A 56,066-nucleotide genomic window follows, 5' to 3' on the forward strand; every position below is an offset into this window, starting at 1 on the left:
TGGAGCTGGCCGTCGACGGCGGCGTCGCGGCGATCTGAGCGGCGGAAAACCAGCGCGGTCGACCTTTTCGATCGTCAACTCATGAGCATCATCGGCACCGGGAACATGGCTCGCACCATCGGCGCACTGGCGGTAGCGGGCGGCAACACCGTCGAGGTCATGGGCCGCGGCCAGGCCAAAACCGCCGACCTGGCCAAGACTCTCGGCGGCAGCGCCACGACGGGAGAGTGGGGCGCCGTCCCGGCCGGGGACATCGTCATCGTCGCCCTGCTGTCCGCCGGGCCCACCTTCCGGCCTCGCCGCGCACCGGCGTTCACGACGGCTTGCGGCGGAACTCGCCCGGGGTGGTGCCCGTCCGGCGGGTGAAGAACTTGCCGAAGTTGGTGGGCTCGCTGAACCCGAGCCGGCGCGCGATGGCCGCGACGGGCTCGTCGGTGTGGGCGAGCAGCCGCTGTGCCTCCAGGGCCACGCGGCCGTCGATGACGTCTTTCACCGTCTGCCCGGTCACCGCCGCGCACGCCCGGGTCAGCGTCTTGACCGTGTAACCGAGACGCTGCGCGTAGTCCTCGGCGCGCCGGACCGTGCCGTAGGAGCGTTCGAGCTCGGCGCGGAAGCGCGCGTAGATCTCCCCGCCCGCTCGGGGGTCGCCGCCCTGGCCGCGCTTCGGCAGCCGGTCGACGTGCAGGAGCAGCGCCGCGAGCAGCAACTGGAGGATCTCCGGCGAAACGGTGCCGCGGCCGAACTCCGCCCGCAGCTGACTCAGCAGCGTCGCCAGCACGGCGTAATCCGGGCTGGTGCCCAGCTGCCAGCAGACCGGGCCGTACCACTCGCTGACCAAGTGCTCGGCCCCGCTGAACGCCGGCGGGAAAGCCGGGGTGAACATCAGGTGCGTGCCGTTCGAGGTGCCGAGGTCGCCGTAGCGCTGGACCTGACCCGGGCGGACCCACAGCAGCGTGCCCGGGCGGCAGGGGTAGGTCACGAAGTCGACCGTGCGCGTCCCGGTTCCCTCGGTGACCAGGGTCAGGGTGTGGAAGTCGACGCGGTGGAGCTCGCCCGGCCGCCGTCGCCGCATGCGGTCGTGCAGCGAGGCCAGGTCGGTGATCTCGAAACCGGGCACCCGCGCGTCGGCCGGGGCGAACCCGAGACTGGTGATCGGTTCGCCGGGCATCACACCTCCGTGTCCGATTTTGACCATGCCGAGTCTGCAGGGTATCTCGCCTGCCGGCACGGCCGGGACGACAGTGAGAGCCATGAACGGCATGATCACGATCATCGACAAGGGTGCGGTGCGCATCCACAGCTACATGGCGCCGGACGACAGCGTGAACGTCAACACGCAGCTGATCGAGACCCCTTCGCGGGTCGTCGTCGTCGACGCGCAGTTCGTGCTGGCCTACGCCGACGAGGTGGTGGCCTACGCGCAGGGCCTCGGCAAGCCGCTGGACCGGGTGATCATCACCCACGCCCACCCCGACCACTACAACGGCGCCGCCCGCTTCGGCGCACCGGTGCACGCCCTTTCCGTGGTCCGCGACCAGATCGCCGCTCTGGGCGACGGCCAGGACCCGACCGGAGTGGCCATCCCGGTCGCCGGCATCACGCCGACCGTGGAGATCGTCCCGGGCACCGAGGTCATCGACGGCATCCCGTTCGTCTTCGAGGCCTACACCGGCGGCGAAGCCACCGACGAGCTGGTGATCAAGCTGCCCGAGCAGAACGTGCTCATCGCCCAGGACCTGATCTACCACGACATCCACCTGTTCCTGGGCAACAACGACATCACCGGCTGGCAGAAGGCCATCGCGCGGCTGGCCGGCGAAACCGGCTACGACACCGTCCTCGTCGGCCACGGCACCCCCGCCGGGCCCGAGGTCTACGACCGGATCACCCAGTACCTGACCGACGCCCGCGAGCTGCTCGGCGACGACGGCGACGCCTACAAGAAGGCCATCGTGGAGCGCTACCCGAGCTACGGCGGCCCGTTCCTGATCGACATCGCCAACCGCTACCTCTTCGGCACCGGCCACGCCTGAGCGGTTTCAGCGGCGCCAGGGCAACTCCTCCGAGGGACGCTCCGGATCGGACAGTCCGGACAGGACGATCTCGCAGACCTCGCCGAACACCCGAACCTGCTCCGGGCTCAGGCGATCGAAGACCGCCGCCCGGACGGTCGCGACATGGCCGGGCGCGGCCCGCTCCAAAGTGGACCGACCAGCCTCGGTCATGACCGCGAGCTGCCCGCGCCGATCACGGGGATCACCCTCGCGGCAGACGAGGCCCTCCTCGGCCATGCGGCTGATCGTGTAGGTCAGCCGGCTGCGGGCGACCACCAGCTGCTCGGCGAGGTCGGTCATGCGCAGCCGCCCCTGCGGCGCCTCGGACAGGAACACCAGCACCGAGTAGTACAGGTGGCTGATCCCGGCGTCGCGGCGGAGCTGCTGGTCGAGGGTGTCTTCGAACAAGAGCGTGAGTGACCGGTAGGCGCGCCAGGCGCGGCGTTCCTCGTCGTTCAGCCAGCGGGTCCCCATGGACGTCAGCCTATCAGGTATCACAAATTTGAAGTACTTACTTGAATTTTGAAGTACCTCGCCCTACGCTCGCAAGTACTTCAAATTTGCAGAACCACGAGGAGAGTCATGACCGACCTGAACTTCACCGTGTTCGACCTGGACTTCCCCGCCGGGTCCCGGAACAAGACCGCCACCCTGATCACCGGCGAAACCGACGCGCTGCTGGTCGACGCCGCCTTCACCCGCGCCGACGGCCACCGGCTGGCCGCCGCCGTGCTCGACTCGGGCAAGACCCTGACGACGGTGTTCGTCAGCCACGCCGACCCGGACTTCTACTTCGGCGCCGAAGTGCTCGCCGACGCCTTCCCCGAGGCGAAGTTCGTCGCCACCCCGCTGGTCATCGACCACATCCGGCACTCCTACGAAGGCAAGCTCAAGGCCTGGGCCGCGCTCGGCGCGAACCTGCCCACCCGGCTGGTCGACCTCGAGCCGCTGACCGGCGACCTGGCCCTCGAAGGGCACGAGTTCCAGCTCAAGGGTGCCCCGGCCGGGCTGCCCGACCGCCACTACCTGTGGCAGCCCGAGCAGCGCGTGATCGTCGGCGGCGTTCTGCTCTTCGCCCGCGAACACGTCTGGGTCGCCGACACGCCCAAGCCGGAACAGCGCGACGCCTGGATCCGCCTGCTCGACGAGATGACCGCGCTGGACCCGCAGCTGGTCGTGCCCGGGCACCGCCTCCCGGACGCACCGGCCGACGCCACCGCCATCAGCGGCACCCGCGAATACCTGGTCGCCTTCGAAGAGGAACTCACCAACGCCGCCGACGGGGCCTCGCTGACCGACGCGCTCGTCAAGCGCTACCCGGACCACGGAATGCTGATCGCCGCGCAGATCGGTGCGAAGGTCGCCAAGGGCGAAATGAGCTGGGGCTGACCATGACCGGCTTCGCCACCTCCCCCGCCGACGTCGTCCGGCGCCAGTACCTCGCCTCCGCCGCCGGCGACCTCGAAGCCCTGCGCGCCACCCTCGCGCCGGACGTCGAATGGACCGAGATGGCCGGGTTCCCGCTCGCCGGGACCTACCGGACACCCGACGGCGTCACCGCCAACGTGATGGAAAAGCTCGGCCAGGACTGGGAAAACTGGACCGCCCACGACGACACCTACGTCGTCGACGGCGAAAACGTCGTCGTCCTCGCCCGCTACACGGCGGTCAACAAGGCCACCGGCAAGCCGATCGACGTCCGCGTCGCCCACCACTTCGTCGTCCGCGGCGGATACATCGTGCGGTTCGAGCAGTTCGTCGACACCGCCCTCGTCCGGGCGGCGATGCCGTGAACCCCACCGTCCTGCTCGTGCACGGCGCCATGCACACGCCGTGGATCTTCGGGCCGCTGCGCGAACAGCTCACCGCGGTGGGCGTCGCCTCGGCGGCGGTGCAGCTGCCCAGCAGCCACCCCGACAGCGCCGCCACCCGCGGCCTCACCGAAGACGTCGCCGCGGTGCGCGAAGCCATCGACGAGATCGGCGGCCCGGTCGTCCTCGCGGCCCACTCCTACGGCGGCGTGCCCGCCACCTGGGCCGCCGCCGAAGCTCCCGAGGTCACCGAACTGGTGTACCTCGCGGCCTTCGCCCTGGACCGCGGCATGTCGATGATGCAGTGGATGGGCGGCGGCTTCCCGCCCTCGTGGTACCACTCCCCCGACGGCCTGGCCGTCAAGGCGGGCGATCCGGAGGAGTCGATCTTCAGCGGGGTCGATCCGAAGCTCACGGCCGAGGCCGTCAGCCGGCTGAACTGGCAGGGCCTGGGCGCCTTCACCGAGGAGCTGGGCGCCACGCCGGCCGAGCTTCCGGTGACCTACGTCGTCGCCACCGAAGATCCCGCGCTGCCGCCCGAAGTCCAGGAGCAGTGGGCCGCGCGCGCCACCCGCCGCGTCCGCATCCCGTCCGGGCACTCGCCGCACCTGTCCCACCCCGGCGACGTCGCCCGCGTCCTGTCCGACTCGGTCGCCCGCGTGAAAGGAACCTGACCATGCAGATCGCCATCGTCGGGGGTGAAGCCCGCACTCGACGGGCTGGTCGTGCCGTCCGGCACCTCGGCCGCCGCCGCCGAAGGCACCCGGGTCGTCCGCCTGGCGCAGCACGATCGAGATCGTCGTCCCCTGATCCTCCTGGAGAATCTTTGTCCTCCCGTTCCGTCATCACGGTGTTCGCCGCCGCGGCGGCCTTGCTCGCCTCCGGCGCGTCCGCCACCGCGGCCACCGCTCCCCTGTCCGCTCCGCGCATCGCGGCGCACTTCGACCTCGGCGCCGCGCAGCAGCCGGAGAACATCACTGTCGACCACGACGGCACCGCCTACCTGACGTTCTCCTTCGCCCGCCAAGTCGTGCTGGTGTCCCCGGCGGGCCGGGTCCGGGTCCTGGCCACGCTGCCCGCGCCCGCGCATCCGAGCACTCCCAACCTCGGCAAGGCGTTCGTCGGCGGCATCGCCCGCGACGACCACGGCACCACCTACGTCACCTACGCCACCGGCACCGCCGACCTCACCGGCATCTGGGCGATCCGGCCCGGCAGTGCACCGCGCCGCATCAGCGCGCTGCCCGCCGACGGTCTCCCCAACGGCCTCGCCCTGGACGAGCGGACCGGCCTGCTCTACGTCACGGATTCCGTGCACGGAGTCGTCTACCGCGTTCCCGCTCGAGGTGGCGCGGCCATCACCTGGGCCGCCGGGGAAGCCCTGCAGCCCAGCACCTTCGCCGGGGCCAACGGCCTGAAAGTCCACAATGGCGCGATCTGGGCCGGCAACCTCGACAAGGGCACCATCCTGCGGATCCCGATCACCGCGCGCGGCACGGCGGGGCCGATCGAGGTCAGGGCGAGCGGGCTGCCGTCCCTCGACGACTTCGCGTTCACCGGCCGGGGCGACACCCTCATCGCGGCACGGGACGACAACGAGGTCGACCTCGTCCGGCCCGACGGCACACACCACACCGTGCTCACCGCGGCCGACGGCCTGCAGACCCCGACGTCGGTCGCGGTCCACCGCTCCAAGGTGTACGTCCCGAGCGCGGCGTACCTGACGAACACCGACCCCAACCTGCTCGTCGCCCACCTGGGCCGCTGAGCTCATGGCCGCCCCCGAGGTCAAGAGCTCCTACGCGGTCTACGAGTTCGCGTTGGCCACCCTGCTGCTGTTCGGTGTCGTCAGCACGGTGTACCTGGTCTTCGTCCCCCTGGCGATCGGCGACGTCCAGATCGCGCTCGCCGTCGTCGGGATGGCCGTCGGCGTCCTCGTGTCCGGGCTCATCCGGAGCCCGTGGGGCCGCCGGTCGGGGGCGCACCTGAACCCCGCGATCACCGTCGCCCTGTGGCTGATGGGGGCGTTCCCGGGGCGCCGGGTGGTCCCGTACGTCGTGGCCCAGGCCGCGGGCTCGCTGACGGGGACGGCGCTCGCCGGACTGCTCTGGGGCACCGCGGCGACCGGCGCGCCGGTGCACTACGCCGTGGTCCGGCCGGGCCCGGGATGGGATGCGCTGCCGGTCGCCCTGACCGAGACGGGCTGCCTGGCCGTCCTGACCCTGGTCGTCGGGTTCTTCCTGGCCCATCCCACCCACGGCGCCCGGCTCCCGCACATCCTGGGGGCGTCGACGGCGGTGATCATCACCGTGCTCGGGCCGCGCAGCGGCGGCTCGACGAACCCGATCCGCCAGCTCGGCCCCGCGCTGCTGTCGGGCGACGCCCGCTACCTCGCCGTGTACCTGCTCGCACCGGTGCTCGGCGCGGGGATCCACCGGCTGCTCGCCCTCCGGCGGCCGCGCACCTTCCGGCTGTGCCCGGACACCGCTTCCCCGCTGCCTTGAGCCCCTTCCGTAGGAACGTCCAAGGTGACAACCCTCCGTCCCCGACGGCAACCTCGGCCGCGAGCACCCTGGCGTCGGTGCTTCATGGCCAGGCCCTCGCGAATCATCGCGGCCGAGGAGCCGGTGATCTCTCGGAAACGCACCGCGTTGCGGGCCGTTCGGGCGAGGCCACGGATCCGGCCGGCGTTCTCCAGCTTCTCGATGAGATCGGCGACCTTCACGCCTTCGCGGATCAGATCGGGTGCTCGAGCCGGGTGGTCTCCGCTGTGACAGATCGACTCCGAAGGCGGTCGCGTCCTGTTCCTTCAGGGCGATGCCGCCGAACGAGGGAATTGAGCGACTCTTCCAAATCCCTCCTTCTTGTCAGGGATCTTTCGGCCGGACATGTCTCGCACTGCCGTCCACCAGGCGCCTCGGACGACGACGAAGGAAGATCCGGGAAAAGGAAAAGCCCGACCCGGATTGGCCTGGCCTGCCGGATCGAGCTGTTCCTGCTGTTGCTCACCGCTGTGGAAAAGGTTTCCGGCCTGCTGGTCCACTGGGTGAGCTGAACACACGGTCCGCTTCTCTGCATTAGGGAGGAGCGGACCGCTACAGCGCGGGACGACCAGGCCGGTCCTCCCGACGCGCCCCGACGATACCCTCGGATCTCCACTGGACGGAAGCGGAACCGACCGACGTGGCCACCGGGGAGGCTATGGTCACGACGAGCTGCTGAGCCCGGGGACGCCGCTGCCGTCTGGTGTTCCGGGTTGCTCGGTCCACGCCTTCGGTACCAGTTGCAGCACCGGTGCCGGTTCCGGGGCACGCTCGGTGAACGCGTCGGCCGGGGGCTTACCCCAGTCGGAGGCCAAGGTGAGCAACGCGGCGGTCCGCTGGTCCACGACAATCCGTCGGGTGGGGTCGAAATCGTAGGCAGGGGGCGTTGCCGTGGCTCCGGGGCCGGCAAGGTCCCGGTACCGTGTGGTCGCGGCCGGTGTCGCGGTGTAGCCGGCGTGGAAGCCCGCCAGCCACCGGGAAAGTCCGGCCGTCGCGGTGCGGAAGCGAAGCCAGCGTTGCCGTTCCCAGCCCGGCGCCGGGGTTGTCCCGGGGTGTTCGCCGGCGAAGCGCTCGACGAGCCGCTCCGCTGCAGCTTCGCCGCGTTCGGCGAGCCCGGTTATCTGCGTCTGGTCCATCTCGAGGTTGAGACCGCCTTCGCCGTCCTTCACGTACACGGTCACGATGCGGTCGTCGTACCCGGGCATGGCGGCTTGGGACTCGTCCACCCAAGACCTGGCCGTGCTCAGCATCGCGCCGGCGAATCCCATGAGGCTCCCGAGGCCGGTGCTCGGCCAGGTGGTCCACCGCGGCGGCCGCCCGGCATCGTCGAGGGCCGGCAGGAAGGTGTTGTCGTGCTCGTGGTCCGACTTTTCCCGGCCGGGCGGGAACGGCGCGAGGTCGATGGCGAACGTCGGCCGGCCCGGCAGGGGGCTGTCGAAGAAGTGCACCGGCAGGTTGCTGCAGATGCCGCCGTCGGAGAACCAATGCACCCGCCGGCCCTCGGGCGTCGCGTCGTCGAGCGTGTGGAGCGGGACTGCCGAGAGCAGGAACGGGAAGCTCAAGCTCATCCTCGTCGCGACGAGGACGGGCAGGTGCTCAGGAGCGGGAAGGGGCCGTAGCGCACCAGGCGCTTCGGCCGCATTCGCCGGCGGGTGGTCTTTCATCCACTGGACGACGTCGGCCGGGAACAGGCCACGGAACTCGTTCTCGTCGAAGAAGTACTGCTGGTCGCTCCAGGGCATCGCGAGCGGTTGTCCCCGGGTGAGGTTGGTGGTCATCATCCGCAGCGCGCAGCCCTGGCTTTCGAGGTCGCCGAACGTCAAGGGCGTCCCGGTCGTTCCCCGGCCGGCGAGGTTCTGCAGAGTCCGGTGCAACCAGGGGGTGAGTGCCTCGGCTCGGCCGCTTCGTCCCGGGCCGGGCATGCCGGAGCACAGTCCGAAGCTGTTCGCGGGCACGGCGCGGCCCACTCTCCGCGTGATGCCGAATGCGGCGCCGAGTGCCGCGCCCACCAGCAGGAGCAGGACGGACGCGGCGATGGCGGCACCTTGCGCGATCCCGGATCCGAGCAGGGCGAGGACCAGCACCGCGATTCCCGGCGCCGCACCCAGGGCCACGGCGATCGGGAACGACCGGACCACGGCCAGGCCGATTCCGAGCACCCGCAGGACTTTGCGCTTCCCCAATCCGGCAGTGGCCACCCGGAAGAGCCCCTTGGTCCGGCCCGCCGGCTGGAAGAGGCGGAACAGCACCGAGCCGCCGATCCCGGCCGGCTCGCTGATCTCGGCCGGCAGGTTCGCGAGCTTCTCGAACCCGCCGGTGGTCCGGCCGCATTCGGCCGCGGCCGCGGCTGCGGCCGCGATCGCGCCGGCCGAAGCGCCGCCGACCGACCGCAACCGGTAGGTGCGGGCGAGCCGGCACACGGCACGCGGGTAGATCACGTCGCTGGTGATCCCCCCTTTCATGATGATGTCGCAGTCCAGGCGGGGCTGGGCGGGGTATTCGGTCATGACTCACCTGACCTGGTCCGGAGGGCGGGGCCCGGCGAGAGCCGGATGTCCACGACGGCATAGTCGCCAGGACCCCGGGCCTTGTTTCGCCGGGACACCTCCCCGGCGGAGCATGACCCATCTGACCTATGTCAACACCAGTCAGATATCCCCCGCGAGTCCAGCCTCTCACTGTTGATAATCGGTGTTGACTTGTGTTGACCTAAGTCAGCATCTAGAGTTCCGGTCACGGTGCCGATCAGACCACCGTGCCCCACGGAGAGGAATCGTCATGGCCGACCCGCTGTCAGCTCGCGCCGTCCCGGGTGGCCTGGTGTGCCCGGTGGTCACCCCGGTCTCGCCGGAGGGAAAGCTCGAGGCGGAGGTGTTCGCCCGTCATCTCGACTCCCTTGTTCCGCACGTCGAAGGGGTGTTCGTGCTGGGGTCGTCCGGGGAACACCCCTGGCTCCCGGACGAGGTCGAGCGGGAGGTCGTCGTGCTTGCCGGCGAACAGCTGCCCGGCCGGGTGACGTTGTACGTCGGAGCCGGCCAGGCAGATCTCGACGGTACGTTGCGCGCGTTCGAACGTTTCGCCGATTCGGCGGCGGATTACCTGGTGATCACTCCCCCCACCTACTTCCCGCTGTCGGACACCGAGCTCGTCGACGGGCTGCTGACCCTCGCCGACCGGGCACCGCGGCCGGTGCTGCTCTACAACATTCCCCAGTTCGCCGGAAACGCGATCTCCCCGGAGGTCCTGCGCGAGGTGGCCCCACACCCGGCAGTGGTGGGCATCAAGGACAGCAGTGGCGACCTGACCCGGTTCGCCGGTCAGCTACGCGCGCGTCCGCCGGGCTTTCGGGTTCTGCAAGGCCGAGATCACTTGATCGCACCGTCATTGCGGCTGGGCGCGGACGGTGCGGTGGCAGGCCTCGCGAACATTGCCGCGCCACTGCTGCGAGAACTGGTCGCCGCACGGACGGACGACCGCCGCCTCGACGCCCTGCAGGCCGAGGTCGACGAGCTCGCCGGAATCTTCTCCTACGGCGGCCTCGTGGCCGCGCTCAAGGCCGGCCTCGAACTCCGCGGGCTGCCGGTGGGATCGCCGAGGCGCCCCGCACGTCCGGCGTCGTCCGCCGCGCGGGAAAGGATCGCGGCCATGCTCCAGGACTTCGACCGGCGCGGGCACCTCATTCCCGAGTTCGCGTGAGCCACCTCCACCGAAAGGACACGTTCTCATGAACGCCCACACCCACCTGGACGCCACGATCGACCACGAGGAGGTGGTGATCCGCAAGGGAGAGCGCACCGGGCTGCCCGTCATCGTCGCCGTCCACTCCACGCTCCTCGGGCCGGCACTCGGCGGCGTGCGACTGACGCGCTACGACTCACCCGTCGATGCGGTCATCGATGCCTTGCGGTTGAGCCGCGGCATGACGTTCAAGGCCGCGGCGTCGGACAACGGGACCGGCGGCGGAAAGGCCGTGGTACCGCTGTTGCCGGGCGGCCCGCAGAACCTCGAAGGTCAGCGGCGCAAAAGCCTGCTGCTCGACATCGCCGATGTCGTCCACTCGCTCGACGGCCGGTACATCGTCGCCCCGGACGTCGGAACCGGGCCCGCGGACATGGTCGCGATGCGCATGCGAACCCCCTTCGTCGGCGGGCACAGTGTCACCGGGGACGGGCTTCCGGCCACCACGTACGGCACTGCAGGCGGAGTGGAACGAGCTGTTCTCGCCACCGCCCGGCACCTGTGGCACACCAGTGACCTCGACGGCCGCAGCGTCGCTGTGATCGGTTTCGGCGCGGTCGGGCGGCGGCTGACCGAGAGTCTTCTCGCGAGGGGCGCGAAAGTCACCACGACCGACATCGACGGCTCGTTGCGCGAGGCAGCCGAGGAGCTGGGCGCCACCTGGATTCCCCTCGAGCGGGCCTACGAGGCGGAGGTCGACATTCTCGCCCCCTGCGCACTGGGTGGTTCACTGACTCCCGCACTGGTGCCCCGGCTACGGTGTGCGGCGATCGTGGGCTCGGCGAACAACCAGCTCAGCACGGACTCCGTGGCCGAATTGCTGCAGAAGCAGCAGGTCGTCTGGACACCCGACTTCATCGCGAACGCAGGCGGGATCCTCTACGCGAGCGGGCTTGAACTCCAGCGGCTGCCCCATGACCAAGCCGAGGCTCGCCTCGATCGGATCGAAGACGCCACATCCCGGACGTTGGAGCGCAGCGCGCGAGAAGGCGTCACGACGCTCGCCGCGGCCTACGACATCGCGCGAGACCGGCTCGCGGCGGCCGAGGTCGGCTGATCGACCCGGCCGGATCGCGGCCACGAGCTCGCAGCCGTCGACGATCCTCGGGGCACCTAGCTTCCATGAACAGAAGTCAGGTCGCAGTGCTGGTATCTTGGACAGCGTGACCGAACGGCTCAAGGGAGTGCTCGCCGACCGCGACGCGTGGTTCGACGAGCCGTGCTCGGCGGCGCGTGCGCTCGACGTCATTTCTTCGCGTTCTACGTGGTTGATCGTCCGCGAAGTGTTCTACGGGACCACGTACTTCAGCGACCTGGCGCACCAGGTCCGAATAAGCCAGCCCGTGCTCGCAGCGCGCTTGAAGGAGCTTGTCCAGCAGGGTCTCCTGACGAAGGTCCCCTATCGTGAAGCCGGACAGCGCACGCGCGACCGCTATACGCTGACCGACAAGGGGACGCAGCTCATGACTGCGGTCTTCGCGCTCATGGAGTGGGGCGATCGGCACCTGGCCCCGGAGGGTGGCCCGGTGCGGCTTCGGCACCGCGACTGTGGCGCCTTGGTCCACGTCGGCCTGCATTGCAACGCCGGGCACACGGTCGACAACGACGACGTGGACGTGGTGGCAGGACCAGCCATCTCGGACAACGGGCCCCGGGGCGCACGGCAGGTGCGCCCGTCGTCGCACCCCGGGACTTGAGTCGGTCGAGCGCACCGGCGACCGGGTTCGCAGGCTGAAGGCCGCCGCGAAGCAATTCGGGCGGCCCGGCTCGGCGGCACTCGCCGCCGAGCCGGGAGGCGTTCGTCCTTCCCCGTGTCAGCCGCTCATCGGGCGTAGCCGGCTCGGCGGGCGGTGGCCAGCACCTTCGCCGCGTCGGCCGCGCTCAGCCGCCAAGCGTCCACCTTCGCTTTCACCTGGCGCAGCAGGGCCTCCTTGGACGCAAAGGGCGCGCCGGCCCAGATGTCGTCGAGCAGGGTCGTGCCCCCCTGTGCCGGGTTCGCGATCCCGGAGTCGAGCCCGCCGAACACCACGGTCGGCTCGACGCGGTGGAAGTACGCGTGCGTCGGGTCCTCGGTGCCTTCGAAGAACGGCGCGAACTCGACGTCGCCGAGCCGGAAGTGCAGTGGCTTGCCCGGGACCGGCGACAGCGACGGGAGCAGGTCGCCGGACAGCGCGGCGTTGCGGTACAGCCCGAACTCGAGGAACGTCGTCCGCGGGTCCCGGGCCACCAGGTTCACCGGGCCGAAGAACAGCGTCTGCGTCTTCGGGTCGTCGAGCGCCTGCTCGGTGCGCAGCCGGAACGGCGTCCGGACCACGACGGTGTCGCCGTCGCGCCAGGTGCGCGTGAGCACCGGGCCCGCCGGCTTGCCGTTGACCTTGACCGAGAAGGTGTCCCGGCACCACGACGGGACCCGCAGGCGGAGCGTGAACCGCCCGCAGCCGCGGACGACGAGCGTCGACCCCTGCTCGAACGGGAAGTTCGTCCGCTGCTCGATCGTGACGCCGTTCCACGACAGCTTCGACGGGCTGTACAGGTTCACGTACAGCGTGCTGTCGTCCGCGCCGCGGAAGTAGACGGTGTCCTGGTACTTGGTCGCGCTCTCCATCCCGGTGCCTTCGCAGCACGTCGCGCCGGCTTTCGGCGTGTAGTCGCGGACGTGGCCCGGGTTCAGCCCGATGAAGTAGGTGGCCAGTGGCTTCTCGGCATCCGGCTTGTCCTGTTTGGACCCGAGGACCTGGTTGTAGAGCGCGCGCTCGTAGTAGTCGAGGTAACGCGGATCCTGCTCGTGGAAGAACAGCATCCGGCTCAGCTTCAGCATGTTGTAGGCACAGCACGTTTCGGCGTTCGTGTCACCGAGGGTGCCGGCGATGCTGCCGGGTGCCTTCCAGAACTCGCCCAGGCTCGTCCCGCCGATCCCGTACATCCGCGTGGGCACCACCATGCCCCAGAAGCCGCGGGCAGCGTCGAGGTAGCGCTTCTCGCCGGTTTCGTCGTACAGCCGCACCAGGCCGGTCAGGATCGGGATGTGCTGGTTCGCGTGCATCCCGGTGAGGATGTCGGTGCCGGCCACGCAGCTGTCGATGAGGTGGTCGAGGTCGAACAGCTTCGCCAGCGCGAGGTGCTCGGCGCGGCCGGTGACGGCGTGGACGTCGCAGATCGTCTCGACGATCCCGCCGAACTCGCCGCTGGAGAAGATGCCCCACATGCGCTGCAGCGTCGTCTTCGGCAGTTTCGACAGCCGCGAGTACATCCAGTCGCACATCCCGGACGCGAGGTCGAGCGCACGGGCGTCGCCGGTGGCGCGGTACGCCGCGAAAAGCCCGTTCAGGATTTTGTGCGCGGTGTAGTAGGGCGCCCAGACGACGGTGTAGTCCCCGCCCGTCATCGACTCCAGCGTGATGAACTGCGTCTCGGGGTAGGCGGCCAGGAACCCGGGGTGGCTCGGCCCGCCCCACGTGCGGCGCAGGACCGCGGGGCCGGACCGCCCGGTCCGGTCGGTCAGCGTGTCGAAGGCGTAGGACGCGAGGTCGCCGTCCCCGGCTTTCGCCTGCAGCGCCCCGATTTCGGTGGTCGACAGGGCCCGTGACCAGACGTCGAAGCCGCCGAAGGCGCCGGCGAACAGCGGGTCCGGGTAGAGCGAGCGCCCCAGCCAGTGGTTCGCCAGCGCGCCGAGCGCCGCCGGGTTGAGCGTCATCGCGGTGTTCGTGCCGGCGACGGTTCCGTTGACGTACAACGTTCCCGTGGTACCCGTGATCGTCACGGCCAGGTGGCTCCACTCGCCGACGGGCAGCGCGGCGGTCCCGTCGATGCCCTGCTCGCGGCCAGCGCCGCCGTTGGTGATGGCGAACCGCGGGACGCCGGACCCGTTGCGTGCGGCCAGGTACAGGTACTTCGACTGGTTGTCGCCGAAGTCGAACACCCGGGCCCAGGTGTCGGCGTGGCTCGGCCGGACCCACGCCGCGATCGTGACCTCGGCGGCGTTCCCGAGCACAGTGGACGGCAGCTCGACGTACTGGGAGGAGCCGCGCGGCTGCTCGATCGCGCTGCCGAACCGGCCGGGCACGACCAGCGGGGCCGGATCGCGGCGCAGCGCGTCGCGCACCTCGGCCAGCGCCCCGACCACGTACCGGATCCGGTCGCCGAACACGGCCTCGCCGGTGCCGGCGTAGGCCTGCGCGAGCATCGTCAAGAAGTGCCCGGTGTAGTGCCCGCGCAGGTTGCCGTTCGCCTCGCCGTCGAGGCCTTCCCAGCCGCCGGGGGCCACCGCGCCGCGCGTGTCCAGACCTGCATTGGCCCGGAAGACCTGCAGCAGCCGGTTGACGTCGTAGCCGCGGGCGTGGTCGAGCATCAGCGCGCGTTTGGCCGCGAAGACGCCGTCGCGCAGCTTCACGTCCCCGAGCGCGAACGGGCGGACTCCCCATCGGGCGGGCACCGGGTCGACCGGTTTGACGGGCACCCCGGCGGCGGCCACACCGGCCAGCGCGGGTGGGACGGTGGCCAGCACCGGCGTAGCGGCAGCGAGCGCCGCGGCGTGCAGGACCGTACGGCGGTTCAGTGGGGATGACAACGGGGATCCTCCGGGTTCGTCGTGACGACGCAGCCGGCGAAGGAGACGAGCGTTGAGGGCGCCGGACGACTATGACAAACCGCGCCACGGACGTCAACCGGCATTGAATCGATCGAATACGCTGCGGCTGTTGACTTCCGGAAAGGCACCGGCAAAGATCCGTGCACCACCCAGCGTTGCGTGCTCGAGCATTGAGGGCCTGAGTGTTCACGCTAACACTGCTACCGGAGCTGCTTGCTCCACAGGCCTGGCCACTCGAACGGATGACATCGTGCAGACTTGTGGATCTTGGCGACTCCACGGTCGGCAGGCCGGCCGGCCTCGACCGAGTCGGCATGCCGAAGCATTCGCCCAAAACGGTGGCTCTGCGCTACGCATTCGTCTCGGGCATGGACACGTACGAGTGACTTTGCCGTCGAACATCGGCAGACGAGTAGATATCCAGGCGAATTGCGTGTGCGGGGAGTCACGCGTAGGAAGGCAGCCTCGTATCGTGCCGCCCGGCAGTCGCCGCCCGCAGGCACGGCCGACGGCGGGACGGAGTGGGCCGTGGACGGCCAGGTTTCGGAACCAGACAGGCAACGCGGCGGACACACCGACGCCCAGGCCGCCGAACCGGCGGTCACGACCAGCGCACGGCGCACCGATCCGTCCCCGATCCGGGCACGCTTCGAGTCGCTGGTTCCGGCGCGGCTCGACGAAGCGACCTTGCTGCGCCGAAGGTTCGCGAGCTGGCTGAGGCGGCTCCCGCTGGACTTGGACAGCGGAACCGACATTCTGCTGGCCGGCTACGAGGCCGTGGGCAATGCGGTGATGCACGCATACCCCGGACGACGCGGGCGGGTACGCCTGTACGCCGTCTGGGCGGGCGACACGGTGGAAGTCGTGGTGACCGACTGGGGGTGCGGCATCCCGCCGAACCGGGGCCACCGGACCGACCCGCCGACTTCGGGCCACGGTCTCGGCCTGATCGAGAGCGTCACCGACCGGATGACGATCGAGACCGGAGAGCACGGCACGCGACTGACGATGCTCTGGCGAGCCGCCATCCCGGCAAGCGCACTCTGATGCAGGAACGGTCTTCGAGGAATCTCCCACCGGCGGGTCTGCGGGATCAGAACATCGTGTTGTCGTTGGCGGAGGTCGCCGGCACGTCCTGGACCACGTCCCAGTGCTCGACGATCTTCCCGTCCGCGCGCACCCGGAAGATGTCCACAACGGACTGGCCGCGGTCGTCGGGGCCGGTGCGGTAGTGCGCGTGGATCGCCACCAGGTCCCCCTCGGCGATCACCCGCTTGCGCTCCACGGTCAGGTTCGGGAACTGCCGGAACAGCCCGGCGAACAGCTCGGCCAGGCCGGCCGTGCCGTTGGGGATGGCGGGGTTGTGCTGGTGGTACTCCGGTGCCAGGGCGGCGACCGCGGCGGTGTCCTTACCGCCGAGGAGCCGGTCGAAGTACCCGGTCACGACCGCCTCGCTGAAGGGGGTCCACCAGCGCGGGCCCGGCTGGTTCGTCCGGGGCGAGCTGACCGTGGAGAACATGTCGTTGCCGTTGACGGACGTGTCCGGCACGTTTTGGGAGGCGTCCCAGTGCTCGGCGATCCGGCCGTCGCGGTCGAAGCGGAAGATGTCGACCACGGCGGTCCCGCGGGTGCCGGGCACGAGAACCAGGTTGGAGTGCACCAGCACCAGGTCCCCCTCGGCGAGCACGCGCTTGATGTCGTACTTCAGCCCCGGAAACTGCTTCGCCAGGGGCACGGCGAAGGCCTTGAGCGCCGCGGTGCCGTTCGGGGCCAGCGGGTTGTGCTGGATGTAGTCCGGCCGGATGTACCGGTCGACGACCGAAGCGTCGCCGTGCTCGAAGAGGCGCTTGAGCACCTCCGTGGCGATGGCTTTGTGCCGGTCGAGCACGCTCGGCAACTGGGGCTGCACGAAGGCCGCATTCGACGCGGCGGCCACCGGTGCGGGGGCCGCCATGACGCCGAGGGTCGCGGCGGCCAGCACGGCGGCGACCGCCTTCGTGGGTGCAGCAGTGGTCAGGCGCATCGGTCTCTCCTCAAGTTCGACTGTTCCGGCAGCATACGTCAAATCTGTCAGTCACTGTCATGTTGAGCAGTACATGTCACATCTGGCGGACGCTACAGTGAGGAGGTGAACGTGCCGAACTTGCGGGAGAGGACGCGCCAGGCTGTCCGTGCCCAGCTGATGACCGTCGCCTGGGACCTGTTCGTCGAGCAGGGGTACGACACCACGACGGTGGACGAGATCGCCGCCGCGGCGGGCATGTCGCAGCGCAGCTTCTTCCGCTACTTCGGCGCGAAGGAGGACGTCGTCCTGGTGAAGTTCGAGGCGGTCGGCGCGCTCCTGGCCGAGGAACTCGCCCGCCGGCCGGCCTCGGAGGACGCCTGGACCGCGCTGCGCCGCTCGTTCGAGGTGATCGTCGAGCCCACCGAACGCGACCCGCGCCACGGCCTCGTGCTGCTGCGGATCACCGACGAGTCTTCGGCGCTGCGGGCCGGCCGGCTGGAGCAGCAGGCGCACTGGCAGGAACTGCTGACCCCGCTCGTCGCCGCGCGCCTGGCCACCGAAGCCGACCACGACCCCAGCGCCGCCGCGCTCACCGCCGCCGCGCTCGCCTGCCTGAACGTCGCCAACGCCACCTGGCTGGACAGCAACGGAACGGAATCCTTGCGCCGGCTCCTGGACGACGCCATGGGTGCCGTTCGACCCGGCGCGTTCTGATCCGCCGGCCGACGCCGTTGCCCTGACCGTCAGCCGGCGAGGAACTCCAGCGCTTCGGGAACGAAGGCCCGGTAGTGCTGGAACACGCCACCGTGACCGGAGTCGGGGTAGATCTTCAAGCGGGCGTTGGGGATGCGGGCGGCCATGTCGGCCGAGTGGCTGCTGTCGACCATGAGGTCGCGGTCGCCGTTGGCCACGAAGACCGGCTGCGCAATGACCGAGAGGTCGTCGGGTTCACTCGACCCCGCGGCGCGGATGGCCTTCAGCTGGGCACGCCGGGCCTGCACCGAGATCCGCTTGTCCCGGTCGGTGGTGCGCTCCTTCAGCCGAGCCAGGTAGTCCTTCGCGGCCCGCTTGCCCTCGGCCGTGCGCGGGAAGAACAGGAAATTCCTCGCGTCACTCAGGGTGAGAGCCGCCTTCAGATAGGCCCGCACCGCCACTTTGGTGATCTCGTCGATCCCGCCACCACCCCGGGGACCGGTGCCGGCGAGGATCATCCGGCGGACGAGGCCGGGCGCCTGGAGCGCGACCATCTGCGCCACTCCTCCGCCCAGCGAGAACCCGAGCAGGTCGACCTGGTCGAAGCCCAGCGCCCGGATGAAGGCGACCGCGTCCCGTCCCATCTCCTCGAGGCTGGACGGCACCGATCCGCCCGACGCGCCCACGCCCCGGTTGTCGAACGCGATGACCCGGTGGTGCGCGGCGATGCCGTCGATCAGCCTGGGGTCCCAATCGTCGAGCACCGCCATCAGGTGGTGCAGGAACACCACCGGTACGCCGGAGCCCGTGCCCAGCTCCCGGTAGGCGAACGGCACTCCGCCGACCTCGATCGTGCGCGTCGGCGCATCCTTCCACTGCATCGTTCCCGACCACCTTCCCACTTTGTATTATGGTCATAATATCAAAAGGGAAGGGAGAAGGCCATCAAGAGCGTCCACGGGGAAATCAGCGCCGCTGCACGCCGTCGAAGATCGCGAGGGCGTTGCGGATGCCTTGCTCCAGCAGGTCGTCGGCCAGCTGCCGGTCGGTCACGGCACGGGAAAGCTGCATCGTCCCCACCATCATCGCGTAGACGCTGAGCGTCGTGGTCCGCACCGACAACGGATCCTCCGGCACGAGCCGGGCGGCCATGTCGTCGATGATGCCCAGCACGCCTTCGGTGTACGCCTGCTTCGTCGACTCCGCACACCGGCCGATCTCGTCCAGCAGCGCGGCGGACGGGCAGCCCTCGCCCGGGTTGTCGCGGTGCCCGGGCGAAAGGTAGGAGCGCACGATCTGCTCGACCCCCGCTCGCCCCGGCGCCACCGCGGCGAGCTGCTCCCGCTGGCCGGCCAGCTGATCCGTGACCGCCGTCGCGACCAGGTCCTCCTTGGAACCGAAGTGAGCGTAGAACGCGCCGTTCGTCAGCCCGGCGTCCGCCATGAGCGTGGCGACGCCGGAGCCGTCGATGCCGCCACGCTTGAGCCGACGACCGGCCGACTCGACGATCCGGCGTCTCGTCTCCAGCTTGTGCTCTTTCGCGTACCGCACCACTTCGCGCGCTCCTTGCTCGGGCCACGTTGCAAGTACGATCGTACGCTAAAACCTTCAGGCGCCTTCGGGGACGATGGCGACGACGACCTTGCCCGCCTTCGTGCGCCCCTGCTCGACGTGGGCCAGCGCCTCGAGCGTCTCGGAGAAGGGGAACGTCCGATCGACGACCGGGCGCAGCTCCCCCTTGTCGTAGAGGGCGCCCAGCTCGCGCAACTGCGCACCGCTGGCCCGCATGAAGAAGAACTCATAACGCACGCCCAGGGCCTTGGCCTGCTTGCGCACCTTGCGGCTGAGGAAGTTCAGCACCACCCCTAGCAACGCCGGCGCGCCCAGTTGCTCGACGAACCCGGCGTCCGGCGGGCCGGCGACGCCGATGGCGAGGCCGCCGGGCTTCAGCACGGTCAGCGACTTTTCCAGGTTCGTCCCACCCAGGGAGTCCACCACCAGGTCGTAGCCGGAGAGCAGCTTCGAGAAGTCTTCCTTGGTGTAGTCGACCGCGACGTCGGCGCCGAGGCCGCGGACCAGGTCGATCGTCGATGTGTTCGCCGTGGTCGCCACCGACGCCCCGAGGTGCTTGGCGAGCTGGATGACCGTCGAGCCGAGACCGCCGGCGCCCGCGTGGACGAGCACCTTCTGCCCCGGCTGCACGTTCGCCCGTTCGACGAGGATCTGCCAGGCGGCCAGCGCCACCAGCGGCACCGCGGCCGCCTCGTACAGCGTCAGCGACTCCGGCTTGGGCGCGACGTCGTCCTGGTCGATCGCGATGTACTCCGCGAACCCGCCGATCCGCAGATCCCGCGGCCGGGCGTAAACCTCGTCGCCGATCCGGAAACCGCGGACGGCCGGACCGACCTTCGTCACGACGCCGGCCACGTCGTGGCCCAGCACGAACGGTGTCTTGTACTTCAGCAGCTGCTTGAACTCCCCGTTGCGCACCATCTTGTCGAGCGGGTTGACGCTCGTGGCGTGCACCCGGACCAGGACGTCGCGGTCCCCCACCGCGGGCACGGGTACCTCCGCGGCGCGCACGGTGTCCTTGCCGTACTTCTCGACGACGAATGCCTTCATGTCAGCCAGCTTTCTGCGTAATTCGGTGAGTGGACCTCAGTGCGCCCTTGTCGATCTTGCCGACCGGGTTCTTCGGGATGGCCTCGAGCACGACCAGCTCGGTCGGCCGTTTGTAACCGCTGAGGTTCTCCGCACAGCGCGCATTCAGCGCCGCGGGGTCGACGGACCGGCCGGGGCGCGGCTGGACGTAGGCGACGACCACCTCACCCCACTTTTCGTCGGGCACGCCGATCACGGCGGCTTCCAGGACGGCCGGGTCGCCGGTGAGCACGTCCTCGATCTCCTTGGGGTAGATGTTCTCCCCGCCGCGGATGATCATGTCCTTCGACCGCCCGACCAGGGTCAGGTAGCCGTCCGCGTCCAGGTGGCCGACGTCGCCGGTGTGCAGCCAGCCGTCGACGACGACCCGGGCCGTGTCTTCCGGGCGCCCGAGGTACCCGCGCATGACGTTGGGGCCGCGCACGACGACGTCACCGTCCACACCGGACTCGACCGCGGTGCCGTCCGGGCCGAGGATCCGGATTTCCTGGCCGGGGAAGGCGACTCCGACGGTCCCGGCCCGCCGGGGGCCGTCGACGGGGTTGATGGTGGAGGCGCAGGTTCCTTCGGACAGCCCGTACCCCTCGACGAGGGGGAACCCGTAGCGGGCCTCGAACCGGCTCAGCAGGTCCGCGGAGGCGGGCGCCGCGCCGCAGATGCCGAACCGCAGGGACGAGGTGTCCGGCCGGACGGCGTCGGGAAGCGCCGCCAGCATGCGGTAGATCGTCGGGACCGCGCTGAAGTAGGTGGGACGGTGGCGTTCGACGACGTCGAAGAACGTCTGCGGGGTGAACCGGTCGGCGATCACGACACTGGCTCCGGCGAGCAGCGGCATGAGCACGCTGACCACGATGCCGTTGACGTGGAAGAGCGGCAGGACCAGCAGGCACCGGTCGCCCGGCCCGATTTTCAGCGCCCGGCGGCCCATCTCGGCCATCGCGTCGAGGTTGGCGTGGTCGAGCATCACGCCCTTCGGGACGCCCGTCGTGCCACTGGTGTAGATGAGCAGCGCCAGCGCCGAGGGGTCCGCAGGGACAGCCTGGTCCCGCTGCGCACTCGCTTCGGACAGGTCGCCGACGGTGACCGTGGTGACCTCGCCGACCGCGGCCGCGCCGGTTTCGGCCACCAGCAGGCGGGCGGCGGAGTCGTCGAGCTGCCGGGCGACCTCGACGTCCGTCATGCTGGGGTTCACCGGCGTCACGGTCGCGCCGATCCGCCACGCCGCGAAGAGCAGGAGCACGAACTCGATCCGGTTGGTGAGCTTGACCGCGACGACGTCGCCCGGGCCGATCCCGCGCTCCCGCAGGTACGCCGCGGTCGCGCGGACCCGGCCGAGCCACTGCGCGTTGGTCAGGGACCGGGTCCCGTCCGAGACCGCCGCGCCCCGCGGATCGGCTTCGGCTCGGCAGTCGGGCAGCGAGGCGAAGTTCATGGCTTGCCCACCGAGCTGGCCGGGTTCAGCTGCCGGGTGAGGAACTCCGTCTGGTCGCGGACCAGCGCCTCGAACGGCTCACCGAGGTAGAAGTCGAAGTGGCCGGCGTCGTAGGTCTTGATTTCGCCGCGGGGTGCGGTCCGGGCGTAGCGCAAGGTCTGCGCGGGCGGCGTGACGCTGTCGGTGGTGCTGACGCAGAAGAGGATGGGGATGGTGATCCTCTTCGCGGCCCGCCCGGGCCGGTAGCCGGCGATGGTCGGCACGACCCGGGCCGCGACTTCGTTGCGGAACGTCGTTCCCGGTGGGACGAGTGCCTGGTACCCGGGTAGGGCGTCCGGCGCGTTCATGAGCGCCGGGGACCCCGGTGCGGCGGCGAGCGGGATCATGGCGGGGTCGGCTCCTCGGAGCCGGGCGACCAGGTCTCGCGCGAGGACGGGACCGAGCTTGAGCGAGGCAACCGGGCCCAGCGCGACGGCGGAGGCGAGACCGTCGGTGAACGGGCACTGGGCCACGGCCGCGCGCAGTTCGGGGTGGCGGGCGGCGACCGTGATGGCGTGGCCGCCGCCGAACGAGCTGCCCCAGACCGCGATGCGCGACCCGTCGACGTCACCGCGAGCCTTGACGTGCGCGATGGCCGCGTCCCAGTCGGCGAGCTGGCGGTTGATCGACAACAGCTGCCGGGGACTGCCGCCGCTGTCGCCGAAATGCCGGTAGGTGAAGGCCAGCACGGCGAAGCCGGCTTGGGCGAACCGCTCGGCGAAGGCGTCCAGCCGCATTTCGCGCGTGGCGCCCAGGCCGTGTCCGAGGATGATCACCGGAGCCGGCGCGGCGAGCCCCTCCGGCACGTAGAGCCATGCGGCGCAGAAGGTGTCGCCGGAGGGGAAATCGACGTCGTGGCGGGTGAAGGAGTGCGAAGCGGTCATGACCGGCTCACCCGGCCCGCCGCGAGCGCGGCTTTGTACGTGTCCGGGTTGTACAGGGGCAGTTCGCCCTCGGCGGCCGTGGTTTCCAGGTAGTCGAGCATCAGCTCCTGGCCTTCGTCGGACAGCGCCCTGGCGAGGAACTCGGCGCGCTCGACGTGCAGGCCGTCCGTCAGCGACATCGAGCCGCCGAAGTACACGGCCCGCTTGATCGCCGCGACCGAGCCCTTCGGCCGGGCACCGAGGTGCAGCGCGAGTTCGGTCGCCCGCGCGATCACCTCCTCCGGCGGGACGACGTCGTCGACCGCGCCGTTGGCGAGTGCCTGCGCGGGGGTGAACGGCTTGCCTTCCAGGATCGCGACCAACGCCTTGTGCGTACCGATCAGGCGGGGAAGCCGCTGGCTGCCGCCACCGCCGGGCATGATGCCGAGGAGTACTTCCGGCTGTCCGATGAAGAAGTCCCCGTCGGCCATGACGCGCAGGTCGTTCGCCCAGGCGAACTCCGCGCCCAGACCGAGCGCCGAGCCGTTGAGCGCGGCGGCGAAGACGACGCCGCTCGAGTTCATCCGCAGGAACGTCTCGTGCAGGCGCTCCAGCTGGACGGCCGGCCACAGCGGCGTCCTGCGGAACGCCGGCGCCAGCACGCGAGCGCGGTCGACGCCCCGCGCCGTGCGCGCCATGGCGGAGGCGCCGCGAGGGCCGACCGACGGCACCGCGGCACCGCCCTCCTGCAGCCACCGCACGTCGGCGTGGCTGACGAACCGCTCGGGGTGGGCCCCGGTGAAGACGACGGCGTGCACGCCGGGGTCGCGATCGACCCGGTCCACCAGCTCGGCGAGCTGGTCGGCGATTGCGGCGTCGAACAGGCCGAGCGGGCCGCCGTCCACCCGGACGATCACGACGGCTCCCCGGTTCTCGACGTCGAGGTGACCTTGTTCGGTGTTTGTCATGGCTGTCACTTCCGGTTGGCGGGCGGCGTTGCGCCACCGTGGCTGTAACGAAGTTACACACGAGTGTAACTTCGTTATACCGCGTCCGGCAAGCTTTTCGGCGGGACGCGCTGGTCGTTCCGGCCGAGTGCTTCGACCTCGCGCTCGAGCGTGGGCACCGCCCGGCTCGCGAAGCGGCGCATCCAGGGCCAGGCCGGCGGCGAGTTGAGCGCACCCTTGAGCCAGTTGGCCACGGCGACCGCACGCGGCACGTAGACACGACTGCGCCGGCGCACGAGCCCGTCGACGATGGCGGCCGCGGCCTTGTCAACGCTCGTGGTGACGTTGCCGGGGTAGGGCAACCGGCCGCGGAGCCGCCCGAACGACGGAAGGTCGGCGTCAGCGCCCCGCACGAGGTCCGTGTCGATCCACGAGGGGTGCACGAGGCCGACGGTGATGCCGAGGTGGGCCACTTCCTGCCGGTAGGTCAGCGCGAGCAGTTCGACGGCGGACTTGCTCGCACCGTAGGCCGCCATCCCCGCCAGGGGCAGGAAGGACAGCGCCGAGGCCACGACGGTCACGTGCCCCCGGCTGCGCTCGAGGTGCGCAGTCGCGTACTTCACCGTGCGGAAGACGCCGTTCAAGTTGATGTCCACGACCCGCTCGAACGAAGCCTCGTCGATCTGCCGGACCGTCCCGTAGGCCGCGACACCGGCGTTCGCGACGACGAGGTCGATGCCGCCCATGGCCTGCGCGCAGCCGTCGATCGCCGCCTGCAGGGCGTCGCCGTCGCACACGTCGGCCTCCCGCCAGACCGTGGCTGGCCCGAGTTCGCCCGCGAGGCTCCGCAGCCGGTCGGGTTCGAGCCCGACCAGGGCGAGGCGCGCGCCGCGAGCGGCGGCGATGCGGGCCACCTGCTCCCCGATCCCGCGGGCCGCGCCCGTCACGACCAGCCTTCTACCTGCCAAGTCTCGTTTCATGACGGACAACGTAACTTCGTTACAACCCGATGGCAACACTTCGTTCGAACCATGGCCGGTCCACTATGTAATTACGGTCATAATCCAAAGCTCTTGCTCCTCGGCGCCGGATCGACTTATGGTAGTACGATCATAATTCAAAGAGATGGGAACCACGATGACCGTGATCACGCGCTACCAGGACGCACCCACCCAGACCATCGACGTCCACGGAGTCACCTACGCCTACCGGCAGCTCGGCCCGGACACCGGCACGCCGGTGATCTTCCTCAACCACCTGGCCGCGGTGCTGGACAACTGGGGCCCCCGCGTCGTCGACGGCATCGCCGCACACCACCGGGTGATCACCTTCGACAACCGGGGAGTCGGCGCGCCCACCGGCACGACGCCGAAGACCATCCAGGCGATGGCGGCCGACGCGGTCACCTTCATCCAGGCGCTGGGGCTCACGAAGGTCGACCTCCTCGGCTTCTCGATGGGCGGCATGATCGCCCAGGTGATCGCCCAGGAAGAGCCGCAGCTGATCCGCAAGCTGATCATCGCGGGGACGGGCCCCGCCGGCGGCGAGGGCATCAAGAACGTGACCAGGCTGTCGCATCTGGACACAATTCGTGGACTGCTCACGTTCCAGGACCCGAAGCAGTTCCTGTTCTTCACCAGGACCGCGAACGGGCGCCGGGCGGGCAAGGAGTTCCTGGCCCGCTTGAAGGAGCGCACGAACAACCGGGACAAGGCGATCGCCCTCAAGTCCTACTTCTCACAACTCTCGGCCATCCACCGCTGGGGGCTGGAGAAGCCGTCCGACCTCTCGGTCGTCAAGGTGCCCGTGCTCGTCGCCAACGGCGACAACGACCGGATGGTGCCGACGAAGAACTCAGCCGACCTGGCCCGCCGCCTGCCGAACGCCGAGCTGAAGATCTACCCCGACGCCGGGCACGGCGGCATCTTCCAGTACCACCACGAGTTCGTCCCCCAGGCCCTCGAATTCCTCGGGCGCTGACCCCCGACGGCCCTGAGCTGGAGCGCGGCCGCCTCGCCACCGCGATCGCGATGATCCGCCACAACGGACGGATTCGTTCCGGCCGAGCGCGGCGGCTCGTCGTGAGTTCTGCGCACCCGGGCTTCAGCGAACGCTCGTCGCCGCGCGCTGCAGCACAGCCTGGTGCGAGGCCTCGGCTCGCTCGCGCGCGTCGCCGAGCGCGACCGCGAAGTTGACCCCCAGCGGCAGCAGCACCTGGGTGACCGGATCGGTGAACTCGGCGAAGTGCTCGGCCAGCTCGAGGGTGACGTAGCCGTGGACGAAACTCCACAGCTGCGCGGCGATGACCTCGGGATCCTGGGCTCGAGCCCGGCCGGCGGCCACCAGCCGTTCACAGGCGCGGGTGACGTGCAGGTGGGCGCCGCGGAAGGCGCGCGAACGCCCGCTCCGCCGCGTCTCCGGCTCGGCGAGCGGCCGGTAGGTCGACCGCGTGGACAGGCCGAACATCAGGTCGTAGAGGTGCGGGTTCTCCCGCGCGACGCGCCGGCAGGTCAGCGCCATCGCGAACAGGTCCGCCACCGGGTCGTCGGTCACCGCCAGCTCGGCGAACGCGCGGTCCAGCTCCCGGAAACCGTGGTCGGCGACCGCGGCCACCAGCTCGGCGATCCCGCCGAAGTGGTGGTAGACGGTCGACGTCGTCAGCCCGATCGCGGACGCCACCGTCCGCGCCTTGATCGCGGCCGGCCCCTGCTCGGCCAGCAGGTCGATCGTGGCCTGCACCAGCCGCTCCGGCACCCCGCCGGCAGTCACATCCCCTGACATGGTCCCCATCGTTCCACCCGGTCCCCTCTCGCGGCCGTCATCGCCGCTCCAGTAGCACTTGCCACAGTACTGTAACCTCGTTACGGTTCAGGATAACTTTGTTACGTTGCGGCTCGCGGACCCCGAGCCACTGGTGCGGTCCTGGTTGGCGCTGAACCCGGACGGTGTCGCCGATCCGGATCGGCGGCAGAAGTGTCATCTGATGACCATCAGGTGACCGCTGCGCGCAGGGCCAGGTGCCGAATTCCGGGAAATGATCGAGAACAAGCCAGCCGCCGACGGCACCGCGCGGACACTGGACCGCGCCGGAAGGACACGTCATGACCGCCTCCGCACCCACGGCCCCGACCGCACCAGGGGTGCGGTCCTGGTGGGGCATCCCGTTCGCCACCGCGGAGCGGTACCGCCGCCCCGTGGTCGCGGCCTTCGACCCGGACCGCCCCTACGACCGCAAGGGCGTCGCCCCGGTTCAGCCCGACAGCGGCGACTGGCTCGAAGCGGACAGCGGGACCGGTGAGGACTGCCTGAACCTGAACGTGTGGGCTCCCGCGCAGCCGGCCGAGGAGGCGCTGCCGGTGGCCGTGTACGTCCACGGCGGCGGATTCGAGTTCGGCGCGAACACGCAGACCACCTCGAACGCCGCCGGTCTCGCCGCGACGGGACGCGTCGTGGGCGTGTCGGTCAACTACCGGCTCGGCGCACTGGGTGCCGTCTCGCTCTCGCAGTACGGCGGACGGCTCGCCGAGGCAAGCAACCTCGGCCTGCAGGACGTCATCGCCGCGCTCACCTGGATCCGGCAGAACATCGCCCACTTCGGCGGCGATCCCGGACAGGTCACCGTCTTCGGCCACAGCGCCGGCGCGTATGCCACGTTCGGGCTGCTCGGTGCGTCCGCCGCCGACGGGCTGTACCGGCGGCTCGCCGGGTTCTCCGCCGGGCCCTCCCGGCTCCAGCCCGCCTGGTGGGCCGAGGAGCTCGCGGACCGGTTCGTCACCGAACTCGGCGTGGCGAGCAATCCCGAGAAGCTGATCGACCTCGACCCGGCCGCCCTGGTGGCCGCCCTGCACCAGGTCACCCCGACCGACCTCGGCGTCCGCGGCGGAATGGACGGCCAGAGCCTCGGCGTCGTCCTGGACACCGGCCAGCCCGGCGCGGTGCTGCACGCCCACCCCATGGACGTCCTCGCCTCGGGCTCGCACCGGGACATCGACGTACTCCTGAGCTTCGCCGGCGACGACATGGGCTGGTGGGTGGCGAACGACCTCGACCGGTTCGACCCGCACACCGTCGACCGCATCACCGACGAAGTCGCGGGCTGGCGCATTCCCCGCTCCCGCGCGAAGAAGATCGTCGAGGCCTACGACCGAGACGGCCGTACCCCGGCCGAGGTCCGCGCCGCGCTCCTGACCGACTACATCTTCGGCCTCCCCGCCGCCCGCGCCGCCCTGGCCCACGCCGCCGTGGGCGGCAACGCCCATCTCCTGATGATCGGGCCCGCCGAGGGGGCGCCTGCCGTGCACGGCACCGAGTTGTACGGCCTGGTCGGCCAGGAACGGCCGGGCCGCAGCCCGGAACAGGCCGTGCGTGACACGCGTATCCGCGACATCGTGCTCGACTTCGTCACCGGCGAGCGGACCCGTCGGTGGCCCGCCGTCACCGACCGGCCCACCTCGGAAAGCGTCGGCAACCCGCCTTTCGAGGCCGGCGCCCACTACCAGGCGGCTCTCGAGTTGTGGGAGAACATCGCCCGCCCCTGAAAGCCTTCGGCATCAAAACGCTGCTGATCCGCGGCGGCACCTCCACAGTCGGGCCGAGCGCGGCCACGATCGCCCAGGCCCTCGGCGCCACCGTGCTGTCCACCACCGCAGCCCGGAGAGGGCCGGGGAACTGCGGGCCGCGGGCGTCGACCATCCCCTCGTCGACGACGGCACCATCGCCGGGTGTCCGTCAGGTGTCGGTTGTTGTTGCGCGGGCTGCGAAGGCGGCCGGGGTGAGGCCGGTGTGGCTGCGGAAGAAGCGGCCGAAGTTCGCGGGATCGGTGAAGCCGAGGTGGAGGGCCACCGTGCGGGCGTCCCACCGGGCGACTCCCAGCAGGCGCCGGGCTTCGAGCAGCAGGCGCTCGTTGATGAGCTCACGCACCCCTTTGCCGGTGGCGTCCTGGGCGGCGCGGCTGAGGGTGCGGACCGAGCAGCCGAGCAGTCCGGCGTAGTCCGCGGCCCGGTGCAGTTCGCGGAACTGCAGCTCCAGGGCGTCCAGGAACCGTCCGTACGTGTCACTTCGGCCCCTGCCGGTCCTCGCCGCGCCGGCGGGTGGGATGCCGGGGGCGTTGGCCAGGCGCAGCAGCAGTGATTCGAGCAGGCTGCGGCGCAGGGCGTGGTGGACGTCGAGCGGGCGGCGCCCGAGCGCCCGGTGTTCGTCCAGCAGCTGGAGGGCCGTCTGCTGGAGCCAGGGGGCGTCCTCGGGGTGCGGGCTCAGCACGGCGGGGGCCTCGTGCGCGGTGAGCGGGGCCAGGAGGCGGGCGGTACCGGGCGTCAGCACGTCCGGCTCGAACAGGATGAACGGGCCGCGGGCGGCGCCGGGTGGGTGCCAGCACTGGGTGTGCCCGGGGCGCACCCACAGCCACTGGCCGGGCGAGACGATGTGCGTGACGTGGTCGACGTCGTGCCGCAACTCGCCCTCGGTGACGAGGATCAGGTAGTGGAAGGTGGCGCGGCCGGGAAGCGGCGGATTCCACGGCCAGTCGTCGTGCTGGGCGAAGAAGTCCTCGACGGTGATCACTTCCAGGCCGTACGGCGTGCCCACCGGGGGCTGGAAACCGTACAGCGGAACCGCGGCGGGGTGTCGCTTGTCGACCATCACGTGTCCGCAGCGTACTGCCCTCTTGATCAGTTTCGAGGGAAGGATGGGACATGCCCCCACGACCGCCGGGAGGCCCCGCCCATGAACGAATCGCCCCTGCAGAAGACCGCCGCCGACCGCGCCGGGGAACTTCCCGGAGCTCGGCTGGAGCATCCCTTCGGCCCCGACTGGGAGGTCTTCAAGGTCCGCGGCAAGGTGTTCATGCTGATGACCGAGGTTCCGGGGCGTCCCGTCGTGATCCTCAAGGCGGACCCCGGCGAGGCCCTCGCCCTGCGGGAGCACAACAGCCACATCACCCCCGGCTACCACATGAACAAGAAGCACTGGATCACGCTGGAGGACGGGGAAGGCATCGACGAAGAGCTGGTCGGAGAACTGGTCACCGACTCCTACCTGCTCGTGGTCGCGCACCTGCCCAAGGCCGAGCAGCCCGTACCGACGGCCCGGACGGTCGTCGATCGGCTACCGCGACGCGACCGCCCCGGTGCACGATGAACGCCACGAGCCTCCCCGCCGGCTGAGCCCGCACCCGTCCCGCCTCCGACCCGAGAGTCCGATGGAACCGACCGAACCGACCCTGCCGCTCTTCGACCAGGAGCCCGCCCGGCCACTCGCCGACCGGCTGCGCCCCACGCACCTGGACGAGGTCGTCGGGCAGGACCACCTCCTGGCCCCCGACGCCCCGCTGGGCCGCATGGTCGCCCAGCAGCGCCTCGGCTCCGCCATCCTGTGGGGGCCACCCGGTGTCGGAAAAACGACCATCGCGCGGCTCCTCGCCGACGGCAGCAACCTGACCTTCGAATCGGTGTCGGCCACCTTCTCCGGCGTGGCCGATCTGCGGAAGGTCTTCGCCGCCGCACGAAACCGGCGCGGTATCGGGCAGGGCACCCTGCTGTTCGTCGACGAGATCCACCGCTTCAACCGCGCCCAGCAAGACAGCTTCCTGCCCTACGTCGAGGACGGCACGATCACCCTGATCGGCGCCACCACCGAGAACCCGAGCTTCGAACTCAACGGCGCCCTCCTCTCCCGCACCCAGGTCCTCGTCCTCAAACGCCTCGACGAAGCCGCGCTGTCCACCCTGCTCGACCGCGCCGAGCAGCTCACCGGCCACCCGCTCCCCCTGGACGACGACGCCCGCCGCGCCCTGATCGCCATGGCCGACGGCGACGGCCGCTACCTCCTCAACCTGGCCGAACAGCTCCAGGCCCTCCCGGACCCCGAGACACCCCTGGACACCACCGCGCTCGCCCACCACATCCAGCAACGCGCCCCGCTCTACGACAAGGCGCAGGAAAGCCACTACAACCTGATTTCCGCGCTGCACAAGTCGATGCGCGGCTCCGACCCGGACGCGGCGCTGTACTGGATCGCCCGCATGCTCGACGGTGGCGAAGACCCGCTGTACATCGCCCGCCGGCTGGTCCGCTTCGCCGGCGAGGACATCGGCATGGCCGACCCGCACGCCGTTCAGCAGACGCTCGCCGCCTGGGACGTGTACGAACGACTCGGCTCGCCCGAGGGCGAGCTGGCGATCGCCCAGGCCGTCGTCTACCTCGCCACCGCGCCGAAGTCCATCGCCGTCCACCGAGGCTTCAACGCGGCCCATCGCGCCGCCCGACGCACCGGCTCCCTCATGCCGCCCGCCCACATCCTCAACGCCCCGACCCGGCTGATGAAGGACCTCGGCTACGGCAAGGACTACCAGTACGACCCCGACACCGCCGACGGCTTCTCCGGAGCCGACTACTTCCCCGACGACATGGACCGCGAAACGTACTACCAGCCCACCCAGAACGGCCATGAAGCCCAAGTCACCGAACGCCTACGCCACTGGGCCGCCGCGCGTGCTCGCCGACAACACGGATGACCGACCACCACCGGAGCGGGTCGCGAACGGGCTTGCCGACCGGCTCGACATCACCGGCGCCCGCTGGTTGATTCCCCTACTTGGACGCTGTAGCCGTTTGAGAGCAGGAGAACGGACTGCTCAGCTCGGCACCATCCGGCTAACACTGGGCTGGACAAAATATCCCTGCAGCCAGCGAATCACCGATTGCGGTCGTTTGACCAGCGACAGTCTGGCCCCCATGTGCCAGCGCCGCGGGGACAATCCCGCACAGCCACGACTCGAGGCCGCCAATCTGCCGACCGCGCAGTTGCAGCACGACTGCCTGTGGGTACCGAAAAGTGTCACATCAGGCGACCTGCTGATATTCGTGGATCAGCCCACCGAGCCGATCACGCTGACGAACCCGTCCGACACCAGTCATTCGGAGGACAACCAGCACCTGATCGGGTGGTCGTTGGCCCAAAGAGCGATAAGGTCGATGGTGGCTGAAGTGATCGACGTACTCGGCCAGCACCTGCTCCAGATGACGCCGGTTGACGACGAGCATCCGATTCAGACACTCGCGACGCACACCTTCCACCCAGCGCTCAGCGATCGCATTCGCGCGCGGTCCTCGAACAGGGCTGCGCAAAATGTCGATGCCGACCAACTCGAACACCGTGGATCGGGTGGGTAGGGATAGTCGGGCAGGGTAAGCCGACCAGTGGTGACGGTCTCCTTCACCTCGACCGCAACGGGACGCCAGGTGGCGGGAGTGTGGCGGATGACGTCGTCGAACAGCCCCTCCGAGGCGATTACCGCCAGCACCCCTGGCGGCCTGGCGGGCGCCGCCTTCGGCGACGGTGCGTCGCAGAGCCGGAAAACCCGGCTCAGCGATGAGGAGGCCTGGTCGGCCCTCTCGCCCCGCCCAGCTAGCTACCTTCCCCATCGCTGTCGACGACCGCCAGGTCGCCGGCCAAGTCCTCCAAAGTCCACGGCAGACTTGGCTTACCCTCGACCGTCACACCGTACATGCGCAGCTCGAGGAGAGTAGTGACATCACCATTGGCTTTCAAGATCCGCTCGACCTTGTCCCAGACATCGGCCCGCCCACGACAGAATGCGACAAGATAGTGATCCAGCGCCTTATCATACCGGTTCTGTCGCACCTGCCGGTCGGCCAGCATGACTCGAGCCGACACATTCCCGGCGTCAACGGCACGCGACAGCAACCTCATCGCATCCTTGGTCCGATCGACTCGCAGCAGTGCCGACACCACATCACCAATTAGGGCAGTCTCCCCTACATCCAGTTCAGACTCGATCATCGCGAGCGCTTCGTCGAAGTGTTTCTCTCTGATCAACGCAACAAGCAGCCGAGGATCCGTCCTGCGCAGCAATCCCGTCGACTGCACCTCTCGCAGCAGCACCAACGCCTCGGACGTGCGATCGAACTCCAGCAGCAACTCTGCCGCTTGCACCCGTGCGGCCGGGTAACCACTGCAAGCCGCCTGCTCGAACCAGTACACCGCACCACCGAACCCACTCAATGGCACGTCCCCCAAAAATTTCGCGGTGTTGGCGGCTTGCTGGAATGACGCGTTCGCCGCCGAGGCCTTTCTCGCGGCCAATGCAAATCCTTCGGCTAGCCACTTCATCGCCGTACCCGGGTCCACTCCATGGCGAGCCGAATACGCCTCGAGCGCGACCACCGCGGCATCACCACGCAGGAAATGTGCCACCGGCAGTACCGTATCCGGGCGGGCCGAATCGATGACACCGATGTACCACCGTAGCGCCTCGTGAACCGTCTCTACCGTGCCGGAACGACACAATGCGACCGCGATCCGCGCCGCTGCTTGCGGCGACGCCGCGCTGCGCGCCCGTCGGTAGTAGTCGGCAGCGGTACGCACCTCGGAGAGGAACGCAGCTTGCTCCGCGGCCGACACCCACGACTCGTCGTGTCCGCGTGATGCGGCGTCGGCATAGCATTCCATCGCTCGACGACGAAGACCGCGCTCCACATGAACTTTGGCGACTTCAGCGAGCGCCTGCGGTTCACCTTGGCTGGCAGCTCGCTGGGCGTGAGCCAGTGCCGTATCGCTGAGGCCGGCACGGGCATACATCCTGGCTGCGTGTATGCGCGCCCCCGCGACCTTCAGCTCGATCGCGCTGTCACACCAACGCAGCGCCTCCTCGATCTCACCGAGGCCAAGCAACAGATCCGCTCCGACCAGGTAGGCATCGGCATCGCCAGATTGCGCGTGTTCCCAAAGCCACTGGACCGCCTGCGCCTCATCGGCATGTTCGACAACGAGCTCGGCGATTCCGGGCAATGTGTTCAAGCCCGTCGCCGTCCTCTGCACGCTGAGGAAACTGACACCCTTTTCATACCCGGATTCCTCGGCGATCATCTCGGCCGCGACGACAGCGGCATTAACGTCGCCACCCTTGGCCAAGCGTCGATAGACCTCGACCGCCTTCTGTCGTCGTCCAGCCTCCACATAGGCGATGGCCTCCAGTTTCAGCGACTCCGCATCCCCCAGTCCCGCGCCTTGACCAAGCCACTCCGCCGCCGCCTCGGGCCTTCCCGCTTCCAACAAAATCTGACCTCCGGCGAGCACTGCAGCAGGAACACGACTACTAGCAGGAGCCCGGTACAGACTAAGCGCCTCATCAAATCGGCCGCAACTGCGCATCATGTCAGCGAGTTCGCGGCGCGCAGCCGACGTTGCACCGTTTCGCACAAGAGTGAAAAACTGCGCCGCTTCGCGAATAAGACCCCGACTCCGGCACTCGCGTCCCATCGGAATCAAACTACTCGGTGCAGCAAACGCAAACAACGAAGGCCACAGATGCCGAGCCGGGAGCGCATGCTTTCCCGCGGCGGTCACAAATTGGCACTCCAGGTAGTCATTGAGGCGGAACATCTGCTCCGCGACTCTCTCGTCGGAGTCATCACCGATGCGCGCCAGCAGCATCCCGGTGTCGCCGACTCCACAAGCTGTCAGCTGGTCGATCGCCTCCTCGAACCAATTTTCACTCAGCCGGGCCCGCTCCCACGCCGGCAGATACTCCGCAGATCCGGCTCTCACCAGCTGCGCTCGCATCCACGGATCGTGGCCGATGATCCGAGCGTCGATGAGGCACTGCATGATCGCTCTGGCGGCCGGACTGGCCATCGAGAACCGGGCCTGAAAATCCGGTGCCTCCACCAGATACTGGATCAGGTAACCATCACTGCTGAGCTCCGCGGCCTCCACGATCCGCGGGTCTTCTGAACTTCGCGCCGCGACGATTTCGGTTTCGGTGAAGCGATCCGGGACGTTGATCACGCTGCCGGCAAGGAGCTGACGCACATGCCCATTGAGCGGCTCCTGAACCGGTGATGACGAGGCGGTCAACCTGTGAATATCGTCTTGACTCAAGGTCAACAACACCATCATCGGCCCACGCCGGACGTCATAGACCAGGTCCCGCAACGCACGAGCCACCCGACCACCCACCTCAGGGCCGTAGTCGAGCAAATAGCGCCTCGCGTTGGGCAGCCACAACACCGTCCGCGCCGGCAACTCACCGATCTGCACCAGCAGAGATCGAGGGTTGCTGGGGCTGGTTCCCGGCCAGATCCACCAACCATCCAATAATGGCGCGAGCATGCCCGGCTTACTCGACCGGATCGCCTCCCACAACGCCCGCTTCATTCCCGACTTTGGTCGGCCGATCAGGGTCACCACGCCGCTCGAACCACAGGCGATCGACGACACCCGCCGTTGGATCTCCTCATCGTGACTGCGACGAAAGTACGTCGTCAACTCGGTCTGTGTCGTCGAGTTCGCTCTGCCCATGCCGACGACTGAGCGGATCTCAAGCTGAGATGGCGTGCAGTTCATCAACGGCATACCCGCCGGCGCATATGTCGACGACACCGTTGCCCGCCCACCGTCGCGTCGTTTCAACTTCTCGCCTTCAATGATCCATTCAGGGGATTGACGTCTCGCAGACGCGACACTGGTGCGCCGCCCTAGCAGGACTACTCCGTCGTACGGTGCCCGAGTAGGCGCGACGCAGTCCAGCCCGGCGACGACTGTTGCGCCGAGCGGCTGTTCCACACGGCGAAACACCCACACACAGTGGGCTATCAAAAAGCTAAAGGATGTCACCCATTGGTGGCCTGTGCCGCCTCGCGACCAAGGAAGCACACTCAAAGTAGGACCGGAGCCACGATAGAGTGTAAACCAGAGTGACTATCATCGAGGTTCTCCCCTCACACGTTGCCCTCCCCCTTTACGCACGGTGCATGTTGCGCTCGACCGCGCAGCTTCAGCTCGACAGGTCACTCCCGCGCCGCTCGACCGCCCAAGCGCGCGATCCCCCGCGTTCAACTATCAACCCGCAGTCCGAGCCGCTATAGCCAGCCACATCGCCGGCTTCTCGCCAACCGTCGCATGCTCGATACCCCGGCAGCATGTACGCCTACCCCGACGCTCGCTACCGTCCACCGCTCCCGACGCATCACAAGCCATGAAGAGCGACTCTCGGACGCAACCGCGACGACTCCAGCGCGACGGCGCGGTCTCCAGAACGTCGTCGGGCATCTGTTGATCTTCTGCGTCGCGCACTGAGCGGCGGCAACGCTTCAATAGGGCAGTGGTCGGCCACTTTGCAGGAGAAGCACTCCCGGTTCTGGGCCGAGCAGACCGAACGAGACGCCGTCGACACAAGAGCGGACGTCAGCGAACGGGGTACAAGATTACGTTGTCGGGCGAGTAGTCGAGTTGTAACCATTCGACGTCGAGCACTTGTCGGGCTCGCGGTTGCGACGCTCCCCGAACAGCGGCGAGCCTCGAAGGACACGCCGAGCGGCGGCATCGGCCCGGCCCCGGCGACGTGCGACAGCCGCGCCTCGTGCCATCTTGCGATCGTTCGGCGAAATAAACCTGCCACAAGGGCACGGTCGCTGCCCTGCCGGGGAGGAATGGAAGCCCGCGACCTGCGGCAGTGCACGTACCCCGTGGTCTGGCCAGGTACCCCACTTCCCTGACACGGAAGAGGCCACTGGTTCAATCCCAGTATCGCGCACCACATGTTTCCTCAGGCCAGAAGCCCTGTCCCTACCCCGAAGGGGCGGGCTTCCACTCGTCAGTCGGCGACGATCCGACGACGACCCCCGAACCCGGAAACGTCTTCCGCGCCGCCGGCATGACCAGCACGGACTTCTGCACCGCGCCACAGTGGCGCACCGATCCCCGCGTGGCCCGTCCCTACACCGTGGAGCCCTCCGGCGAATACGTCGACGCCATCGACCGCAGAGGTTTCATCGGCACTCCAGCCGGTGACGCCTTCTCGACCTGCGCCGACATGGCACGTTCGCCCGTGCGATGCAGGGTTCGAAGCTGCTCAGCCCGGCCTTCACGGCTATCACGCTGGACGGCAAGCTGCCACTCGGCCCGGCGCCCGCCGGCCACAACGGTGGCGCCCCCGGCACGTCGACCGACTTGCAGCTGTACCCGGACCGCGACTGGTGCCGTTGCCCCTGAGCAACCGCGACTACGGCAAAGGCGCGGGACCTCATCCTGGCGTGACTTCGTAGCGCTCCATGCCAGCGTTCTTGGCACGGAACGGAGCGCTCGGGCAATCTTTACGTTCACTGGTCCGTGGTCTGTTACCTGTCCACAGGTGCCGCGGTCACCAGTTCGGCCTGGGTGACCGCGAGTGGTCACGTCCTGTCCGCAGTGGACGGTTGCGCGATGTCGAGGAGAATCTTCAGCAGGTCGTGGGGCGCGTCCCGCATGAGGTTGTGCCCGCTGTCGAGTGCGTGGGTGGTCCATGCCGGGTCCGCGCGCAGGCGCTGGTATACCGGCGTGAAGGGCGACTCGCCGTCCCAGCCGGTGGCGTAGACGTAGTCCCGGCGCCGGAAACCGGTGCTGTCGCCGGACAGGCGGAGGGGCTGGAGCAGTGAGGCGAGCGGGTGAGGGGTGGCCCGCGGGTCGAAGAACGGCAGGGGGCGGGTGGCGTAGCCGTTGTCCACGACATCGAGGTACCACCCGCGTTCTCGGTCGGAGACCAGCGTCCAGCAGGAGTCGCCGTGCGCGGGTACGACGGCGTCGAGGTAGACCAGGCAGTCCACTCGTTCGGGCACGCGGTCGGCGGCCCCGGTGATCACCATTCCGCCGTAGCTGTGGCCGACCAGCACGGCATCGTGGATGTTCTCGGCCGCCAGCAGCGCGGTCACGTCCTCGATGTGCGTGTCGAGGTTGACCCCGCCGTGCAGGAGGTGGGCGCGTTCGCCGAGCCCGGTCGGCGTCAGGGGGTGGACGCGGTGCCCGTGTCCGCGGAGTTGTTCGGTCAGTTCGGCGAAACACCAGCCGCCGTGGCACATGCCGGGGACGAGGACGAAGGTGGCCATGATCGTGCTCCCTGTGGTTGTCGTCGGGGGTTCAGCGGATCTCGACGTCGAGATCCCGGGTGACGCCGGCGGTCGGGACTGCCGCCGGCGCCGCCGCGGCGGCGCACAGGACGGCGGTCCAGGCCAGGGGCGCGGCGGTCGAAGTGTGGTCGGCGAGGAGGCCGGCCAGCCACGGGCCCACGGTCTGCCCGGTGGCGAACAACGTGGTGAACGCGGCCAATGTGCCGGTCCAGCCGGTGGCGGGGACAGCGGTGCGGATGTGCGCGGTGACGGCGGCGGGGACCGCCATGAAGGTCACTCCGTAGGTGAGCGCGGAGGCGAGCACCACCGCGGGTGAGGGTGACACCAGCGGGAGTGCCGCGCCGCCCGCCAGTACGCCGAGCACGACAGCCAGGGCGCGCGTGCCGGGCCACCGCGTGATCGGGCGGCTCCACAGGGCCGGGGCGGCCACGACTCCGGCGCCCAGCACCGTCCACGTCAGTGCCACCTGCCCGGCCGGCGCGTGCCGGTCGAGCAGGTACACGGACAGGAAGGTGATGTAGGTGATGTAGCCGGTCGCGAACAAGAAGTACGCCACGGCGACCCGCCACAGCGGGCGCACCCGCGCCCGGCCGGCCTCACCGATCGGCCGCTCATCACCAGAACCTGCCGCCGTCCGGCTGAGCAGGGCCGCCAGCCCCGCGGCGGCACCCAGGCCGCCCCACGCCGCCTGCCAGTGATCACCCAGTCCCGGGATCGTCACGCCGCCGAGGACGATGCCGGCACCCGTGCCCGCGAAGTACACCGTGATGGGAGCGCTGGACCCGGCACGGGCGGCGATCCGGGCCGCGATCACGCCACCCGCGATGAACACCACCGCCCCGCTCGCCCCCGCCACCGCACGGACCACCAGCAGCACCACGAAAACATGGCCGGCCGCGGTACCCGCCAACGCCACCGCGGTGATGACCATGCCCCAGCGGAACGCCGCGGCGGTACCCCACCGGCGAACCACGGCAGCCGTTCCCACCGCACCGACGAGATACCCGAGCCCGTTCGCGGTGCTGATCGCCCCCGCCTCGGCCAGTGTCCACCGCAGGTCGGCACGCATGGCCGGCACGAGCAACCCGTAGGCGAAGCGCGCGAGCCCCAGCGCGGACGCGGTCCCGAGTGCCAGCCGGATGGCCCGCCCCGCCGCTGTCATGCACCCCCCATAGATCGAACCGATCAGTACGATCCGGACGCTAGCACATAGATCGAACCGAGCGGTACCATCGTGCTATGCCGGTTGCCAAAGGCTCGACCATCGACCCGGAGCGCACGCGCGCCACGATCCTGCTCGCAGCCACCCAGGTGCTCTACGAACGCGGGCTCGACGGCATCGGCGTGGCCGAACTCTGCGCACGTCTCGGCGTGTCCAAGGAAACGCTCTACCGGCACTTCGGCACCAAGGACGGGCTCGTGCAAGCGATCCTCGAAGCGCGAAGCGACCGGGTCATCCGCTGGCTGACCGACGCCGTCACAGCCGCCGGCGACGATCCCGCCGATCAGCTCACCGCCCTGTTCGACGCCCTCCAGGGGTGGTACGACGAGCCGGCCTTCCGCGGCTGCGCACTGGTCAACGCCGCCACCCAGCACCACACCGAGGCCGTCCGCACCATCACCGCACGCCACCTCGGCCGCTACCTCGACCTGCTCACCGGGATCGCCGATCGCGCCGGAGCCACCCACCCGCAGCAGCTCGCGCAGCAACTGCTCATCCTCGTCGAGGGCGCCACCGTCGTGGCCGACCACCACAGCCCCACCCGCGCGGGCGAACACGCCTGCCGGGCCGCCCTCACCCTGCTCGCCGCGGGTCAGGAGGGGCGGAGCTGACGAAGTGTGTAGCCGCGTCCCGCGGGGTCCAGCGCCCTGGTTGCCTGCTTGAACAGGTACTCGGCCCGTTCGTAGGACAACCGGCTCCGGCCCGTGTCCGGGCACAGATCCTCGGCCGCGGGCATCCGGGCCGGCCCGGGCCTGCGCTCGGCCAGGAACAGGGGGCCACGGGTGCGTCCCGCCAGCAGTTCGGGCAGCAGCCGTGCGGTGGCGGAACGCCAGCCCACCCAGGTGCCGTTCGCCGAGGCGCGACGGTCTTCCAGGTCGAGGTCCTCGACATCGAGCGACAGCACGACTCGCACCTGGGCCGCCGACTCGTGGAGCAGGCGCCACAGGGCCTGTTCGCGCACCGGCGCGCCGAGTTTCCACAGGCGTTCGAGGTGCTCGGGGCGGATGGCCGGAATCCGCTGGCGTGTCTCGGTCCGCCGCGGCAGCCCGGCCGCCAGATCCGCCAGCGACCCCCACGCGGTGAACGACCGGATCGCTGACCGGTGCCGGTTCCAGGTTTTCGCCGCAGCGTCGCGCCACGACGTCTCGAACACGTTCGTCACGTCCTGGGCGGTCAACGACTCCAGCGGCCGTCGGTCACCCAAGGACAGGCACAAGCGCCGCAGTGTCTGCCCGTAGGATCGCAGTGTCGCGGCATCGAGGTCTTCGCGCGCCAGGAAACCTGTGGCGGCCTGCGCGAGAGTCACGACGGAGGCGTCCGTCTCCCGTTCGCCGGCCCGACGGAGGAGAAAACCACGTTCGGCCGCGTTCTTCGTCATCGCCGCCGCCCGTTCGAACTCGGCGCGCGCCTCGGCGTGCCGTCCCAGCCGGGCCAGCAGGTCGCCTCGGACGCTGGGCAGCAGGTGGTAGTCCCGCAGCGTGCGGTCGGTCGTCAGCTCGTCGACCAGCGTGAGCCCGGCTTCCGGTCCGCGCGCCTCGCCGACCGCGACGGCCCGGTTGAGCCGGACGATCGGCGTGGGCAGCATCCGGACCAGCGCGTCGTACAGTGTCGCGATCTGTTCCCAGTCGGTGTCCTCCGCCGTGCGCGCCTGGGTGTGGCACACCGCGATCGCGGCCTGGAGCACATACGGACCGGGCGGCCCGCCGATGTCCCGTGCCCGCAGCATGGCCGTGAACCCGCGGCGGATCAGCAACGGGTCCCAGCGCCCCCGGTTCTGCTCGTGCAGCCGGACCGGCTCCCCGGACGGGCCGGTCCGCGCGGCCGACCGCGCCGCCTGGATCTCCATCAGCGCGACCAGCCCGTGCACCTCGGCCTCGTCCGGCGCCAGCTCGGCCAGCAACCTGCCCAGCCGCAACGCCTCCTGGCACAGGCCCGGCCGGATCAGGTCGTCCCCGGAGGTCGCCGCGTAGCCCTCGTTGAAGATCAGGTACACGACCTCGAGCACGGACGACAGCCGCCCGGTCAGGGACTCGCCGGCCGGCAGCTCGAACGGGACTCCCGCCCGCGCCAGCGCCTCCTTGGCCGCGGCGACGCGCCGCGTGATCAGCTGTTCGGAGGTGAGGAAAGCGCGCGCGATCTCGGCGGCGGTGAGCCCGCCGACGAGCCGCAGCGTGAGCGAGACCCGCTGCGGCGTCGGCAACACCGGGTGGCAGGACAGGAACATCAGCCTCAGGACGTCTTCGTGCTCGACGTCCGGAGGCTGATCGAGCTCGCGGGCGAGGTCCTCGTGCCGGCGCTCGAGCCGGGCCGCCCGCCGCAGGTGGTCGATCGCGCGCCGCTTGGCCGTGGTCATCAACCAGGCACCCGGGTTGTCCGGCACCCCGGACTCCGGCCACTGCTCCAGCGCGGCGACGAGGGCGTCCTGGGCCAGCTCTTCGGCCAGTCCGACGTCGCGCACGATCCGCGTGAGAGCGCCGATGATGCCCGCCGATTCGAGCTTCCAGACCGCGTCGACCGTGCGGCGGACGTCGGTCACGGCCCGAAGACCTGCTGGATGATGCTCTCGCCGTCCCCCACGACCTTGCGGAAGCGGCGAGCCAGCTCGATCGCCTCTTCCTCGGAGCGCACCTCGACCAGCGCGAAGCCGGCCACCGCCTCCTTGGCCTCGGTGAACGGTCCGTCGGTCACCGTGATCTCGTCACCGGCCGAGGCGACCCGGATGCCCTTGGGGCTCAGCCCGCCGGTGGCCAGCAGCACCCCGGCCGCGGTCATCTCTTCGATGAACTTGCCCATCTCGGCGTAGAGCTTCTCGTCGGGGGTCTGGTCGGTGGCCTTGGACATCATCAGGTAGCGCATCGGCTTGCCTCTCGTCTTTTGCATGGCGTTTCCGCCTGTCACCCCGACGTCGAACACCCTAACCGACAGGGAACGCAGCCATTCCCTGTCACATCGGCCGGGCGACGTCCGGGCAAGACCGGATTCGGGAAAGGACCGACATGACCACCACGACCCAGCGCCCCACCGCCTCCGCCCGGCTGACCTGCCTGGCCGTCGCGGCGCCACTGTGGGCCACCGTCTCCCTGGCGCAGGCGGCCCTCCGCGACGGCTTCGACCTGACCCGCCACCCGCTCAGCATGCTCAGCACCGGCTCGCTCGGCTGGCTGCAGATCGCCAACTTCGTCGTCGCCGGCCTGCTGATCGTCATCGGCGCAACCGGCCTGCGCCAGGCCCTGACCAGCACTTGGGCGCCACGGCTCGTGCTGGTCAACGGGGTCGGGATGCTCGCGGCCAGCCTCCTCCCGATGGACCCGGCCGACGGCTTTCCCACCGGGACACCGGCCGGGATACCGCAGGCGATGTCGTGGCACTCCTACGGGCACATGGCCGCCGGCAGCATCGCGTTCATCTCGCTCATCGCCGCCTGCTACGTCCTCGGCCGCGACTTCGCCCGCAGCGGCAACCACCGTGACGCCGTGGTCTCCCCCATCGCCGGAACCGCGTTGCTGCTCGGCGACGTCTGGGCGATGACCGGTGGCCCGGCCGGTTCGCTGACCCTCGCCATCGGTGCCATCACCGCGATGCTGTGGGTCGCCGCCGTCGCCGCCCGCCTTCGCTGAACCGCGCGAGCACGGGAAAGCTCACCCTGGGCGGCCCATTGCCGACGGCACTCGGAGTCCGAGATACCGACATTCGGCGGTATCTCGGGGTCCGGCTTGTCTGATTGGATCTCCCCGAGCGTTTTACAACGTTGTAAAAGTGAAGGGGACCTCGCCCATGAGAAGAGCCGCTTCCGTCCTCCTCGCCCTGCTGGTGGGGCTGGGCGTGGCGTCGGGCACGCCGCCCGCGGGTGCCGCCGAGGCCGTGCACGGCCTGAAGGCCGAATACTTCACCATGTCGGCGCCCGGTGCGCGGGACTTCGCGAACCTGGCCGGTACCGCGCTCGACGGGGCGGTCGACCACCCGGATCTGACCTCGGTCTTCGGGCTGGTCGCCGGGCGCACCGAGCACACGACCGCGCGGTGGAGCGGGCAGCTCGCCGTGCCGCAGACCGGCGACTACACGTTCTACGCCATCGGCGACAACGGGTTCCGGCTGCTCATCGACGGCGCACCGGTGATCGACCACTGGGTCGGGGACTGGGACACCGAGCAGACCAGCGCGCCGGTCACCCTGACCGCCGGCAAGCAGTACGCCTTCAAGCTGGAGATGTTCCAGGACACCGGCGGTGCCAACATGTTCCTGCGCTGGTCGAGCCCCACCCTCGCGAAGCAGATCGTGCCGCTCTCGGCGTTCACGCCGCCGGCCGACTACGCGATCGTGCCGCGCACGGCGGAAGTGTCGCAGGACGGCCGCACGCTCACGACCGACTTCGACGGCCGCGTCTCGGGAACGAGCGACCTGAAGGACCACCTGCGCATCGAGGTCGACGCGACGCCCATGCCGGTCTCGTTCATCACGACCACCCGCACCCGGGCCACGATCCGGCTGGCCGAACGAGTCCTGAAGGGCCAGCGGGTCACGCTCTACTACGACGGCGCGGGCGCGCTCACGGTGAACGGCACGAAGATCGGCAAGACCGGACGCACCGTCGCGAACGCTTCGACCGAACGGCTCAGGACGCCGTGGGGCGAGAACGTCGACCCGCGCCACCCCTTGCCGGAGTACCCGCGGCCGCAGCTCGAGCGCGACAAGTGGGTCAACCTCAACGGCCCATGGGAGTTCTCGGCGGCCAAGGAAGGCCAGCAGCCGGCGTTCGGCAAGCGGCTGCCCGAAAAGGTGGTCGTGCCCTACCCGATCGAGTCGCAGCTGTCCGGGCTCGAACGGCACGAGGACCACATGTTCTACCGCCGCACGGTCACCGTCCCGCGCGACTGGAAGATCGGCGGCGGGCAGCGCCTCAAGCTCAACTTCGGGGCGGTCGACTACCAGGCCAAGGTGTGGGTGAACGGCAAGCTCGTCGCCGAGCACACCGGCGGGTACACGGCGTTCGGCGCCGACATCACCGACGCGCTCAAGCGCGGCGACGAGCAGGAGATCGTCGTCGCCGTCACCGACACGACCGGCCCGTACCAGCCCAAGGGCAAGCAGTCCCCCAACCCCGGCGGCATCTTCTACACGCCGTCGTCGGGCATCTGGCAGACGGTGTGGCTGGAACCCGTGGCGGACAAGGGCATCGACGAGATCAAGACGACGCCCGACCTCACCACGAATTCGCTGGCGCTCACCGTCAAGTCCGCGGGGAACGCCACCGTCACGGCGGTCGCCAAGGACGCGCGCGGCCGGCAGGTCGCCGCGGTCAGCGGACCGGCGAACGCGAACCTGAAGCTGCCGGTGCCGAACCCGCACCTGTGGACGCCGGACGACCCGTACCTGTACCAGCTGGAGATCAAGCTGGGCGGCGACAAGGTCAAGAGCTACTTCGGCATGCGGTCCACCGGCATCACCAACGTCGGCGGCACGCCGAAGCTGACGCTCAACGGCAAGCCGATCTTCAACCTGATGCAGCTGGACCAGGGCTTCTACCCCGACGGCCTGAACACCGCGCCGAGCGACGAGGCCCTCGTGTTCGACCTGAAGGCGCAGAAGGACCTCGGCTTCAACGCCGTCCGCAAGCACATCAAGGTCGAACCGGCCCGCTGGTACTACCACGCGGACCGGCTCGGATTGCTGGTGTGGCAGGACTTCGTGTCCGTCGAGGACGGCAACAACCCCGCGGCGCAGCAGGCGTGGCTCAGCCAGGGCCTGGAAGAGATGCACCAGCTGCAGAACTACCCGTCGATCTACGCCTGGATCGTGTTCAACGAGGGCTGGGGCGAGTGGGACAAGACCGCGACCGGCCGGATCACCGACCAGGTCAAGGCCACCGACCCGAGCCGGATCGTCAACGCCCACAGCGGCGTGAACTGCTGCGCCTCCAAGGGCGACTCGGGCCGCGGCGACGTCATCGACCACCACGACTACAACAACACCGACCCGGCCCGCTCCGACGGCACGCGCGTCGCGATGGACGGCGAGCACGGCGGTTTCACCCTGCGCACGCCGGGTCACCAGTGGCCGGGTGCGCCGATCGCGATCTACAGCGGGGTGGCGGACAAGGCGGCGCTGACGGCGAAGTACGTCGACAACACCCGCACGTTCTACCTCGGGCAAGCCCGAGCCGAGCTGTCGGCGTCGGTCTACACGCAGGTCACCGACCTGGAAGGCGAGCTCAACGGGCTCTGGACCTACGACCGCAAGCGCCTCAAGGTCGACCCGGGTCCCGTCCGCGAGATCAACCGGCGCGTGATCGAGGCCGGTGCCAACGCCGGGAAGCCCTACCCGTACGCGGGCAAGGGCTCGTGGAACCTCGACGAACGCGGGGGAACGACGGCGAAGGATTCGAGCGGCGGCAACAACCCGCTGACGCTCACCCCCACCGGTGCGGCCTTCAAGGACGGCGCGCTGCAGTTCACCGGCGGCTCCGCCGACACCTACGGCCCGGTCGTCGACACGACCGGTGACTACACCGTGTCCGCGAAGGTGCGGCTCGACGCGCTGCCCGGCAACTACGCGACCGCGGTGAGCCAGGACGGCCGCGAGCGGGAAAGCCCGTTCTACCTGCAGTACGGGCAGGGCGCGTTCGCGTTCAGCACGCCCGGCGGCAACCGGGCCAGGTACGAGGTCGTGCCGGAGATCGGCCGCTGGTACGAGCTCACGGGTGTGCGCGCCGGCACCGAGATCCGGCTCTACGTGGACGGTGTGAAGGTCGCGACGGCCCCGGCCGGACCGGCGCTGGTCAGCACCGGCGCGTTCACGGTCGGGCGGGCCAAGTACGACGGCCGCAACGTCGATTCCTGGGGCGGCGCGGTCGACGACGTCACGGTGGCCGGCAAGGCGTTGACGGACGCGGAGGTGGCCCGGCTCCCTTGATTCCCGCCCGTGCCGGGGACCGGCGCGGGTGCCGCTCCGAGAATCGCGGCACCCGCGCCACCCGGGAAGAACCGGGATCCGACGAACCGCGTAGGCCGAACGAGGTACCGACCGCGTTGCTCGATCACCTCTCTTGACACGGTGGCGGAAAAGCACCTACATGGACAATGGTTCAAACCACTCGACGGGAGTTGATCTACCGTGGTCAAGCTTGGCCGGATCACCGCGTTGCTGGCAGGCGCCGCCCTCTTGGCGGGCATGACGACCGGCCCGAGCGCGGCCAGTACGTCCGCCGCGCCGCGCAAGGCCGGGCCGATCACCGTGGCCTACGTCGAGGTGAACAGCAACAGCATGCTGAACGTGGGCAAGTACGCGCTCGCCCAAGGCGGCGGCAACGTGTTCGACATCGGCGTCATCTTCGCCGCCAACATCAACTACGACACCGCGACGAAGTCGGCCTACCTGTACTTCAACCCGAACGTGCAGAAGGTCCTCGACAACGTGAACACCCAAGTCCGCCCGCTGCAGGCCAAAGGCATCAAGGTCATGTTGTCGGTCCTCGGCAACCACCAGGGCGCCGGATTCGCCAACTTCCCGTCCCGGCAAGCGGCCGCGGCCTTCGCCGAACAGCTGTCCGCCACCGTGACCAAGTACGGGCTCGACGGCATCGACTTCGACGACGAATACGCCGAGTACGGCAACAACGGCACCGGCCAGCCCAACGCCGGCTCCTTCGTCCACCTCGTCACGGCTCTGCGCGCGGCGATGCCCACCAAGCTGATCTCGCTGTACAACATCGGGCCGGCAGCATCGAGGTTGTCCTACGGCGGCACCGACATCACCTCGAAGTTCAACTACGCCTGGAACCCCTACTACGGCACCTGGGGCGTCCCGAACATCGCCCTCCCCAAATCCGGGCTCTCCCCCGCGGCGGTCCAGATCGCAGCGACGTCCACCAGCACCGCCGCCAGCCTCGCCCAGCGAACCGTGAGCGGAGGCTATGGCGTGTACCTGACCTACAACCTCGGCGCCGCCGACGTGCACACCTACCTCTCCAGCTTCACCAAACCCCTGTACGGCAAGGACGCCGTGTACACGAACTAGCCGCCTCGCGTCGGTTCCCTTGTGCGCACTCGACGCGGGCGAGCACCTTCTCGGAGATCCGGTGCAGCGTCCGCAGTTCGTTCGGACCTGCGCCCCAACGCCGCTGGCAGTCCACAGTAGACTAGGAGTGCTCGTCACCCGGCCGACGAGCTGGCGTCCGGTCGGCCGCAGAGGCATCGGGCGCACGCCTCGACAACGAGGCGCACCGCGCGACGGCCGTCATCCGCACGCCAGGCAACGGCGAGCTCGCTCGGCGAAAGCCCCAGGACCGGGCGGCACACGATGGAGTCCCGCTGGTAGATCTCCGCATTGCCCGCGGACAGCAGCACCACGCCGAGCCCGGAGCCGACAGCTTCGATGGACTCCTCGGCGGTTTCGGCCTCCGCGACGACTCGTGCCGGAGTCCGGCGCTGATCGTTTCCCAACCAGAACTCACGAAGCGGTCCCGCCGTTTGCGGGAGTGCGATGAACGGCTCGTCGGCCAGTTCATCCAGCGGGACGACCGCGCGCGAGGCGAGACGGTGGCCGGAGGGCAGGGCGACCCACCGCTCCTCCGCAGCGACGACCTTCCACGAGAATTCGCCGTGGTCGGGGAGCGGTAGCCACGCGATGGCCACATCGACCTCGCCACTCGCGAGCCCCACGGTGGGATCGCTCCACGAGACCTGCCGGAACAGAAGCTTCCACCCCGGCAGCACCGTCGCCATCCTGGCCATGGCGCCGGGGATGAGACCACGGCCGATCCTGGTGTGGAAACCGATCGTCAGCGCCGTTCGGCGCGCCGCGACCGCGTCGGCGACCGCGCCCTCGGCGGCCTCCCACTGCTCGATGATCTGCCGGGCCCGCGGCAGCAACGCCGCGCCCTCGGCGGTCAACGCGACGGTGCGGTGGTCCCGTTCGAAGAGCGTGACCCGCAGCGAGGTTTCGAGCCGGCGGATCTGCTTGCTCAACGACGGCTGGGCGATGAACAACCGGCCGGCCGCTCTGGTGAAGCTCAGCTCTTCCGCCACCGCGACGAAGTAACGCAGGTCCCGGACGTGGACATCCATAGCCATAGGCTATAGCCACAGGTCTTGGACGGCGGACGCCGAACTGCCGGACGATGAGAAGTGATCATCGACAGCAGGAGGTATCGAGGATGGAACTGGGAGTGTCGGGGTTGAACGCCAAGGCCACGCTCGGCCCGGCCGAGACGGTCAGGCTGGCGCGGCTGGCCGAGGACCTCGGCTATTCGTCGTGGTGGGCGGGCGATCACGTAGTGCTTCCCAGCCCTCGGGTGGCGGACTCGCCGATGGAGCCGACCGACCCGATTCTCGACCCGCTGGTGCACCTGTCCTACGTCGCGGCCGTCACCCGGCGGCTGGAACTCGGGACCGGGATCGTGATCCTGCCGCAACGCAACCCGCTCGTCCTCGCCAAGCAGGCCGCGAGCCTGGACGTGCTCAGCGGTGGCCGCCTGCTGCTCGGCGTCGGCGCCGGGTACCTCGAACCCGAGATGCGCGCGGTCGGTGTCGCGATGTCCGGCAGAGGCCAGCGGACCGACGAGTACATCGACGCGATGACCGCGTTGTGGACCGACCCGGCTCCGTCGTACCAGGGCCGGTTCGTCACGTTCCACGACATCGACGCGCATCCACGCCCGGCGCGGCAAGGCGGGCCGCGCATCGTGATCGGCGGTCACAGCCCGGCCGCCTTCCGCCGCGCGGTCGCCCGCGGCCACGGCTGGTTCGGCAACGGCACGCTCGACGACCTACCCCGGCACCTGGCCGGGCTGCGGCAGGCCGCGAGCGAGGTCGAACGTCCGGCGCGGCTGGGCCGGTTGGAGATCGGTTACCTGCCGCTCGATCCGGTAGCAGTGGAACCCCGCGCCGCGCAGCGCTACGCCGAACTCGGAGTAGACCGCCTCGTGATCTACCCGCTGCCGCTCGAGGATCCGTCGGACGTCGCCCGGTTCCTGGAACACCACGCCACCTTGCCGCACTGACCCTGTTCACACGAAACCGGTGTTGTCCTGCGCCGGCCGTAGCCCGCCGATCAGCAGTCCGAGCTGGTACTCGAAGTCCTGGACGCAGTCGCCCGCCTCCAGCGCGGGCAGCACCCGGTGCAGGCTCGGCAGCTCTTCGGCCGTCACCATCCGACGGAACCACGCGCCCACCGGCTCGGCGCGTTCGGCCTTCGGGCCGGCGCCGGTCGTGCCGGTGAGCACCGAGCCCAGCAGCATTCCCAGCAGGGATCGATAGCTGCGAGCAGCCGCCTCGTCGGACAGGCCCGCGTCGAGCAACGCGTGCAGTACCGCGTCGATCACCCGCAACGCCCCCGCCGAGCGCGGGTTCGCCTCCTGCGCCGCCAGCGCCCGGACGACCACCGGGTGCCGCGTGAAGCTCGCGTGCAGCCCGGAAGCCAGCGCCCGGAGACGCACGTCCCACGGCAACGCCGCATCCGGCAGCGCGACCTCTTCGAAGACCCGCGCCGTCAGCCCGTCCAGCAGATCACCCTTGTTCGAGACGTGGTTGTAGAGCGACATCGCCTCGACCCCGACCGCAGCCGCGACCTTGCGCATCGACAGCGCCGCCAGACCCTGTTCATCGGCCAGCCGCAACGCCGCGTCGAGGACTTTCTCCCGAGTCAAAGCCATACTTACAGTGTATGCATACACTGTAAGTATGGACGCCGAAACCGTGCTCACCACCACCCGATCCGTGCGCCGCAAGCTCGACTTCGACCGCGAAGTGCCTCAGGAAGTGCTGGACGACTGCCTGAAGATCGCCCAGCAAGCCCCCGCCGCGGGTGCCATGGCCACGCAGTTCCGCTGGCTCCTCGTGCGCGATGCCGACCGCAAGGCCGAGATCGCGGCGTACAGCCGCGAGACGGCCGAAGCGGCCTGGGCGCAGTACGGCCACCTCGTCGAGGAACGCGCCCTCAAGTCCGCCCAGCACCTGGTGCGCAACCTCGAACGCGTGCCGGTGCTGGCCATCCCCTGCATGATCGGCCGCCCGCCCGCCGACGCGTTCTCGCAATCCGCGTACTTCGGCTCCGCCTACCCCGCCATCTGGAGCTTCCAGCTCGCCCTGCGCGACCGCGGCCTCGGCAGCTCGATCTGCGGCTACCACCTGCAGGACCACGAAGCCGACGTCGCCGCGCTGCTCGGCATTCCCGAGGACGTCCTGCAGATCAGCCTGCTGGCCGTCGCCTACACCACCCAGCGCGACTTCCGGCCCGCCGCACGCCCGGACCCGGCGGACATCACCTACCTCGACGCCTGGGGCGACCGGCCGGCGCCGGCTCGGAAACCGTGATCAGGGCGGCAGCCGAGGGCGGGCGCGACCCGGGTCCGGGTGGATCGCTTCGACGACCTCGCCCACCGGAGCGCCCCGGCCCGGCCCGTCGACGTGCATCCGCCGGCCGGAGTTTTGGTTTTGCCTGACATCCGGCTGGAACCGAATTGTCAATGCCGACCTACGCTCGGCGGGGATCCCACCCTTCGACCGCGACGGGACGCGCCGATGACGACGACCCAGCCGGAGCGGGGCAGCCGGGGCTGCCCGTTCCACGCCACCGACTTCACCTCCGAACGTCTCGACCTCGACCCCGAATACTCCCGGCTGCGACGGGAAAAGCCGCTCGTCCGGGTGACGATGCCGCACGGCGGGGACGCGTGGGTGGCGACCCGCTACGACGACGTGAAAACCGTGCTCGGCGATCCGCGGTTCAGCCGGGCCGCCACCGTCGGCAAGGACGTCCCCCGTTCGAGCCCGCTGATCCAGCAGGATTCCTCGCTGCTGAGCATGGATCCGCCCCAGCACACCCGCCTGCGCAGGCTCGCCGCCAAGGCGTTCACCGTGCGGCGGGCCAACGCCATGCGGCCCCGGGTGCAGTCCATTGTGGATTCGCTGGTCGACGGGCTGGAGGCGGGCGGCTCACCGGGTGACCTCGCCGCGGCGCTCACCTGGCCGCTCGGCATCACGGTGATCTGCGAGCGGTTCGGCGTGCCCGAGGAGGACCGCGAGCTGTTCCACTCCTGGACCGATCAGATGATGGCGCTGACCGTGGACGACCCGGCGACCATCGTCGGTGCCCGGGAGCAGCTGGACGGCTACCTCGCCGAGCTCATCGCCAAGCGGGCCGCCAACCCGGCCGACGACCTGATCAGCGAACTCGTCGAGGTCCGGGAGGAGGGCGACCGGTTCAGCCAGGCCGAGCTCGCCGTGTTCGCCGTCGACCTGCTCACCGCCGGCCACGAGACGACCGCCAACCAGCTGGGCAACTTCCTGTACACGTTGCTGAGCCGGCGTGACCTGTGGGATCGGCTGGTGGCCGCCCCGGAGCAGGTGCCCGCCGCGGTCGAAGAGCTGCTGCGCTACACCCCGCTGGCCGCGAGCATCGCACCGTTCTCGCGGATCGCCACCGAAGACGTCGAGGTCGCCGGGGAGCTGATCCGCGCGGGCGAGGCCGTGCTGGGCCAGAACGACTCGGCCAACCGGGACGAAACGGTGTTCGCCGATCCGGAGCGGATCGACTTCGGCCGGGCGGAGAACCCGCACGTCGCCTTCGGCCACGGCCCGCACCACTGCCCCGCCGCGTCGCTGGCCCGCGTGGAACTGCAGACCGCCATCGGGACACTGGTCCGGCGCCTGCCGGGGCTGCGGCTGGCGGTGCCGGCCGCAGACGTCGAGTGGACCCGCAACCGGGTCATGCGTGGCGTCCGGAGGCTGCCCGTCGAGTGGTGACCGTCCGAAGAGGCCACGCCGGGACCGCGGCGTGGCCTCTTCGCTCACGCAGCTTCGGGACTCGCGTACGCGCGGACGAACGTGTCGACCGCCGCTTCGGCGATGGACCGCAGCTCCGCCGCCGGGACCTTCCGCGTGCCCAGCCGTGACCGCGCCTCGACCGGGCCGGTCAGCAGGGCCAGGAACTGCTCCGCCGCGGCCACCGGGTCGCAGGACCGCAGCCGCCCGGCCAGCGAAAGCCGCGCCAGCCGGTCGGCCAGCGCTTCGGCGAGCCGGCCGGCGGTCCGCGCCTGGACGACGTCCACGAGTTCCGGGAAGTGCGCCACCTCGGCGTAGGTCAGCCGCCGCAGCGCGCGGGAGCGCTCGTCGCAGCAGGTCTGCAGCATCCGGTGGGCGATGTCCTCCAGCCCGGGGCGCAGGTCTTCCCCCAGGGTCCGCAGCCGTTCGACGACCCGCAGGTTCTCCTCGCTCACCGCGTCGGCAGCCGCTTCCATGGCGTGCCGGAACAGGTTTTCCTTGTCGCTGAGGTGGTTGTAGACGGTCGGCTTGGCCACCCCGGCCACCTCGGCGATCTCCTGCACGCACGCCTGCGCGTAGCCGCGCCGGGCGAAGACGTCGAAGGCGGCATCGAGGATGGCCTGCCGCTTGTCGATCCGCCCGCGGGACGTCTTGCGCCCGGCCGAGGCCGTCATTCCGGTCACCATCGCAGGGTACCCGAACGGAGCCCGATCTGAACTCGCTGGTTCATTCTCGTGAACCCGCTTGTCAGTAAACCGGCCGGATCACTACATTGAACCCGCAAGTTCAATCCAAGCGAACCGGGGAGACAAGGTCATGACACAGCAACCGGACACCGGGCTGGATCCCGCGCTGCGGCGGCTCATCGCCGTGGTCCTGCTCGGCGGGATCATGGGGATCCTCGACGGGTCGATGGCCGCGGTGGCCGTCGACACCCTCGCCTCCCGGTTCGAGACCTCGCTCAGCGCCATCGGCTGGGTGTCCACCGGCTACCTGCTGGCCCTCACCGTCACCATCCCGGTCACCGCGTGGGCGATCGACCGCGTCGGCCCGCGCCGCCTCTGGCTGTCCGGGCTCGTGCTGTTCCTGGTCGGCTCGGTCGCCTCCGGGCTCGCCTGGGACGTCGGCTCCCTCATCGTGTTCCGGGTCGTGCAGGGCGTCGGCGCCGGCATCCTCGACCCGCTCATGCTCATGCTGCTCGCCCGCGCGGCAGGCCCGTCCCGCGCCGGCCGGGTGATGGGGGTGATGGGCGTGGTCGGCTCCTCCGGCCCGGTCCTGGGCCCGATCATCGGCGGGGTGATCCTGCAGAACCTGGACTGGCGCTGGATGTTCCTGGTGAACGTCCCGATCGTGGTCGTGGCCTTCGCGCTGTCGCTGCGGGTGCTGCCCGCCGACCCGCCCGCGGCGGAGCGCCAGAGCTCCCGGCTGGACGTCCTCGGCGTCGCCCTCGTCGGTCCCGGTGTCGCGGTGGGCGTGCTCGCCCTCTCGGAAGCCGCGCAGCGCGGCGCCTTCGTCACCTGGCAGGTCCTGCTGCCGCTGGCCGCGGCAGTCGTGCTGCTCGGCGGCTACGCCGTCCACGCGCTGCGGCGCCGGGAAACCCCGCCGCTGATCGAGCTGCGCATGTTCGCCCGCCGCAACTTCAGCGCCAGCGTCCTGACCGGTGCGCTGGTCGGCGTCGCCACCTTCGGCAGCCTGTTCGTGCTCCCGCTCTACTACCAGCAGGTCCGGGGACACGGCGTGTTCGCCGCCGGCCTGCTGCTCGCCCCGCTCGGCCTGGGTTCGGCCATCTCGATGCCGCTGTCCGGGCGGCTGTCCGACCGGCTCGGCTCGCGGCGGCTGGTCCAGTGCGGTGCCGTCGTCGCCCTGCTCAGCGCGATCGGGTTCAGCCTGCTCGGCGCCGGAACCAGCCACGTCGTCGGCGCGGTCGTCGCCTTCACGATCGGGCTCGGGCTCGGCTCGGTCGGGGCCCCCACGATCGGCTCGCTCTACCGCACCCTGCCCCCGGAACAGGTGCCGCAGGGCAGCTCGGTCCTCTACATGCTCAACCAGCTGGGCGCGTCGGTCGGCATCGCCGTCGTCGCCCTGATCATGCAGAACGCCGCCGGCCCGCTCGCCGGGTTCCACACCGCCTACTGGTGGATCGCCGGCGCGCTGGTGGTCGTGCTGCTGGTGAGCCCGCTGATCCCCGGCCGTCCGGAGCCGGCCGCCGCCGCGCCCGCGCACGAGCCGGTGGCGGCCGGCGCGGAGGAGCACCGGTGAAGACCCTCGTGATCGCCGGCGGCACCGACGGGATCGGCCGCCACCTCACCGAAACCCACGTCCGGCGCGGGGACCACGTCGTCGTGGTCGGCCGCGACGAGGTCAAGGGCAAGGCGGTGGTGTCCGCCGCCGACGGGCCCGGCCGGGCGGAATTCGCCCGCGCCGACCTGAGCCTGCTCGCCGAGACCCGCGCGCTGGTGACCGACCTCGCCGACCGGCTGCCCGCGATCGACGCGCTCGTCCTGTGCGCCCGCCACTACCGCTCCACCCGCACCGTCACCCGGGAAGGGATCGAGGAGAACTTCGCGCTGTTCTACCTCAGCCGGTTCCTGCTCGGCCACGGGCTGCGGTCCACTTTGGAGGCCGCACCGGTCCCGGTGATCGTCAACGTCGCCGGGCCGGGCGGGGACCTCTCGCTGGTTCGATGGGACGACCTGCAGCTGCGCCGCGGCTACCACGGCGGGCTCGCGCTGGGCCAGGGCGGCAAGCTCAACGACCTGCTGGGCGTGTCCTTCGCCGAGCAGTACGCGGGCGGCGCGACGCGGTACGTGCTGGTCCACCCGGGCGTCACGGCGACCGGGTTCTCCGGCACCTACGACCGCGAAACGCTGGCCCACATCGACCACATGAAACGGCACGCCAAGCCGGTCCGGGCCGCCGCCGAGCCGATCTCCCGGCTGATCGAGGCGCCTCCGGCCGCCCCGCTCAGCGCGTTCGTGGAAGGCGAACCCCTCGGCGTGACCGGGCGGGGCTTCGCCCCGGCATCGGCCCGGCGGCTGGACGTGCTGACCCGGGAGCTGCTTTCCGTGACAAGAATTGATCTCCCCTGACACAACCCTGAACCGGCGTGTCTGGCGGAATGCGTGGCAGCGCACCGAAAATAGGGGAAATCCCTTTTCGCGTGAGGAGAACCACCATGCCCGTCGGCCACCGAACCCGCCCGGTGCTCGACCGTCCCGGCGTCGCCGTCGTGCACGTCGGGACGATCGACACCGCCGGACCGGCGCACCAGCAGGACGTCCTGGACGCCGAAACCGGGCGGCGGCGGACCCGTCCGTGGCCGGCCGGCCTGCTGGCGTTCAGCAGTTTCGCCACCGGGGACGGCCGGTCGGTCCTCATCCACACCCAATGGGCTTCGGAGTCCGCTTTGGACGAAGCACTCGGCGAGGTGCCCGACGGCACGGCGTTCCGGCTGCACCGCGTGGTCCGCGGGGGCGCCGTGCCGGACCCCGTGCCGCCCGCCGAGTGCTTCCCGGTCGCCTTCTTCACGATGGACGACGGGCAGGACGGCCGGGCCTGGGTGGACGAAATGCTGGCCGGCGAGGAGGCCCGCGCGGGCAGCGAACGGGCCTACCCCGGCGCGATCGCCGCCTACCTCTACGTCAGCGCGGACGGCGCGCGCGTGCTGAGTTTCTCCGAATGGGAGACCGAAGCGCAGGCCGTCGCCCACATCGAGCAGGTCTGGGCGGACGAGCTCGGCACGGGCGACGATCCCGGGACCGGCGCGAACTACCGGCACCACCTGACGCTCACCGCGGAGTACCTCGCAGCTCGAACCGCCTGAACCCGATCGGGCGGACGCCGGGCAGGCCGGTGGAGACCCGCAGGGTGTTCCTGCGGGTCTCCCCCTCCAGGAACGCGACGTGCGCCTCGTGCGTCGTCCATTCGGCGTAGTTGAGCACGCGAGTACCGTCGACGCTCGCGTGGAAGTACGCCGACAGCATTCCGGGCGGCGCCGGTCGTGACTCCAAAGTGGACACCAGGGCCGAGATCACGGCCTCCTGGCGGTCGGGGCCGTCGACGTCGAAGGTCGCGATCACGATCGCGCCCGGCGAACCACCCGCCGGGACGACGCCACGGCGCAGCCGGTACTCGACGACGCCGCCCGGCACGTCACGGGCCACGGACGTTCCGTATTGGACGTAGCTGAGCACCGTGGTGCCCTCGGTGTCCCGGTAGACACCGGCCGAGCGGACGTCCGGGACGCCCTCCCACTGCCGCGCCAGCTCTTTCACGGCCGTGGCGGCCGCTGCCTCGTCCGGCGCGTACCGGTGTCCCACGAGGACCGCGCCGACACCGGCGCGGCCGATGTCCGGGGGGACGAGCGTCATCTTCGGCTCCTCAGCGTTCGAAGGGATGGGCCGACCGGGCGGCGCTCAGCGCGGCCGCCCACCACGACAGGCGGTCGAGCAGCACTTTCGCGGCCACGTCGGCGTCGTCACCGGCGGGACGGCCGCCCTCGAAGAGGTCCCAGGCGTTCGCGAAGCTCAGCGACTCCCGCACCGAGACCGCGTGCAGCTCGGCGAAGACCTGCCGCAGCTGTTCGACGGCACGCAGGCCACCGCTCGCACCGCCGTAGGACACGAACGCCACCGGCTTGGCCGCCCATTCGTCGAAGAACCAGTCGATGGTGTTCTTCAGCGCCGCCGGGGGCGCGTGGTTGTACTCGGGGGTGACCACGACGAACGCGCCGGCCGCGCCGAGCTTGCCCGCCAGCTCGTCCCGGACCCGCGCCACGGACGGCGCCGGGGTCACGCCGGGTTCGGGCATCA

52 protein-coding genes (1 of these 52 running past the window's edge) are annotated in these 56,066 nt (G+C 69.9%); 27 read left to right on the forward strand and 25 right to left on the reverse strand.

Features of this window, described 5'->3' with window-relative positions:
* The first annotated feature begins 81 nt into the window (after positions 1-81).
* Positions 82-366, forward strand: a complete 285-nt coding sequence (locus CCN39_RS10785; RefSeq protein WP_167455034.1) for an NAD(P)-binding domain-containing protein — start codon at positions 82-84, stop codon at positions 364-366.
* Here CCN39_RS10785 and CCN39_RS10790 read toward each other — a convergent pair.
* A complete protein-coding gene (locus tag CCN39_RS10790) occupies positions 314-1,168 on the reverse strand; it encodes a helix-turn-helix domain-containing protein (protein WP_208630201.1) in 855 nt (284 codons plus the stop codon). The genes CCN39_RS10785 and CCN39_RS10790 overlap by 53 nt on opposite strands.
* Before the next feature lie 82 nt (positions 1,169-1,250).
* On the opposite strand from CCN39_RS10790, the gene CCN39_RS10795 reads away from it, so the two are divergent.
* Positions 1,251-2,033, forward strand: a complete 783-nt coding sequence (locus CCN39_RS10795) for an MBL fold metallo-hydrolase (protein WP_086840878.1) — start codon at positions 1,251-1,253, stop codon at positions 2,031-2,033.
* A 6-nt stretch (positions 2,034-2,039) separates the two neighbouring features.
* Here the strand turns inward: CCN39_RS10795 and CCN39_RS10800 are convergent, their stop codons facing one another.
* Complete coding sequence (locus tag CCN39_RS10800; protein WP_086840880.1) at positions 2,040-2,528, reverse strand: MarR family winged helix-turn-helix transcriptional regulator; 489 nt, start codon at positions 2,526-2,528, stop codon at positions 2,040-2,042.
* Positions 2,529-2,636: 108 nt separating this feature from the next.
* Here CCN39_RS10800 and CCN39_RS10805 point away from each other — a divergent pair, with 108 nt between their 5' ends.
* The 6 genes from CCN39_RS10805 (at position 2,637) to CCN39_RS49350 (ending at position 6,920) form a co-directional block, all read left to right on the forward strand.
* Positions 2,637-3,443, forward strand: a complete 807-nt coding sequence (locus CCN39_RS10805) for an MBL fold metallo-hydrolase (RefSeq protein ID WP_086840882.1) — start codon at positions 2,637-2,639, stop codon at positions 3,441-3,443.
* A 2-nt stretch (positions 3,444-3,445) separates the two neighbouring features.
* The gene (locus CCN39_RS50115; protein WP_167455035.1) at positions 3,446-3,847 is read left to right on the forward strand and encodes a nuclear transport factor 2 family protein; all 402 of its coding nucleotides are present in this window, start codon (positions 3,446-3,448) and stop codon (positions 3,845-3,847) included.
* Positions 3,844-4,539 carry an alpha/beta fold hydrolase gene (locus CCN39_RS10815; protein WP_086840884.1) on the forward strand — a complete coding sequence of 232 codons (696 nt, stop codon included), beginning with the start codon at positions 3,844-3,846 and terminating at the stop codon, positions 4,537-4,539. The genes CCN39_RS50115 and CCN39_RS10815 overlap by 4 nt, the downstream gene beginning before the upstream one ends.
* A 152-nt stretch (positions 4,540-4,691) precedes the next feature.
* Positions 4,692-5,633 (forward strand): SMP-30/gluconolactonase/LRE family protein, encoded by a 942-nt coding sequence (locus tag CCN39_RS10820; RefSeq protein ID WP_086840886.1) that lies wholly within the window; start codon positions 4,692-4,694, stop codon positions 5,631-5,633.
* A gap of 4 nt (positions 5,634-5,637) precedes the next feature.
* Positions 5,638-6,369, forward strand: a complete 732-nt coding sequence (locus CCN39_RS10825; protein ID WP_086840888.1) for an MIP/aquaporin family protein — start codon at positions 5,638-5,640, stop codon at positions 6,367-6,369.
* A 332-nt stretch (positions 6,370-6,701) separates the two neighbouring features.
* On the forward strand, positions 6,702-6,920 hold the full coding sequence (locus CCN39_RS49350; RefSeq protein WP_143264008.1) for a hypothetical protein: 219 nt from the start codon (positions 6,702-6,704) through the stop codon (positions 6,918-6,920).
* Positions 6,921-7,070: 150 nt separating this feature from the next.
* On the opposite strand, the gene CCN39_RS10830 is transcribed toward CCN39_RS49350, so the two are convergent.
* Positions 7,071-8,915 carry a patatin-like phospholipase family protein gene (locus CCN39_RS10830; protein WP_086840890.1) on the reverse strand — a complete coding sequence of 615 codons (1,845 nt, stop codon included), beginning with the start codon at positions 8,913-8,915 and terminating at the stop codon, positions 7,071-7,073.
* 271 nt (positions 8,916-9,186) lie between these two features.
* On the opposite strand from CCN39_RS10830, the gene CCN39_RS10835 reads away from it, so the two are divergent.
* The 3 genes from CCN39_RS10835 to CCN39_RS10845 all read left to right on the forward strand — a co-directional run bounded on the left by CCN39_RS10835 (position 9,187) and on the right by CCN39_RS10845 (position 11,843).
* Complete coding sequence (locus CCN39_RS10835; protein ID WP_086840892.1) at positions 9,187-10,104, forward strand: dihydrodipicolinate synthase family protein; 918 nt, start codon at positions 9,187-9,189, stop codon at positions 10,102-10,104.
* A 73-nt stretch (positions 10,105-10,177) separates the two neighbouring features.
* On the forward strand, positions 10,178-11,203 hold the full coding sequence (locus CCN39_RS10840) for a Glu/Leu/Phe/Val dehydrogenase family protein (RefSeq protein WP_208630203.1): 1,026 nt from the start codon (positions 10,178-10,180) through the stop codon (positions 11,201-11,203).
* Positions 11,204-11,309: 106 nt separating this feature from the next.
* A complete protein-coding gene (locus CCN39_RS10845) occupies positions 11,310-11,843 on the forward strand; it encodes a winged helix-turn-helix transcriptional regulator (protein ID WP_086840985.1) in 534 nt (177 codons plus the stop codon).
* Between the two features lie 125 nt (positions 11,844-11,968).
* Here CCN39_RS10845 and CCN39_RS10850 read toward each other — a convergent pair whose 3' ends face one another.
* Positions 11,969-14,713, reverse strand: coding sequence for a beta-L-arabinofuranosidase domain-containing protein (locus tag CCN39_RS10850; protein WP_086840896.1), 2,745 nt, complete (start codon positions 14,711-14,713; stop codon positions 11,969-11,971).
* A 549-nt stretch (positions 14,714-15,262) separates the two neighbouring features.
* Between CCN39_RS10850 and CCN39_RS10855 the strand changes: the two genes are divergently transcribed.
* Entirely contained in the window at positions 15,263-15,781 is a 519-nt protein-coding gene (locus CCN39_RS10855) for an ATP-binding protein (RefSeq protein WP_244210720.1), read from the forward strand.
* A 46-nt stretch (positions 15,782-15,827) separates the two neighbouring features.
* Here the strand turns inward: CCN39_RS10855 and CCN39_RS10860 are convergent, their stop codons facing one another.
* Entirely contained in the window at positions 15,828-16,757 is a 930-nt protein-coding gene (locus CCN39_RS10860) for a nuclear transport factor 2 family protein (protein ID WP_086840898.1), read from the reverse strand.
* A 105-nt stretch (positions 16,758-16,862) separates the two neighbouring features.
* Here CCN39_RS10860 and CCN39_RS10865 point away from each other — a divergent pair, with 105 nt between their 5' ends.
* Positions 16,863-17,453, forward strand: coding sequence for a TetR/AcrR family transcriptional regulator (locus CCN39_RS10865; protein WP_208630204.1), 591 nt, complete (start codon positions 16,863-16,865; stop codon positions 17,451-17,453).
* Between the two features lie 29 nt (positions 17,454-17,482).
* Here CCN39_RS10865 and CCN39_RS10870 read toward each other — a convergent pair whose 3' ends face one another.
* From CCN39_RS10870 to CCN39_RS10900, 7 genes are all read right to left on the reverse strand, one after another.
* Entirely contained in the window at positions 17,483-18,313 is an 831-nt protein-coding gene (locus CCN39_RS10870; RefSeq protein WP_086840902.1) for an alpha/beta fold hydrolase, read from the reverse strand.
* Positions 18,314-18,398: 85 nt separating this feature from the next.
* Positions 18,399-18,983 carry a TetR/AcrR family transcriptional regulator gene (locus tag CCN39_RS10875; protein WP_244210721.1) on the reverse strand — a complete coding sequence of 195 codons (585 nt, stop codon included), beginning with the start codon at positions 18,981-18,983 and terminating at the stop codon, positions 18,399-18,401.
* A 57-nt stretch (positions 18,984-19,040) separates the two neighbouring features.
* On the reverse strand, positions 19,041-20,054 hold the full coding sequence (locus CCN39_RS10880) for an NADP-dependent oxidoreductase (RefSeq protein WP_086840906.1): 1,014 nt from the start codon (positions 20,052-20,054) through the stop codon (positions 19,041-19,043).
* 1 nt (position 20,055) lies between these two features.
* Positions 20,056-21,525: a class I adenylate-forming enzyme family protein gene (locus tag CCN39_RS10885; RefSeq protein ID WP_086840908.1), complete on the reverse strand. Its 1,470-nt coding sequence runs from the start codon at positions 21,523-21,525 to the stop codon at positions 20,056-20,058.
* Positions 21,522-22,448 (reverse strand): alpha/beta hydrolase, encoded by a 927-nt coding sequence (locus tag CCN39_RS10890; RefSeq protein ID WP_086840910.1) that lies wholly within the window; start codon positions 22,446-22,448, stop codon positions 21,522-21,524. Before CCN39_RS10890 ends, CCN39_RS10885 begins: the two co-directional genes overlap by 4 nt.
* The gene (locus tag CCN39_RS10895; protein WP_086840912.1) at positions 22,445-23,395 is read right to left on the reverse strand and encodes an enoyl-CoA hydratase/isomerase family protein; all 951 of its coding nucleotides are present in this window, start codon (positions 23,393-23,395) and stop codon (positions 22,445-22,447) included. The genes CCN39_RS10890 and CCN39_RS10895 overlap by 4 nt, the downstream gene beginning before the upstream one ends.
* A 74-nt stretch (positions 23,396-23,469) precedes the next feature.
* Positions 23,470-24,354: an SDR family oxidoreductase gene (locus tag CCN39_RS10900; protein ID WP_086840913.1), complete on the reverse strand. Its 885-nt coding sequence runs from the start codon at positions 24,352-24,354 to the stop codon at positions 23,470-23,472.
* Positions 24,355-24,499: 145 nt separating this feature from the next.
* Between CCN39_RS10900 and CCN39_RS10905 the strand changes: the two genes are divergently transcribed.
* Positions 24,500-25,354 (forward strand): alpha/beta fold hydrolase, encoded by an 855-nt coding sequence (locus CCN39_RS10905; protein ID WP_086840915.1) that lies wholly within the window; start codon positions 24,500-24,502, stop codon positions 25,352-25,354.
* Between the two features lie 123 nt (positions 25,355-25,477).
* Here CCN39_RS10905 and CCN39_RS10910 read toward each other — a convergent pair whose 3' ends face one another.
* On the reverse strand, positions 25,478-26,155 hold the full coding sequence (locus CCN39_RS10910) for a TetR/AcrR family transcriptional regulator (protein ID WP_086840919.1): 678 nt from the start codon (positions 26,153-26,155) through the stop codon (positions 25,478-25,480).
* 320 nt (positions 26,156-26,475) lie between these two features.
* Here CCN39_RS10910 and CCN39_RS10915 point away from each other — a divergent pair, with 320 nt between their 5' ends.
* On the forward strand, positions 26,476-27,912 hold the full coding sequence (locus tag CCN39_RS10915) for a carboxylesterase family protein (protein WP_086840921.1): 1,437 nt from the start codon (positions 26,476-26,478) through the stop codon (positions 27,910-27,912).
* A gap of 190 nt (positions 27,913-28,102) precedes the next feature.
* Here the strand turns inward: CCN39_RS10915 and CCN39_RS10925 are convergent, their stop codons facing one another.
* Positions 28,103-29,011 carry a helix-turn-helix domain-containing protein gene (locus tag CCN39_RS10925; protein ID WP_086840923.1) on the reverse strand — a complete coding sequence of 303 codons (909 nt, stop codon included), beginning with the start codon at positions 29,009-29,011 and terminating at the stop codon, positions 28,103-28,105.
* An 84-nt stretch (positions 29,012-29,095) separates the two neighbouring features.
* Here CCN39_RS10925 and CCN39_RS10930 point away from each other — a divergent pair, with 84 nt between their 5' ends.
* Positions 29,096-29,509, forward strand: coding sequence for an MmcQ/YjbR family DNA-binding protein (locus CCN39_RS10930; protein ID WP_086840925.1), 414 nt, complete (start codon positions 29,096-29,098; stop codon positions 29,507-29,509).
* Positions 29,510-29,570: 61 nt separating this feature from the next.
* Entirely contained in the window at positions 29,571-30,884 is a 1,314-nt protein-coding gene (locus CCN39_RS10935; RefSeq protein WP_086840926.1) for a replication-associated recombination protein A, read from the forward strand.
* Between the two features lie 328 nt (positions 30,885-31,212).
* On the opposite strand, the gene CCN39_RS52870 is transcribed toward CCN39_RS10935, so the two are convergent.
* From CCN39_RS52870 to CCN39_RS51640, 4 genes are all read right to left on the reverse strand, one after another.
* Positions 31,213-31,794: an integrase core domain-containing protein gene (locus tag CCN39_RS52870; protein ID WP_353526762.1), complete on the reverse strand. Its 582-nt coding sequence runs from the start codon at positions 31,792-31,794 to the stop codon at positions 31,213-31,215.
* On the reverse strand, positions 31,778-34,804 hold the full coding sequence (locus CCN39_RS10945) for a hypothetical protein (RefSeq protein WP_143264009.1): 3,027 nt from the start codon (positions 34,802-34,804) through the stop codon (positions 31,778-31,780). The genes CCN39_RS52870 and CCN39_RS10945 overlap by 17 nt, the downstream gene beginning before the upstream one ends.
* Before the next feature lie 1,760 nt (positions 34,805-36,564).
* On the reverse strand, positions 36,565-37,254 hold the full coding sequence (locus tag CCN39_RS51635) for an alpha/beta fold hydrolase (RefSeq protein ID WP_086840931.1): 690 nt from the start codon (positions 37,252-37,254) through the stop codon (positions 36,565-36,567).
* A gap of 31 nt (positions 37,255-37,285) precedes the next feature.
* Positions 37,286-38,437 carry a YbfB/YjiJ family MFS transporter gene (locus CCN39_RS51640; protein WP_086840933.1) on the reverse strand — a complete coding sequence of 384 codons (1,152 nt, stop codon included), beginning with the start codon at positions 38,435-38,437 and terminating at the stop codon, positions 37,286-37,288.
* 77 nt (positions 38,438-38,514) lie between these two features.
* Between CCN39_RS51640 and CCN39_RS10965 the strand changes: the two genes are divergently transcribed.
* Positions 38,515-39,108 carry a TetR/AcrR family transcriptional regulator gene (locus CCN39_RS10965; RefSeq protein ID WP_086840935.1) on the forward strand — a complete coding sequence of 198 codons (594 nt, stop codon included), beginning with the start codon at positions 38,515-38,517 and terminating at the stop codon, positions 39,106-39,108.
* Here CCN39_RS10965 and CCN39_RS10970 read toward each other — a convergent pair.
* Positions 39,090-41,033, reverse strand: a complete 1,944-nt coding sequence (locus CCN39_RS10970; protein WP_086840937.1) for a sigma-70 family RNA polymerase sigma factor — start codon at positions 41,031-41,033, stop codon at positions 39,090-39,092. The two genes, CCN39_RS10965 and CCN39_RS10970, sit on opposite strands and share 19 nt — an antisense overlap.
* Positions 41,030-41,377 carry a YciI family protein gene (locus CCN39_RS10975; RefSeq protein WP_244210723.1) on the reverse strand — a complete coding sequence of 116 codons (348 nt, stop codon included), beginning with the start codon at positions 41,375-41,377 and terminating at the stop codon, positions 41,030-41,032. Before CCN39_RS10975 ends, CCN39_RS10970 begins: the two co-directional genes overlap by 4 nt.
* A 116-nt stretch (positions 41,378-41,493) precedes the next feature.
* Between CCN39_RS10975 and CCN39_RS10980 the strand changes: the two genes are divergently transcribed.
* From CCN39_RS10980 to CCN39_RS10990, 3 genes are all read left to right on the forward strand, one after another.
* Positions 41,494-42,114, forward strand: coding sequence for a DUF998 domain-containing protein (locus CCN39_RS10980; protein WP_086840941.1), 621 nt, complete (start codon positions 41,494-41,496; stop codon positions 42,112-42,114).
* 157 nt (positions 42,115-42,271) lie between these two features.
* Complete coding sequence (locus CCN39_RS10985; protein WP_086840943.1) at positions 42,272-45,406, forward strand: LamG-like jellyroll fold domain-containing protein; 3,135 nt, start codon at positions 42,272-42,274, stop codon at positions 45,404-45,406.
* Between the two features lie 201 nt (positions 45,407-45,607).
* Positions 45,608-46,510, forward strand: coding sequence for an endo-beta-N-acetylglucosaminidase H (locus CCN39_RS10990; protein ID WP_086840945.1), 903 nt, complete (start codon positions 45,608-45,610; stop codon positions 46,508-46,510).
* A 134-nt stretch (positions 46,511-46,644) separates the two neighbouring features.
* Here the strand turns inward: CCN39_RS10990 and CCN39_RS10995 are convergent, their stop codons facing one another.
* Positions 46,645-47,565 carry a LysR family transcriptional regulator gene (locus CCN39_RS10995; protein WP_341867704.1) on the reverse strand — a complete coding sequence of 307 codons (921 nt, stop codon included), beginning with the start codon at positions 47,563-47,565 and terminating at the stop codon, positions 46,645-46,647.
* 83 nt (positions 47,566-47,648) lie between these two features.
* On the opposite strand from CCN39_RS10995, the gene CCN39_RS11000 reads away from it, so the two are divergent.
* Complete coding sequence (locus tag CCN39_RS11000; protein WP_086840946.1) at positions 47,649-48,494, forward strand: LLM class F420-dependent oxidoreductase; 846 nt, start codon at positions 47,649-47,651, stop codon at positions 48,492-48,494.
* Between the two features lie 6 nt (positions 48,495-48,500).
* Here CCN39_RS11000 and CCN39_RS11005 read toward each other — a convergent pair whose 3' ends face one another.
* Complete coding sequence (locus CCN39_RS11005; protein ID WP_086840947.1) at positions 48,501-49,145, reverse strand: TetR/AcrR family transcriptional regulator C-terminal domain-containing protein; 645 nt, start codon at positions 49,143-49,145, stop codon at positions 48,501-48,503.
* Between the two features lie 28 nt (positions 49,146-49,173).
* Between CCN39_RS11005 and CCN39_RS11010 the strand changes: the two genes are divergently transcribed.
* Positions 49,174-49,806, forward strand: a complete 633-nt coding sequence (locus CCN39_RS11010; RefSeq protein ID WP_086840949.1) for a nitroreductase family protein — start codon at positions 49,174-49,176, stop codon at positions 49,804-49,806.
* 207 nt (positions 49,807-50,013) lie between these two features.
* The gene (locus CCN39_RS11015; RefSeq protein WP_086840950.1) at positions 50,014-51,237 is read left to right on the forward strand and encodes a cytochrome P450; all 1,224 of its coding nucleotides are present in this window, start codon (positions 50,014-50,016) and stop codon (positions 51,235-51,237) included.
* 44 nt (positions 51,238-51,281) lie between these two features.
* Here CCN39_RS11015 and CCN39_RS11020 read toward each other — a convergent pair whose 3' ends face one another.
* On the reverse strand, positions 51,282-51,941 hold the full coding sequence (locus tag CCN39_RS11020; RefSeq protein WP_086840952.1) for a TetR/AcrR family transcriptional regulator: 660 nt from the start codon (positions 51,939-51,941) through the stop codon (positions 51,282-51,284).
* Positions 51,942-52,071: 130 nt separating this feature from the next.
* Here CCN39_RS11020 and CCN39_RS11025 point away from each other — a divergent pair, with 130 nt between their 5' ends.
* From CCN39_RS11025 to CCN39_RS11035, 3 genes are all read left to right on the forward strand, one after another.
* The gene (locus CCN39_RS11025; RefSeq protein ID WP_086840954.1) at positions 52,072-53,514 is read left to right on the forward strand and encodes a DHA2 family efflux MFS transporter permease subunit; all 1,443 of its coding nucleotides are present in this window, start codon (positions 52,072-52,074) and stop codon (positions 53,512-53,514) included.
* Positions 53,511-54,344 (forward strand): SDR family NAD(P)-dependent oxidoreductase, encoded by an 834-nt coding sequence (locus CCN39_RS11030; RefSeq protein WP_086840956.1) that lies wholly within the window; start codon positions 53,511-53,513, stop codon positions 54,342-54,344. Before CCN39_RS11025 ends, CCN39_RS11030 begins: the two co-directional genes overlap by 4 nt.
* Before the next feature lie 86 nt (positions 54,345-54,430).
* The gene (locus CCN39_RS11035) at positions 54,431-55,078 is read left to right on the forward strand and encodes a hypothetical protein (protein WP_086840958.1); all 648 of its coding nucleotides are present in this window, start codon (positions 54,431-54,433) and stop codon (positions 55,076-55,078) included.
* Here the strand turns inward: CCN39_RS11035 and CCN39_RS11040 are convergent.
* The gene (locus tag CCN39_RS11040; protein WP_086840960.1) at positions 55,044-55,625 is read right to left on the reverse strand and encodes a putative quinol monooxygenase; all 582 of its coding nucleotides are present in this window, start codon (positions 55,623-55,625) and stop codon (positions 55,044-55,046) included. The genes CCN39_RS11035 and CCN39_RS11040 overlap by 35 nt on opposite strands.
* A 10-nt stretch (positions 55,626-55,635) precedes the next feature.
* Positions 55,636-56,066, reverse strand: the 3' portion of a protein-coding gene (locus tag CCN39_RS11045) for an NADPH-dependent FMN reductase (protein WP_086840962.1). It continues 157 nt past the right edge of the window; the window shows 431 of its 588 coding nt (coding positions 158-588); its start codon lies off the right edge, out of view; the stop codon is at positions 55,636-55,638.

It is taken from the genome of Amycolatopsis kentuckyensis (genome assembly GCF_002155975.1).
Lineage (GTDB): Bacteria > Actinomycetota > Actinomycetes > Mycobacteriales > Pseudonocardiaceae > Amycolatopsis > Amycolatopsis kentuckyensis.

Coding starts and splice junctions, on each gene's coding strand:
- CCN39_RS10785 (WP_167455034.1), top strand. CDS start 82: ATGAGCATCATCGGCACCGGGAACATGGCTCGCACCATCGGCGCACTG.
- CCN39_RS10790 (WP_208630201.1), bottom strand. CDS start 1,168: ATGCCCGGCGAACCGATCACCAGTCTCGGGTTCGCCCCGGCCGACGCG.
- CCN39_RS10795 (WP_086840878.1), top strand. CDS start 1,251: ATGAACGGCATGATCACGATCATCGACAAGGGTGCGGTGCGCATCCAC.
- CCN39_RS10800 (WP_086840880.1), bottom strand. CDS start 2,528: ATGGGGACCCGCTGGCTGAACGACGAGGAACGCCGCGCCTGGCGCGCC.
- CCN39_RS10805 (WP_086840882.1), top strand. CDS start 2,637: ATGACCGACCTGAACTTCACCGTGTTCGACCTGGACTTCCCCGCCGGG.
- CCN39_RS50115 (WP_167455035.1), top strand. CDS start 3,446: ATGACCGGCTTCGCCACCTCCCCCGCCGACGTCGTCCGGCGCCAGTAC.
- CCN39_RS10825 (WP_086840888.1), top strand. CDS start 5,638: ATGGCCGCCCCCGAGGTCAAGAGCTCCTACGCGGTCTACGAGTTCGCG.
- CCN39_RS10830 (WP_086840890.1), bottom strand. CDS start 8,915: ATGACCGAATACCCCGCCCAGCCCCGCCTGGACTGCGACATCATCATG.
- CCN39_RS10835 (WP_086840892.1), top strand. CDS start 9,187: ATGGCCGACCCGCTGTCAGCTCGCGCCGTCCCGGGTGGCCTGGTGTGC.
- CCN39_RS10860 (WP_086840898.1), bottom strand. CDS start 16,757: ATGCGCCTGACCACTGCTGCACCCACGAAGGCGGTCGCCGCCGTGCTG.
- CCN39_RS10870 (WP_086840902.1), bottom strand. CDS start 18,313: ATGCAGTGGAAGGATGCGCCGACGCGCACGATCGAGGTCGGCGGAGTG.
- CCN39_RS10880 (WP_086840906.1), bottom strand. CDS start 20,054: ATGAAGGCATTCGTCGTCGAGAAGTACGGCAAGGACACCGTGCGCGCC.
- CCN39_RS10885 (WP_086840908.1), bottom strand. CDS start 21,525: ATGAACTTCGCCTCGCTGCCCGACTGCCGAGCCGAAGCCGATCCGCGG.
- CCN39_RS10890 (WP_086840910.1), bottom strand. CDS start 22,448: ATGACCGCTTCGCACTCCTTCACCCGCCACGACGTCGATTTCCCCTCC.
- CCN39_RS10895 (WP_086840912.1), bottom strand. CDS start 23,395: ATGACAAACACCGAACAAGGTCACCTCGACGTCGAGAACCGGGGAGCC.
- CCN39_RS10900 (WP_086840913.1), bottom strand. CDS start 24,354: ATGAAACGAGACTTGGCAGGTAGAAGGCTGGTCGTGACGGGCGCGGCC.
- CCN39_RS10905 (WP_086840915.1), top strand. CDS start 24,500: ATGGGAACCACGATGACCGTGATCACGCGCTACCAGGACGCACCCACC.
- CCN39_RS10910 (WP_086840919.1), bottom strand. CDS start 26,155: ATGTCAGGGGATGTGACTGCCGGCGGGGTGCCGGAGCGGCTGGTGCAG.
- CCN39_RS10915 (WP_086840921.1), top strand. CDS start 26,476: ATGACCGCCTCCGCACCCACGGCCCCGACCGCACCAGGGGTGCGGTCC.
- CCN39_RS10925 (WP_086840923.1), bottom strand. CDS start 29,011: ATGGTCGACAAGCGACACCCCGCCGCGGTTCCGCTGTACGGTTTCCAG.
- CCN39_RS10930 (WP_086840925.1), top strand. CDS start 29,096: ATGAACGAATCGCCCCTGCAGAAGACCGCCGCCGACCGCGCCGGGGAA.
- CCN39_RS10935 (WP_086840926.1), top strand. CDS start 29,571: ATGGAACCGACCGAACCGACCCTGCCGCTCTTCGACCAGGAGCCCGCC.
- CCN39_RS52870 (WP_353526762.1), bottom strand. CDS start 31,794: ATGGGGAAGGTAGCTAGCTGGGCGGGGCGAGAGGGCCGACCAGGCCTC.
- CCN39_RS51635 (WP_086840931.1), bottom strand. CDS start 37,254: ATGGCCACCTTCGTCCTCGTCCCCGGCATGTGCCACGGCGGCTGGTGT.
- CCN39_RS51640 (WP_086840933.1), bottom strand. CDS start 38,437: ATGACAGCGGCGGGGCGGGCCATCCGGCTGGCACTCGGGACCGCGTCC.
- CCN39_RS10965 (WP_086840935.1), top strand. CDS start 38,515: ATGCCGGTTGCCAAAGGCTCGACCATCGACCCGGAGCGCACGCGCGCC.
- CCN39_RS10975 (WP_244210723.1), bottom strand. CDS start 41,377: ATGCAAAAGACGAGAGGCAAGCCGATGCGCTACCTGATGATGTCCAAG.
- CCN39_RS10980 (WP_086840941.1), top strand. CDS start 41,494: ATGACCACCACGACCCAGCGCCCCACCGCCTCCGCCCGGCTGACCTGC.
- CCN39_RS10985 (WP_086840943.1), top strand. CDS start 42,272: ATGAGAAGAGCCGCTTCCGTCCTCCTCGCCCTGCTGGTGGGGCTGGGC.
- CCN39_RS10995 (WP_341867704.1), bottom strand. CDS start 47,565: ATGGCTATGGATGTCCACGTCCGGGACCTGCGTTACTTCGTCGCGGTG.
- CCN39_RS11000 (WP_086840946.1), top strand. CDS start 47,649: ATGGAACTGGGAGTGTCGGGGTTGAACGCCAAGGCCACGCTCGGCCCG.
- CCN39_RS11005 (WP_086840947.1), bottom strand. CDS start 49,145: ATGGCTTTGACTCGGGAGAAAGTCCTCGACGCGGCGTTGCGGCTGGCC.
- CCN39_RS11010 (WP_086840949.1), top strand. CDS start 49,174: ATGGACGCCGAAACCGTGCTCACCACCACCCGATCCGTGCGCCGCAAG.
- CCN39_RS11015 (WP_086840950.1), top strand. CDS start 50,014: ATGACGACGACCCAGCCGGAGCGGGGCAGCCGGGGCTGCCCGTTCCAC.
- CCN39_RS11020 (WP_086840952.1), bottom strand. CDS start 51,941: ATGGTGACCGGAATGACGGCCTCGGCCGGGCGCAAGACGTCCCGCGGG.
- CCN39_RS11025 (WP_086840954.1), top strand. CDS start 52,072: ATGACACAGCAACCGGACACCGGGCTGGATCCCGCGCTGCGGCGGCTC.
- CCN39_RS11035 (WP_086840958.1), top strand. CDS start 54,431: ATGCCCGTCGGCCACCGAACCCGCCCGGTGCTCGACCGTCCCGGCGTC.
- CCN39_RS11040 (WP_086840960.1), bottom strand. CDS start 55,625: ATGACGCTCGTCCCCCCGGACATCGGCCGCGCCGGTGTCGGCGCGGTC.